This is a genomic window from Enterobacter cloacae complex sp. I3 (assembly GCF_014896175.1).
Taxonomy (GTDB): domain Bacteria; phylum Pseudomonadota; class Gammaproteobacteria; order Enterobacterales; family Enterobacteriaceae; genus Enterobacter; species Enterobacter bugandensis.
In genome coordinates this window covers 115,344-173,014 of the sequence record NZ_JADBQZ010000007.1, presented here as the reverse complement: position 1 = coordinate 173,014, position 57,671 = coordinate 115,344, and the positions used below count along the sequence as shown (strand labels likewise).

General features: G+C 57.5%; 50 protein-coding genes (2 of these 50 cut by a window edge). 39 read left to right on the top strand and 11 right to left on the bottom strand.

Annotated features, from left to right (window positions below):
- The 5 genes from purL to glnB all read left to right on the top strand — a co-directional run.
- Nucleotides 1-1,639 carry the final stretch of a phosphoribosylformylglycinamidine synthase gene (gene purL / locus IM271_RS07380; RefSeq protein ID WP_193052401.1) on the top strand. Its footprint begins 2,249 nt before the window's first position, so the window shows 1,639 of its 3,888 coding nt (coding positions 2,250-3,888); its start codon lies off the left edge, out of view; the stop codon is at nucleotides 1,637-1,639.
- 533 nt (nucleotides 1,640-2,172) lie between these two features.
- Nucleotides 2,173-3,597: a two component system sensor histidine kinase QseE/GlrK gene (gene qseE / locus IM271_RS07375; protein WP_127334645.1), complete on the top strand. Its 1,425-nt coding sequence runs from the start codon at nucleotides 2,173-2,175 to the stop codon at nucleotides 3,595-3,597.
- Nucleotides 3,598-3,601: 4 nt separating this feature from the next.
- Nucleotides 3,602-4,339 carry a two-component system QseEF-associated lipoprotein QseG gene (gene qseG / locus IM271_RS07370; RefSeq protein ID WP_028014085.1) on the top strand — a complete coding sequence of 246 codons (738 nt, stop codon included), beginning with the start codon at nucleotides 3,602-3,604 and terminating at the stop codon, nucleotides 4,337-4,339.
- Nucleotides 4,326-5,663, top strand: coding sequence for a two-component system response regulator GlrR (gene glrR / locus IM271_RS07365; protein ID WP_028014084.1), 1,338 nt, complete (start codon nucleotides 4,326-4,328; stop codon nucleotides 5,661-5,663). Before qseG ends, glrR begins: the two co-directional genes overlap by 14 nt.
- A 65-nt stretch (nucleotides 5,664-5,728) precedes the next feature.
- A complete protein-coding gene (gene glnB / locus IM271_RS07360) occupies nucleotides 5,729-6,067 on the top strand; it encodes a nitrogen regulatory protein P-II (RefSeq protein WP_003860685.1) in 339 nt (112 codons plus the stop codon).
- A 50-nt stretch (nucleotides 6,068-6,117) separates the two neighbouring features.
- Here the strand turns inward: glnB and hmpA are convergent, their stop codons facing one another.
- Nucleotides 6,118-7,308, bottom strand: a complete 1,191-nt coding sequence (gene hmpA, locus IM271_RS07355) for an NO-inducible flavohemoprotein (protein ID WP_193052400.1) — start codon at nucleotides 7,306-7,308, stop codon at nucleotides 6,118-6,120.
- Between the two features lie 303 nt (nucleotides 7,309-7,611).
- Between hmpA and glyA the strand changes: the two genes are divergently transcribed.
- Entirely contained in the window at nucleotides 7,612-8,865 is a 1,254-nt protein-coding gene (glyA, locus tag IM271_RS07350; RefSeq protein ID WP_025757663.1) for a serine hydroxymethyltransferase, read from the top strand.
- Nucleotides 8,866-8,919: 54 nt separating this feature from the next.
- Here glyA and IM271_RS07345 read toward each other — a convergent pair whose 3' ends face one another.
- Nucleotides 8,920-9,342 (bottom strand): DoxX family protein, encoded by a 423-nt coding sequence (locus IM271_RS07345; RefSeq protein ID WP_028014082.1) that lies wholly within the window; start codon nucleotides 9,340-9,342, stop codon nucleotides 8,920-8,922.
- Nucleotides 9,343-9,514: 172 nt separating this feature from the next.
- Here IM271_RS07345 and IM271_RS07340 point away from each other — a divergent pair, with 172 nt between their 5' ends.
- Nucleotides 9,515-10,654 (top strand): 3-phenylpropionate MFS transporter, encoded by a 1,140-nt coding sequence (locus tag IM271_RS07340; protein ID WP_048960048.1) that lies wholly within the window; start codon nucleotides 9,515-9,517, stop codon nucleotides 10,652-10,654.
- Here the strand turns inward: IM271_RS07340 and csiE are convergent, their stop codons facing one another.
- Nucleotides 10,655-11,932 carry a stationary phase inducible protein CsiE gene (csiE, locus tag IM271_RS07335; protein ID WP_063437742.1) on the bottom strand — a complete coding sequence of 426 codons (1,278 nt, stop codon included), beginning with the start codon at nucleotides 11,930-11,932 and terminating at the stop codon, nucleotides 10,655-10,657.
- A gap of 125 nt (nucleotides 11,933-12,057) precedes the next feature.
- Here csiE and IM271_RS07330 point away from each other — a divergent pair, with 125 nt between their 5' ends.
- Together IM271_RS07330 and IM271_RS07325 are read left to right on the top strand one after the other, a co-directional pair.
- Nucleotides 12,058-12,696 carry a DUF1007 family protein gene (locus IM271_RS07330; RefSeq protein WP_028014079.1) on the top strand — a complete coding sequence of 213 codons (639 nt, stop codon included), beginning with the start codon at nucleotides 12,058-12,060 and terminating at the stop codon, nucleotides 12,694-12,696.
- Nucleotides 12,687-13,679 carry a nickel/cobalt transporter gene (locus tag IM271_RS07325; protein ID WP_193052399.1) on the top strand — a complete coding sequence of 331 codons (993 nt, stop codon included), beginning with the start codon at nucleotides 12,687-12,689 and terminating at the stop codon, nucleotides 13,677-13,679. Before IM271_RS07330 ends, IM271_RS07325 begins: the two co-directional genes overlap by 10 nt.
- A 5-nt stretch (nucleotides 13,680-13,684) precedes the next feature.
- Here the strand turns inward: IM271_RS07325 and suhB are convergent, their stop codons facing one another.
- Nucleotides 13,685-14,488 carry an inositol-1-monophosphatase gene (gene suhB, locus IM271_RS07320; protein WP_028014077.1) on the bottom strand — a complete coding sequence of 268 codons (804 nt, stop codon included), beginning with the start codon at nucleotides 14,486-14,488 and terminating at the stop codon, nucleotides 13,685-13,687.
- A gap of 132 nt (nucleotides 14,489-14,620) precedes the next feature.
- Between suhB and trmJ the strand changes: the two genes are divergently transcribed.
- The 11 genes from trmJ (at nucleotide 14,621) to sseB (ending at nucleotide 23,343) form a co-directional block, all read left to right on the top strand.
- Nucleotides 14,621-15,346 (top strand): tRNA (cytosine(32)/uridine(32)-2'-O)-methyltransferase TrmJ, encoded by a 726-nt coding sequence (trmJ, locus tag IM271_RS07315; RefSeq protein ID WP_028014076.1) that lies wholly within the window; start codon nucleotides 14,621-14,623, stop codon nucleotides 15,344-15,346.
- A 216-nt stretch (nucleotides 15,347-15,562) separates the two neighbouring features.
- Entirely contained in the window at nucleotides 15,563-16,054 is a 492-nt protein-coding gene (iscR, locus tag IM271_RS07310) for a Fe-S cluster assembly transcriptional regulator IscR (protein WP_008502158.1), read from the top strand.
- Between the two features lie 117 nt (nucleotides 16,055-16,171).
- Nucleotides 16,172-17,386 (top strand): cysteine desulfurase, encoded by a 1,215-nt coding sequence (gene iscS / locus IM271_RS07305; protein WP_003860663.1) that lies wholly within the window; start codon nucleotides 16,172-16,174, stop codon nucleotides 17,384-17,386.
- Nucleotides 17,387-17,410: 24 nt separating this feature from the next.
- On the top strand, nucleotides 17,411-17,797 hold the full coding sequence (gene iscU, locus IM271_RS07300; protein WP_003860661.1) for a Fe-S cluster assembly scaffold IscU: 387 nt from the start codon (nucleotides 17,411-17,413) through the stop codon (nucleotides 17,795-17,797).
- A 13-nt stretch (nucleotides 17,798-17,810) separates the two neighbouring features.
- Complete coding sequence (gene iscA, locus IM271_RS07295) at nucleotides 17,811-18,134, top strand: iron-sulfur cluster assembly protein IscA (RefSeq protein WP_003860659.1); 324 nt, start codon at nucleotides 17,811-17,813, stop codon at nucleotides 18,132-18,134.
- A gap of 76 nt (nucleotides 18,135-18,210) precedes the next feature.
- A complete protein-coding gene (gene hscB / locus IM271_RS07290; RefSeq protein ID WP_193052398.1) occupies nucleotides 18,211-18,726 on the top strand; it encodes a co-chaperone HscB in 516 nt (171 codons plus the stop codon).
- 14 nt (nucleotides 18,727-18,740) lie between these two features.
- The gene (gene hscA / locus IM271_RS07285) at nucleotides 18,741-20,591 is read left to right on the top strand and encodes a Fe-S protein assembly chaperone HscA (RefSeq protein ID WP_193052397.1); all 1,851 of its coding nucleotides are present in this window, start codon (nucleotides 18,741-18,743) and stop codon (nucleotides 20,589-20,591) included.
- A gap of 1 nt (nucleotide 20,592) precedes the next feature.
- Nucleotides 20,593-20,928: an ISC system 2Fe-2S type ferredoxin gene (fdx, locus tag IM271_RS07280; RefSeq protein WP_003860652.1), complete on the top strand. Its 336-nt coding sequence runs from the start codon at nucleotides 20,593-20,595 to the stop codon at nucleotides 20,926-20,928.
- A gap of 1 nt (nucleotide 20,929) precedes the next feature.
- On the top strand, nucleotides 20,930-21,130 hold the full coding sequence (gene iscX, locus IM271_RS07275; protein WP_003860650.1) for a Fe-S cluster assembly protein IscX: 201 nt from the start codon (nucleotides 20,930-20,932) through the stop codon (nucleotides 21,128-21,130).
- Nucleotides 21,131-21,183: 53 nt separating this feature from the next.
- Nucleotides 21,184-22,470, top strand: a complete 1,287-nt coding sequence (gene pepB / locus IM271_RS07270; protein ID WP_047368103.1) for an aminopeptidase PepB — start codon at nucleotides 21,184-21,186, stop codon at nucleotides 22,468-22,470.
- Nucleotides 22,471-22,566: 96 nt separating this feature from the next.
- Nucleotides 22,567-23,343 carry an enhanced serine sensitivity protein SseB gene (gene sseB, locus IM271_RS07265; RefSeq protein WP_047368102.1) on the top strand — a complete coding sequence of 259 codons (777 nt, stop codon included), beginning with the start codon at nucleotides 22,567-22,569 and terminating at the stop codon, nucleotides 23,341-23,343.
- 17 nt (nucleotides 23,344-23,360) lie between these two features.
- Here sseB and IM271_RS07260 read toward each other — a convergent pair whose 3' ends face one another.
- The 4 genes from IM271_RS07260 to IM271_RS07245 form a co-directional block, all read right to left on the bottom strand.
- On the bottom strand, nucleotides 23,361-24,131 hold the full coding sequence (locus IM271_RS07260; RefSeq protein ID WP_028014071.1) for a MurR/RpiR family transcriptional regulator: 771 nt from the start codon (nucleotides 24,129-24,131) through the stop codon (nucleotides 23,361-23,363).
- Nucleotides 24,131-24,976: a 3-mercaptopyruvate sulfurtransferase gene (gene sseA, locus IM271_RS07255; RefSeq protein WP_028014070.1), complete on the bottom strand. Its 846-nt coding sequence runs from the start codon at nucleotides 24,974-24,976 to the stop codon at nucleotides 24,131-24,133. Before sseA ends, IM271_RS07260 begins: the two co-directional genes overlap by 1 nt.
- Before the next feature lie 90 nt (nucleotides 24,977-25,066).
- Nucleotides 25,067-26,434, bottom strand: coding sequence for a 6-phospho-alpha-glucosidase (locus IM271_RS07250; RefSeq protein ID WP_047364170.1), 1,368 nt, complete (start codon nucleotides 26,432-26,434; stop codon nucleotides 25,067-25,069).
- Between the two features lie 12 nt (nucleotides 26,435-26,446).
- On the bottom strand, nucleotides 26,447-27,991 hold the full coding sequence (locus IM271_RS07245) for a PTS transporter subunit EIIC (protein WP_193052396.1): 1,545 nt from the start codon (nucleotides 27,989-27,991) through the stop codon (nucleotides 26,447-26,449).
- Between the two features lie 287 nt (nucleotides 27,992-28,278).
- Here IM271_RS07245 and IM271_RS07240 point away from each other — a divergent pair, with 287 nt between their 5' ends.
- From IM271_RS07240 to IM271_RS07160, 17 genes are all read left to right on the top strand, one after another.
- Nucleotides 28,279-33,231 (top strand): alpha-2-macroglobulin, encoded by a 4,953-nt coding sequence (locus IM271_RS07240; protein ID WP_193052395.1) that lies wholly within the window; start codon nucleotides 28,279-28,281, stop codon nucleotides 33,229-33,231.
- A gap of 1 nt (nucleotide 33,232) precedes the next feature.
- Nucleotides 33,233-35,560 carry a peptidoglycan glycosyltransferase PbpC gene (gene pbpC, locus IM271_RS07235; protein ID WP_059358579.1) on the top strand — a complete coding sequence of 776 codons (2,328 nt, stop codon included), beginning with the start codon at nucleotides 33,233-33,235 and terminating at the stop codon, nucleotides 35,558-35,560.
- 88 nt (nucleotides 35,561-35,648) lie between these two features.
- A complete protein-coding gene (locus IM271_RS07230; protein WP_305042396.1) occupies nucleotides 35,649-38,027 on the top strand; it encodes a DMSO/selenate family reductase complex A subunit in 2,379 nt (792 codons plus the stop codon).
- Entirely contained in the window at nucleotides 38,024-38,653 is a 630-nt protein-coding gene (locus tag IM271_RS07225) for a DMSO/selenate family reductase complex B subunit (protein ID WP_003860631.1), read from the top strand. Before IM271_RS07230 ends, IM271_RS07225 begins: the two co-directional genes overlap by 4 nt.
- Entirely contained in the window at nucleotides 38,646-39,434 is a 789-nt protein-coding gene (locus IM271_RS07220) for a DmsC/YnfH family molybdoenzyme membrane anchor subunit (RefSeq protein WP_193052393.1), read from the top strand. Before IM271_RS07225 ends, IM271_RS07220 begins: the two co-directional genes overlap by 8 nt.
- Nucleotides 39,434-40,309 (top strand): 4Fe-4S dicluster domain-containing protein, encoded by an 876-nt coding sequence (locus tag IM271_RS07215; RefSeq protein WP_193052392.1) that lies wholly within the window; start codon nucleotides 39,434-39,436, stop codon nucleotides 40,307-40,309. Before IM271_RS07220 ends, IM271_RS07215 begins: the two co-directional genes overlap by 1 nt.
- 123 nt (nucleotides 40,310-40,432) lie before the next feature.
- Complete coding sequence (ndk, locus tag IM271_RS07210; protein WP_003860625.1) at nucleotides 40,433-40,864, top strand: nucleoside-diphosphate kinase; 432 nt, start codon at nucleotides 40,433-40,435, stop codon at nucleotides 40,862-40,864.
- Nucleotides 40,865-41,011: 147 nt separating this feature from the next.
- The gene (locus IM271_RS07205; RefSeq protein WP_193052391.1) at nucleotides 41,012-42,178 is read left to right on the top strand and encodes a bifunctional tRNA (adenosine(37)-C2)-methyltransferase TrmG/ribosomal RNA large subunit methyltransferase RlmN; all 1,167 of its coding nucleotides are present in this window, start codon (nucleotides 41,012-41,014) and stop codon (nucleotides 42,176-42,178) included.
- A 291-nt stretch (nucleotides 42,179-42,469) separates the two neighbouring features.
- Nucleotides 42,470-43,477 carry a cytoskeleton protein RodZ gene (rodZ, locus tag IM271_RS07200; RefSeq protein WP_193052390.1) on the top strand — a complete coding sequence of 336 codons (1,008 nt, stop codon included), beginning with the start codon at nucleotides 42,470-42,472 and terminating at the stop codon, nucleotides 43,475-43,477.
- A gap of 26 nt (nucleotides 43,478-43,503) precedes the next feature.
- The gene (gene ispG / locus IM271_RS07195) at nucleotides 43,504-44,622 is read left to right on the top strand and encodes a flavodoxin-dependent (E)-4-hydroxy-3-methylbut-2-enyl-diphosphate synthase (protein ID WP_025757688.1); all 1,119 of its coding nucleotides are present in this window, start codon (nucleotides 43,504-43,506) and stop codon (nucleotides 44,620-44,622) included.
- 80 nt (nucleotides 44,623-44,702) lie between these two features.
- Complete coding sequence (hisS, locus tag IM271_RS07190; protein WP_028014060.1) at nucleotides 44,703-45,977, top strand: histidine--tRNA ligase; 1,275 nt, start codon at nucleotides 44,703-44,705, stop codon at nucleotides 45,975-45,977.
- 13 nt (nucleotides 45,978-45,990) lie between these two features.
- Nucleotides 45,991-46,611: a YfgM family protein gene (locus IM271_RS07185; RefSeq protein ID WP_028014059.1), complete on the top strand. Its 621-nt coding sequence runs from the start codon at nucleotides 45,991-45,993 to the stop codon at nucleotides 46,609-46,611.
- Between the two features lie 10 nt (nucleotides 46,612-46,621).
- Nucleotides 46,622-47,800 (top strand): outer membrane protein assembly factor BamB, encoded by a 1,179-nt coding sequence (gene bamB / locus IM271_RS07180; RefSeq protein ID WP_028014058.1) that lies wholly within the window; start codon nucleotides 46,622-46,624, stop codon nucleotides 47,798-47,800.
- Between the two features lie 112 nt (nucleotides 47,801-47,912).
- Nucleotides 47,913-49,388: a ribosome biogenesis GTPase Der gene (der, locus tag IM271_RS07175; RefSeq protein ID WP_028014057.1), complete on the top strand. Its 1,476-nt coding sequence runs from the start codon at nucleotides 47,913-47,915 to the stop codon at nucleotides 49,386-49,388.
- Nucleotides 49,389-49,689: 301 nt separating this feature from the next.
- A complete protein-coding gene (locus IM271_RS07170; RefSeq protein ID WP_041908728.1) occupies nucleotides 49,690-51,234 on the top strand; it encodes a peptide MFS transporter in 1,545 nt (514 codons plus the stop codon).
- Between the two features lie 58 nt (nucleotides 51,235-51,292).
- A complete protein-coding gene (locus IM271_RS07165; protein ID WP_193052389.1) occupies nucleotides 51,293-52,327 on the top strand; it encodes an oxidoreductase in 1,035 nt (344 codons plus the stop codon).
- A gap of 47 nt (nucleotides 52,328-52,374) precedes the next feature.
- Nucleotides 52,375-52,596 (top strand): zinc ribbon domain-containing protein, encoded by a 222-nt coding sequence (locus IM271_RS07160; protein WP_028014054.1) that lies wholly within the window; start codon nucleotides 52,375-52,377, stop codon nucleotides 52,594-52,596.
- Here the strand turns inward: IM271_RS07160 and IM271_RS07155 are convergent.
- The 3 genes from IM271_RS07155 to xseA are packed head-to-tail and all read right to left on the bottom strand — an operon-like array spanning nucleotide 52,593 to nucleotide 55,395.
- Complete coding sequence (locus IM271_RS07155) at nucleotides 52,593-52,943, bottom strand: protealysin inhibitor emfourin (protein ID WP_028014053.1); 351 nt, start codon at nucleotides 52,941-52,943, stop codon at nucleotides 52,593-52,595. The genes IM271_RS07160 and IM271_RS07155 overlap by 4 nt on opposite strands.
- Nucleotides 52,944-53,963, bottom strand: coding sequence for a M4 family metallopeptidase (locus IM271_RS07150; RefSeq protein ID WP_193052388.1), 1,020 nt, complete (start codon nucleotides 53,961-53,963; stop codon nucleotides 52,944-52,946). It lies immediately after the preceding gene.
- Nucleotides 53,964-54,021: 58 nt separating this feature from the next.
- The gene (gene xseA, locus IM271_RS07145; protein ID WP_193052387.1) at nucleotides 54,022-55,395 is read right to left on the bottom strand and encodes an exodeoxyribonuclease VII large subunit; all 1,374 of its coding nucleotides are present in this window, start codon (nucleotides 55,393-55,395) and stop codon (nucleotides 54,022-54,024) included.
- 158 nt (nucleotides 55,396-55,553) lie between these two features.
- Here xseA and guaB point away from each other — a divergent pair, with 158 nt between their 5' ends.
- Nucleotides 55,554-57,020: an IMP dehydrogenase gene (guaB, locus tag IM271_RS07140; protein ID WP_069733435.1), complete on the top strand. Its 1,467-nt coding sequence runs from the start codon at nucleotides 55,554-55,556 to the stop codon at nucleotides 57,018-57,020.
- 66 nt (nucleotides 57,021-57,086) lie between these two features.
- A protein-coding gene (gene guaA, locus IM271_RS07135; protein WP_028014050.1) for a glutamine-hydrolyzing GMP synthase crosses the window boundary here: on the top strand, nucleotides 57,087-57,671 show its beginning. The gene runs 993 nt beyond the window's last position; the window shows 585 of its 1,578 coding nt (coding positions 1-585); it begins with the start codon at nucleotides 57,087-57,089; its stop codon lies beyond the right edge, outside the window.

The window sequence follows — 57,671 nt, the reverse complement described above, 5'->3', positions numbered from 1 at the left end:
CGCCGGCCTGTATGAAGCCGTGAAAGCGGTGGGTGAGGAGCTGTGTCCAGCCCTCGGCCTGACCATTCCGGTGGGTAAAGACTCCATGTCGATGAAAACCCGCTGGCAGGAGGGTAACGAGCAGCGCGAGATGACGTCTCCGCTGTCGCTGGTGATCACCGCGTTTGCCCGCGTGGAAGACGTGCGCCATACCGTTACGCCGCAGCTGGCGACCGAAGATAACGCCCTGCTGTTGATTGACCTGGGTAAAGGCCACAACGCGCTGGGCGCCACCGCACTGGCGCAGGTTTATCGTCAACTTGGCGACAAGCCAGCCGACGTGCGCGACGTGGCGCAGCTAAAAGGCTTCTACGACGCAATTCAGGCGATGGTGGCGCAGCGCAAGCTGCTGGCCTACCACGACCGTTCCGACGGCGGCCTGCTGGTGACCCTGGCAGAGATGGCCTTTACCGGCCACTGCGGCGTGGAAGCGAACATTGCAACGCTTGGCGAAGACCGCCTGGCGGCGCTGTTTAACGAAGAGCTGGGTGCGGTGATTCAGGTTCGCGCCGCAGACCGCGAGGCGGTGGAAGCGATTCTGGCGAAGCACGGTCTGGCAGACTGCGTCCACTATCTGGGGAAAGCCGTTCAGGGCGACCGCTTCGTCATTGAGGCCGACGGTCACGCCGTGTTCAGCGAAAGCCGCACCACGCTGCGCATGTGGTGGGCAGAAACTACATGGCAGATGCAGCGCCTGCGCGATAACCCGGAATGCGCCGATCAGGAGCATAACGCAAAAGCGAATGACCAGGATCCTGGCCTGAACGTGAAGCTCTCCTTCGACATCAACGAAGACATCGCTGCGCCGTACATTGCGACCGGCGCGCGTCCGAAAGTGGCCGTGCTGCGCGAGCAGGGCGTTAACTCCCACGTTGAGATGGCTGCGGCCTTCCACCGCGCGGGCTTTGACGCTATCGACGTCCATATGAGCGACCTGCTGGCCGGGCGTACCGGTCTGGAAGATTTCCATGCGCTGGTGGCGTGCGGCGGTTTCTCCTACGGTGACGTGCTGGGCGCAGGCGAAGGCTGGGCGAAGTCCATTCTGTTTAATAGCCGCGTGCGCGACGAGTTCGAGACCTTCTTCCATCGTCCGCAAACCCTGGCGCTGGGCGTGTGCAACGGCTGCCAGATGATGTCTAACCTGCGCGAGCTGATCCCGGGCAGCGAAGCCTGGCCACGCTTTGTGCGCAACCAGTCCGACCGCTTCGAAGCGCGCTTCAGTCTGGTTGAAGTGACTCAGAGCCCGTCTCTGCTGCTGCAGGGGATGGTTGGCTCTCAGATGCCAATCGCCGTTTCCCACGGCGAAGGTCAGGTAGAAGTGCGCGATGCGGCCCATCTGGCGCAGCTCGAGAGCAAAGGTCTGGTGGCGCTGCGCTTTGTCGATAACTTCGGCAAGGTCACGGAAACCTATCCGGCGAACCCGAACGGCTCCGTCAATGGTATTACGGCGGTGACCAGCGAAAGCGGTCGCGCGACCATCATGATGCCGCACCCTGAACGCGTGTTCCGTACCGTGAGCAACTCCTGGCACCCGGAAAACTGGGGCGAGGACAGCCCGTGGATGCGTATCTTCCGCAACGCGCGTAAACAGCTGGGTTAAGATGTAAAGCAGGTACTTTGTAGGCCCGGTGAGCGTAGCGCCACCGGGTTTTTTTATGCGTGTCGCAAAATTGCGACAAAGATGGTATAGGGGTGTCTCCAAATGGAGACACTTAACTCATTGATTTATATATGGCAGGACAGGTTCCCGTTAAGGTGTTGCTTAATAGCGACACTTAGCCTGAAAATCATTCAGCGCACAACAAATAGATCAAACGAATAAAAGATATATATTTCAATGTGTTAATATTTTGTTTTGCATTCTGGCATGGGTGTTGCATAATATTAACCAGTGGCTCATTCACCTTCTTATGTCAGCCCCTTCGGGACGTGCTACATAAACTTCGAATGACGCACAAAAAGGTGCCTGCCGTCCAACTACTGATCATAGCGATGCTTTATCAGGCCAGGGCGAAACGTCGAGTTAGGCACCGCCTTATTCCATAACAAAGCCGGGTTTTTACCCGGCTTTGTTGTATCTGAAGGGCAGACTCAGTTACGCTCTCCGTAAACCCCCATGAAGAGAGTAATGCGTTGAAACGCTGGCCCGTTTTTCCCCGCTCCCTGCGACAGCTCGTGATGATGGCCTTTCTGCTGATCCTTCTGCCGCTGCTGATCCTCGCCTGGCAGGCATGGCAGAGCCTCAACGCGCTGAGTGCCCAGGCGGCGCTGACGAACCGCACCACGCTTATCGATGCCAGACGCAGTGAAGCGATGACCAACGCCGCGCTGGAGATGGAGCGTAGCTATCGTCAGTACTGCGTGCTCGACGATCGGACGCTGGAGAAGGTGTACCAGAGCCAGCGCAAGCGCTACAGCGAAATGCTGGATGCCCACGCGGGCGTGCTGCCGGACGACAGGCTGTATCAGGCGTTACGTCAGGATCTGAACGATCTCGCGCAGCTGCAGTGCCAGAACAGCGGCCCGGATGCGGCTGCCGCCGCGCGCCTTGAGGCATTCGCCGCCGCCAATACCGAAATGGTGCAGTCAACGCGCACGGTCATTTTCTCTCGCGGCCAGCAACTGCAGCAGGAGATTGCCGAGCGCGGCCAGTTCTTCGGCTGGCAGGCGCTGGTGCTGTTCCTGGTGAGCCTCGGGCTGGTGCTGCTCTTTACCCGCATGATCATCGGCCCGGTGAAGGGTATTCAGCGTATGATCAACCGCCTGGGGGAGGGGAAATCGCTCGGGGATACGGTTGCCTTTAAAGGCCCGCGCGAGCTGCGATCCGTCGGGCAGCGCATTATCTGGCTATCCGAGCGCCTGGCGTGGCTGGAATCCCAGCGTCATCAGTTCCTGCGCCATATTTCCCATGAGCTGAAAACCCCGCTGGCCAGCATGCGTGAAGGAACGGAGCTGCTGGCGGACGAGGTGGCAGGGTCGCTTACTCCGGAGCAGAAAGAGATTGTCGAAATTCTGGACGCCAGCAGCCGCAACCTGCAAAAGCTGATCGAGCAGCTTCTGGACTATAACCGAAAGCTGGCTGACGGGACGGTGGTACTGGAAGAGGTGGAGATTGAGCCACTGGTGGATATGGTGATCTCCGCCCATAGCTTGCCGGCAAGAGCTAAAATGATGCATACCGGGGTGGAGCTGAATGCGCCGACATGCCTGGCTGAACCCATGCTATTAATGAGCGTTCTGGATAATCTTTACTCCAATGCGGTGCACTATGGTACTGAATCCGGTAACATTTATATCCGAAGTTATACGAAGGGCTCCCGGGTGTTTATTGACGTCGCAAACACCGGCACCCCGATCCCCGATGACGAAAAAACCATGATCTTCGAACCCTTTTTCCAGGGGAGTCATCAGCGGAAAGGCGCGGTAAAAGGAAGCGGTCTGGGATTAAGCATTGCTCGGGACTGCATACGACGCATGCAGGGTGAGCTAAACATTGCCACGGACGAACGTTCAGATGTTTGCTTCCGTATTGAACTGCCCCTGAGCCGGAAAAATTAATAAAATGAATCTATATCTGGTGAGTATGTCACACGTCTTTTTCCGCGCCATACGCGCGGTGTTTTCCAGCAAAGCGGGTCGCCTGAGTCTGCCCTGTTTAGTTCTGGCGGGGTGCGTTTCCCATGCGCCGCAAAGTGCGATAAGCGGTAAACAGGAAGACAAATGGCCCGATAACCAGCTGGCGGATTTCCTCTCTACCCGCTGTGAGGATATCTGGAATCTGTCAGGGCATGATGTCGAAAATAATCCGCTGTTCTGGCTGCGCGGAATAGATTGCGCCCAGCGGCTTGCGCCGGTAGACGCCCGCATGAAGGCGGCGATGCTGGATGAAGACACCTGGCAGGACGCTTTCAAGCGTGGGATTTTACTGGCCGATGCGAAAATTACCCCCGTTGAACGTCGGGCCAACGTGACCCGTCTGGACACGTTTGTGATCAATCTTCCCGCACAGGTGCGCCCGGTATACCAGCTCTGGCGGGATGGGCAGACGTTACAGCTGCAGCTGTCTGAAGAGCGCTCCCGCTACAGCAAGCTACAGCAGTCAACCGACAGCGAGCTGGATACGCTGCGCCAACAGCAACAGCATTTACGTACTCAGCTGGATACCACGACGCGAAAGCTGGAAAACCTGACCGATATCGAAAGACAGCTCTCGTCGCGTAAATATCAGCCTGGTAGTTCATCTGCTGCACCGGACAGCGATATGCCGAAACAAGAGGATGTGAAGCATGACGAGCCGTAAACCAGCCCATCTTTTACTGGTGGATGACGATCCAGGCCTGTTAAAGCTGCTGGGGATGCGTCTGGTGAGTGAAGGCTACACCGTGGTGACCGCGGAAAGCGGGCAGGAGGGGCTTAAAGTCCTCAGCCGCGAAAAGATTGACCTTGTGATCAGCGACCTGCGGATGGACGAAATGGATGGCATGCAGCTGTTCGCCGAAATCCAGAAGCAGCAGCCTGGCATGCCGGTCATTATCCTGACGGCGCACGGGTCAATCCCGGATGCCGTCGCCGCAACCCAGCAGGGCGTGTTCAGCTTCCTCACCAAGCCGGTAGATAAAGACGCGCTCTACAAAGCTATCGACAGCGCGCTGGAGCACGCCGCGCCCTCCGGAGACGACGCATGGCGTGAATCTATCGTCACCCGCAGCCCGATAATGCTGCGTCTGCTTGAGCAGGCGCGAATGGTCGCACAGTCAGACGTCAGCGTGTTGATTAACGGCCAGAGCGGAACCGGGAAAGAGATCCTGGCGCAGGCGATCCACAACGCCAGCCCGCGCAGTAAAAATGCCTTTATCGCCATTAACTGCGGTGCCCTCCCAGAGCAGCTTCTTGAGTCTGAACTTTTTGGCCATGCCCGCGGCGCATTTACCGGCGCGGTAAGCAGCCGGGAAGGGCTGTTCCAGGCCGCGGAAGGCGGCACGCTGTTCCTCGACGAAATTGGCGACATGCCTGCGCCGCTGCAGGTCAAACTGTTGCGCGTACTTCAGGAGCGTAAAGTGCGCCCGTTGGGCAGCAACCGCGATATTGATATTAACGTGCGAATCATTTCCGCTACCCACCGCGACTTGCCCAAAGTGATGGCCCGCAACGAGTTCCGTGAAGATCTCTACTACCGTCTGAACGTGGTGAACCTGAAGATCCCGGCGCTGGCGGAGCGTGCGGAAGATATTCCGCTGCTGGCGAATCACCTCCTGCGCCAGGCGGCAGATCGGCATAAACCGTTCGTGCGCGCCTTTTCGACTGATGCGATGAAACGGCTGATGGCCGCCAGCTGGCCGGGTAACGTGCGCCAGCTGGTGAACGTGATTGAGCAGTGCGTGGCGCTAACGTCCTCGCCCGTTATCAGCGACGCGCTGGTGGAACAGGCGCTGGAAGGGGAGAACACGGCCTTGCCGACGTTTGCGGAAGCGCGTAACCAGTTCGAGCTGAACTATCTGCGCAAGCTGCTGCAGATCACCAAAGGCAACGTGACCCACGCGGCGCGGATGGCCGGACGCAACCGCACCGAGTTCTATAAGCTGCTCTCACGCCACGAGCTGGAAGCAAACGATTTTAAAGAGTAATGCCGTATGGTACTGTGAGCAATCGATTACGAGGCAGCTTACAGGCAAGAGTTTAAGGACCCACCATGAAAAAGATTGATGCGATTATTAAACCTTTCAAACTGGATGATGTACGTGAAGCGCTGGCGGAAGTAGGCATCACCGGAATGACCGTGACGGAAGTGAAAGGTTTTGGTCGTCAGAAGGGCCACACCGAGCTTTATCGTGGCGCAGAGTACATGGTCGACTTTCTGCCGAAAGTGAAAATTGAAATCGTGGTCAGCGACGATATCGTCGATACCTGCGTGGATACCATTATCCGCACGGCGCAGACGGGCAAAATTGGCGACGGGAAAATCTTCGTCTTTGACGTGGCGCGCGTGATCCGTATCCGTACCGGCGAAGAAGACGACGCCGCGATTTAACCATTCGCCACCCGGCGAAAAAAAGCCCCTCGAACGAGGGGCTTTTTGCGTTACAGCACCTTATGCGGCCCGAAACATTCGTAATGAATGTTGTCTTTATTCACGCCCAGCTCAACCAGCTGCTTCGCGGCATACTGCATAAACGCCACCGGTCCACAGACGTAGAACTGCATTTCCGGCGCGCTAAACGCCCCTTCCATCTGGCTTAAATTCATCAGTCCTTCGCTGTCAAAGCGTGCGGCAGTGCGGTCTGCCTCCGTCGGCAGGCGATACCAGGTATGCGCGGTGAAACGCGGCAGGGTCGCTCCCAGCGCTTTCACTTCATCCGCAAAGGCGTGCACGTCGCCGTTCTCCGCTGCGTGGAACCAGTTAACCTGCGCGCTGTGGTTTGCTTTCGCCAGCGTATCCAGCATCGCCAGCATTGGCGTTTGGCCCACGCCCGCGGAGATCAGCGTGACCGGGGTATTGGTTTCAATGGCCATAAAGAAGTCGCCCGCCGGCGCGGCCAGATGGACCACGTAGCCCACGCTCGCTTCGTTATGCAGCCAGTTGGATACCTGACCGCCTTCCTCGCGCTTCACCGCAATGCGGTAGCCTTTGCCGTTTGGTTTGCGGGTCAGAGAGTACTGGCGGATCTCCTGGTGCGGGAAGCCTTCAGGCTTCAGCCATATGCCCAGATACTGGCCCGGCTGGTAATCGGCCACCGGCTGGCCGTCAACCGGCTCAAATTCAAAACTGGTGATAAGCGCGCTGCGCGGCGTTTTCTCGACGATACGGAAGGCGCGCGTTCCTTCCCAGCCGCCGTTCTTGCTGGCGTTTTCGCTGTAGATCTGCGCTTCACGGTTGATAAACACGTTTGCCAGCACGCCGTAGGCTTTACCCCAGGCGTCCAGCACCTCCTGGCCCGGGCTGAACATTTCGTCCAGCGTTGCCAGCAGGTGAGTGCCGACGATGTTGTACTGCTCGGGTTGGATCTGGAAGCTGGTGTGCTTCTGCGCGATTTTTTCCACCGCAGGCAGCAACGCCGCCAGGTTTTCGATATTGCTGGCGTAGGCCGCGATGGCGTTGAAAAGCGCTTCACGCTGATCGCCGTTACGCTGGTTGCTCATATTGAAAATCTCTTTGAGCTCCGGATTGTGCGTGAACATGCGATCGTAGAAATGGGCGGTAAGTTTAGGGCCGGTTTCCACCAGCAGGGGAATGGTGGCTTTAACGGTAGCGATGGTTTGAGCGTCGAGCATGGCAGCTTCCTTCTGATATTACCTAATGATGTATTTTAAATGCATCTTATAAAAAATACCCATGCTTTGTAAATGGTTCTTTGCAAGATGAAAAATACGCATCACAAACCTGAAAAGAAATCCGCTGGAAATAGTGAGATCTTTATTCCTCAAACCCTTGCGTGGCGTGAAGGAAAACGTTTGCGTAAAATCGTTTGTCAAGACCTGTTATCACAGAACTATTCAGTTATACTGTTGCCCGTCGTCCAACAGGACTGCCTTTTCAGGCCAAAATTTACTTGTTAGCTGAGTCAGGAGATGCGGATGTTAAAGCGTGAAATGAACATTGCCGATTATGATGCCGAACTGTGGCAGGCTATGGAGCAGGAAAAAGTACGTCAGGAAGAGCACATCGAACTGATCGCCTCCGAAAACTACACCAGCCCGCGCGTGATGCAGGCGCAGGGCTCTCAGCTGACCAACAAATACGCTGAAGGTTACCCGGGCAAGCGCTACTACGGCGGTTGCGAGTACGTTGATATCGTTGAGCAGCTGGCTATCGACCGTGCGAAAGCACTCTTCGGCGCTGACTACGCGAACGTTCAGCCGCACTCCGGCTCTCAGGCTAACTTCGCTGTTTACACCGCGCTGCTGCAGCCGGGCGATACCGTTCTGGGTATGAACCTGGCGCAGGGCGGCCACCTGACTCACGGCTCCCCGGTTAACTTCTCCGGCAAACTGTACAACATCATTCCTTACGGTATTGATGAGTCCGGTAAAATTGACTACGAAGACATGGCGAAGCAGGCTAAAGAGCACAAGCCGAAGATGATCATCGGTGGCTTCTCTGCTTACTCCGGTATCGTTGACTGGGCAAAAATGCGTGAAATCGCAGACAGCATCGGCGCGTACCTGTTCGTTGACATGGCGCACGTTGCGGGCCTTATTGCCGCAGGCGTTTACCCGAACCCGGTTCCTCACGCTCACGTTGTGACCACCACTACTCACAAAACCCTGGCGGGTCCACGCGGTGGCCTGATCCTGGCGAAAGGCGGTGACGAAGAGCTGTACAAAAAACTGAACTCTGCCGTGTTCCCAAGCGCGCAGGGCGGCCCGCTGATGCACGTTATCGCCGCAAAAGCGGTCGCGCTGAAAGAAGCGATGGAGCCAGAGTTCAAGGTGTATCAGCAGCAGGTTGCTAAGAACGCCAAAGCGATGGTGGAAGTGTTCCTGAACCGTGGCTACAAAGTGGTATCCGGCGGGACTGAAAACCACCTGTTCCTGCTGGACCTGGTTGATAAGAACCTGACCGGTAAAGAAGCTGACGCTGCCCTGGGCCGCGCCAACATCACCGTGAACAAAAACAGCGTGCCAAACGATCCGAAGAGCCCGTTCGTGACCTCCGGTATCCGTATCGGTTCTCCGGCCGTGACGCGTCGCGGCTTTAAAGAAGCGGAAGTGAAAGAGCTGGCTGGCTGGATGTGTGACGTTCTGGACAACATCAATGACGAAGCGGTTATCGAGCGCGTCAAAGGTAAAGTTCTGGATATCTGCGCACGCTTCCCGGTATACGCATAATTCCTCTGCTTTGCAGAAATAAAAAAGGCCGCGCTTGCGGCCTTTTTTTATGGCTTAACGTCGGTCCAGGGAAATGGCCCCCGGTCCCACAATCGCCAGCAAAATAAACGCGCCAGCAATACTGACGTTCTTGTAGAAATTAATCATATTCGGCACAACCGCATCTCCGGTCATATCCCAGTAGTGGTGACCGATAATCGCCGTGCCCAGCGTATAGAAGACAAAGAGCACCGCGAGGGGGCGGGTGAAAAAGCCGAGCACGATCAGGATAGCGGCGGGAACCTCCATTACTACGGCGATAATGGCCGCCAGCATCGGCATGGGGGCACCGAGCGACGTCATATACTGAACGGTGCCGCTAAACCCCGTCAGCTTGGGATAGCCAAAAATAATAAACAGGACAACGATGGCAATACGGGCAATCAATAGCAGGAAGGAGCGTGAGGAGCCGAAATCGAAATAACGTAAGCTGTTCATGGCAAACGACCTCTTCAGGCGATGTCTTTTAAACGTAATACAATTTTGCCGCTCACGCCATACGCCGACCGGCTGTCCAGGACGTTAATTTATCGTTAATTTATAGCGCGCTAACGACTTGCTAAAGTGCAGGATAAACGCCAGACTATCGCCTCCATTTCGGGAGGGATTCATGGTCTTGCATTCCACGCGCTGGCTGGCGCTCAGCTACTTCACCTACTTCTTTAGCTACGGTATTTTTCTGCCTTTCTGGAGCGTCTGGCTCAAGGGAATTGGTTTGACGCCAGAAACCATTGGCATCCTGCTGGGCGCGGGGCTGGTGGCGCGTTTCCTCGGAAGCCTGCTGATTGCCCCCCGCGTCAGCGATCCCTCCTTACTGATTAAAGCGGTGCGCATTCTGGCCCTGCTGACGCTGGTCTTCGCGGCCTGCTTCTGGGTCAGCCACCAGTTTGCCTGGCTGATGGTGGTGATGGTTGGCTTTAATCTGTTCTTCTCCCCGCTGGTACCCCTGACGGATGCCCTGGCGAACACCTGGCAAAAGCAGATCACCATGGACTATGGTCGCGTGCGCCTCTGGGGATCGATTGCCTTCGTGATCGGCTCGGCGTTGGTGGGGAAACTGGTCAGCCTTTACGACTACCGCGCGATTCTGGCGCTGCTGAGTATCGGTATTGCCTCGATGCTGCTGGGAATGCTGCTGCGCCCGTCGGTGATGCCGCAAGGGGAGAGTCGCCATCAGGAGAGCGCCGGCTGGCCCGCCTGGCGGAGCCTGGTGGCCCAGAGCTGGCGTTTTCTGGCGTGCGTCTGTCTGCTTCAGGGGGCGCATGCGGCGTACTATGGCTTCAGCGCCATCTACTGGCAGGGGGCGGGCTACTCGGCCTCTGCGGTCGGTTACCTGTGGTCGCTGGGGGTGGTGGCAGAAGTCATTATTTTCGCCCTGAGCAAAAAGCTGTTCCGCCGCTTCGGCGCTCGCGATCTGCTGCTGCTTTCCGCGGTCTGCGGCGTGGCGCGCTGGGGGATTATGGGCTGGACGACCGAACTGCCGTGGTTGATTGTGGCGCAGATCCTTCACTGCGGCACCTTCACCGTGTGCCACCTGGCGGCGATGCGCTATATCGCGGCGCGCGAGGGCGGGGACGTGATCCGTCTGCAGGCGGTCTACTCTGCGGTGGCGATGGGCGGCAGCATTGCGGTGATGACGGTCTTTGCGGGCTTTCTGTATCAGCATCTGGGACACGGCGTGTTCTGGGTCATGGCGCTGGTGGCGCTCCCGGCGATGTTTGTTCGACCGAAAGTGGCCGCACGGGCGTAGCTACGATTCCAGCATGGCGCGAATATGTTCCTGCTGCTGCGTGTTAAGTGATTCAACCGCGTGGATCAGCGGCGGCGAGAACAGCGGCAGCACGGTAGGATAGGGGGTGACAACCAGCGCGGCTTCGCGCGGTGCCCCCTCTTTCTGGAACGCCTGCAGCGTCAGATAGCGAATGTTGAGCGGCAGCAGGGTTAATTCGCGCAGCTGCTGTTCAATCACCTCCTCACAGGATTTATCCTCTCCGGTCAGCAGCACTACCTGTTTTTCATGCAGATCGGTCTCCTGCATCAGCCAGGCGCCGAAAATAACCGCTACCAGCGCCATCTCTTCATCGGAGAACCGCAGCCCAAATTCGGCTTCCAGCTCAAAGAGTGCCTCTTTGGTGGTGCGTAACAGCCGGGGATAGAGACGATGAATTTCCTCGGGCAGGCTATTGTCGATGCCGATCTCAAACAGCGAGCGGTCCAGCGCCTGAGCCAGATGGATATACAGCTGATCGGTCAGCCCCTGCTCATCGCTGAAGTTCATCCCGGTCTGGGAGCGGAAACGGGCCACCATGCGCACAATGGCGCGGCGCAGGCGCTGATCCTGCTGGTGTTTATCAAGCACCGGATCGGGCGTGCGGAGCATCATAAACAGCAGCGCCAGAAACAGCTGCTCATCCACGTGCGCGCCCTGCGGCACGCGCCGCTTCCAGTGACGAACAATCTCCTGCGCCGTAAAATACTCTCCCCGCGACTGGGTCCAGCTGCGCTGCGCGTGGGAAAACTGCGGCGTATTCCCTAAGTGGTGCTGGATGAGGCAGTATTGCAAGTAGAGCTGTAAGAACTGGACGTCCCGGCATTCAAACTGACGCTGCAGCTTGCGTGAGCAGAAGCCGATCAGCGCCCGCAGGTTAGCATCGTCGTAAAGCGGCCGCGCGATGCCGTGCTGTTTAAGCGCGGTTTTTAAGGCTGGGGTAAACTGGTGCGAGACAAACTGCGGACAAAGGCGGAGCGCCCTGCGCAGCCAGTGCAGCAGACATAAACGCTGATTCAGGGCAGTGCCTTCAATTCGGTAGCTGCCGTCATGGTGCGTGACGATATCCAGCCGGTGATAGCGCTGGATTTCATCGCGCGTCTCGGCTATATCTTGCCGTGCCATGACCTCGTCCACGCCATTGGCAGCGATTATGCTCTGTGCGGTGACGGCAGCATCGGGCAGGTAAAGCATCAAAAGCACCTGGCAGCGGCGCTGCGAACTGGAAAGCACAGATGGAATTTCAAGCGTCGTCATCATCTGTCGGGTATCCAGTGTGAATGTTTGATAAGAATAGCTAAAGGATGGGCGCTGAAAAGCGCGCCGGCAGGCCTTTCACTCAGGATTGCTGGGGAACATCACAGAATTTTTGACGTGAGGAATTGATGCAGACAGTTAAACAAAATGCGATGGCGTTATTTTTGGCGGTTATCACCTTTACCGCCAGCGCACATCCTCACAGTTTTATCAGCCTGAAAACCGAGCTGGTCACCGACGGCACGCAGCTGAGCGGCCTGAAAATGCGCTGGACGATGGATGAAATCACCTCGGCGGATCTGCTTTATGATGCGGGTAACGCGAAGCCCGGCGACGAAATCTGGAAAAAGCTGGCGGCAGAAGTGATGGCCAACGTGCTCGGGCAGCACTACTTCACCGAGTTCTGGCATAACGGACAAAAGGTGAAGTTCCTCAATCGCCCGACAGAATACGGCATGTCCCGCGACGGACATCAGGCGGTGCTGACGTTCGTGCTTCCACTGGCGCATCCGCAGCCGCTGGCAGGACAAACCTATACGTTTTCCACCTTTGACCCAACGTACTACGTCGATATGAGCTACGCCGAGGACAGCGACGTGCAGCTTCCTGCGTCGTTGCAAAAAACCTGCAACATTACGGTTCACACCCCGAAGCCCAGCGAAGAGACGCTGAATTTTGCTGTCTCTCTTGATAAAGAGGATGCCCCACCGGAGGACATGGAACTGGGTAAACAGTTTGCGCAGAAGGTAACGTTACAATGTCAGTGATCTCCTCTCCGGTACGAAAGCCGCGCCGCTGGCTGCACCTCTGGCCGCTGGCGCTTTTTCTACTGCTCGCCGTTTGCGGTTCGCTCTGGCTGTGGCAGGCCTGGCCGCAGGTGATGATGAAAAGCATCATCTGGCAGCGTGAGGTCAACCAGCAGATGAGCGGGCTGCTGAAGGCGGTGGCGGAGAACCCGACCAAAGCGGGTGGTTCCCTGCTGGCGTTCAGCTTTATCTATGGCGTGCTGCACGCGCTGGGGCCGGGGCACGGCAAAATCGTCATCACCACCTGGCTTGCCACCCATCCGTCGAAGCTGAAATCAAGCATTGGCCTGACGCTGGCCTCTTCGCTGCTTCAGGGGGGCGTGGCGATTGCGCTGGTGGTGGTTGTGCTTTCGCTATTACAGCTTCCCGCGCGCCAGCTGCACCTGAGCAGCTTCTGGCTGGAGAAGGGCAGCTATGCGCTGGTCGGCGTGCTGGGGCTGATCCTCTGCTGGCGGGCGCTGAAAAAGCTGTGCGCGCTGCTGCAAAAGCCCAAATTCAAAACCTTTACGCCGCACCACGTTCATGATGAACACTGCGGCTGCGGGCATCAGCATCTGCCGACGCAGGAACAATTACAGAGCGGTGACGACTGGCGCGCGCGGCTGATGATAGTTCTCTCTATGGGGATGCGCCCGTGCTCGGGGGCAATCATGGTGCTGCTGTTCAGTAAAGTGATTGGCGTGTTCGGCTGGGGCATGCTCTCGGCGCTGGCGATGGCGGCAGGAACCTCTCTCACCATTTCGTCTTTGGCGTTGCTGGTTCACAGCTTCCGTCAGCTTGCGGTAAAACTCAGCGGCAATAAAACGCCGGTACTGTGGCGACAGGTAGGATGGACAACGCTCGCGCTGGCGGGGGGAGTGATTCTGCTGGTGGCGGCGGTAACGATGTGGATGAGCGCGGCGCCGTTTAGCACCCTCTCCCCTTTGGGGAGAGGGCTGAGATGAGGAGATTAACGCTTCAGCGCATCGCTCAGCTCGTCACGCATGTTGGCCAGCATGGCTTTAACAACGCGTGGGTTACCTGCAACGATGTTGCCGGTGGTCATGTAGTTGTGGCCGCCGGTGAAGTCGCAAACAATCGCGCCTGCTTCACGTGCGATCAGCTCGCCTGCAGCGAAGTCCCACGGCTTCAGTGACAGTTCGAAGTAACCGTCAACGCGGCCGGTTGCCACGTAGGCCAGATCCAACGCAGCAGAGCCGGTGCGACGGAAGTCTGCGCATTCGGTGAACAGCTTGCCCAGGATATTCATATAGGTGGTTGCGTGCTGCTTCGCCTTGAACGGGAAGCCGGTCGCCAGGATGGTGCCGTCCAGATCGCGTGCATTGCTGCAGCGCAGACGGTAGCCGTTCAGCTGTGCGCCCTGACCACGGGTTGCGGTGAACAGTTCGTTACGCATTGGATCGTAAACAACGGCGACTTCAGTACGGCCTTTAATGCGTACTGCGATTGACACAGAGAAGTGTGGCAGGCGTTTAACGAAGTTGGTGGTGCCATCCAGTGGATCGATAACCCATTGAACATCCTGATCGGTACCTTCATGTTCACCGCTTTCTTCGGTGATGATGGTGTGCTGCGGGTAAGATTTGCGGATCGTTTCGATAATAATCGCTTCTGCGGCTTTATCGACGTTAGTCACGAAATCATTGCTGCCTTTCTGGCTGGTTTCTACGGAGTCTGGCGTTTCGTAGTGTTTGGCAATTACATTACCCGCCTTGCGCGCTGCGCGCACGGCGATGGTCAGCATCGGATGCATCGGTCTCTCTCACTGGATGTTAAAGAACAGGAAAATCGGCGCAGAGTATAGCAGCGGGATCGGATTATGTCTCCCGTTTATGATAATATGCCCGAATATTCTTCAGACACTGAACCCAGACATCTAAAAATTATGCTGCAAAACATTCGAATCGTGCTGGTCGAAACATCGCACACCGGCAACATGGGCTCTGTGGCCCGCGCTATGAAAACCATGGGCTTAACGAACCTGTGGCTGGTTAATCCGCTGGTGAAACCAGACTCTCAGGCTATCGCCCTGGCGGCAGGGGCCAGCGACGTTATCGGTAATGCGCAGATCGTTGATACCCTCGACGAAGCGCTGGCCGGCTGCAGCCTGGTGGTGGGCACCAGTGCGCGCTCCCGCACGCTGCCGTGGCCGATGCTGGATCCGCGTGAATGCGGGCTGAAAAGCGTCTCAGAAGCAGAGCAGGCGCCGGTTGCTCTGGTGTTTGGCCGCGAGCGCGTTGGCCTGACCAACGACGAACTGCAGAAGTGCCACTACCACGTGGCGATTGCCGCCAACCCGGAATACAGCTCGCTGAACCTGGCGATGGCGGTGCAGGTAATCGCCTACGAGGTGCGTATGGCGTGGCTGGCGACGCAGGAGAAGCAGGCAGAACCGAAAGAAGAGACGGCCTACCCGCTGGTGGACGACCTTGAGCGTTTCTACGGTCACCTGGAGCAGACGCTGCTCGCTACCGGCTTCATCCGTGAAGGCCACCCTGGCCAGGTGATGAATAAGCTGCGCCGCATGTTTACCCGCGCGCGCCCGGAAAGCCAGGAGCTGAACATCCTGCGCGGAATTCTGGCGTCGATTGAGCAGAAGAATAAAGAGTAGTGCCGATTTCCCCCTCTCCCCGTGGGAGAGGGTTGGGGTGAGGGCATCAGGCCGCACCTATATTATGAAGGCACAGAAGGTTAAATACCTGACTAAAACAGTCAAGTAAATAGTTGACCATTTTAGTCAGGAATGTCAGACTTGGCCCTGCTATGCAATACCCCCATTTTACAATAAAAAACCCCGGGCAGGGGCGAGTTTGAGGTTAAGTAAGACATGAGACTGACATCTAAAGGGCGTTATGCCGTGACCGCGATGCTGGACGTTGCGCTCAACTCCGAAGCGGGCCCGGTTCCGTTGGCTGATATTTCTGAACGACAAGGGATCTCCCTCTCTTACCTGGAACAGCTGTTCTCCAGACTGCGTAAAAATGGACTGGTGTCCAGCGTTCGTGGCCCGGGCGGCGGTTATCTGCTGGGTAAAGACGCGGGCAGTATTGCGGTTGGCGAAGTGATTAGCGCGGTGGATGAATCCGTTGACGCAACCCGTTGCCAGGGTAAAGGCGGCTGCCAGGGCGGCGATAAGTGCCTGACCCACGCGCTGTGGCGCGATCTGAGCGACCGTCTGACCGGCTTCCTGAACAACATCACCCTCGGTGAACTGGTCAATAACCAGGAAGTTCTGGACGTATCAGGTCGTCAGCACAGCCATGATTCACAACGCAGCACCCGCGCGCAGGACGCTATCGACGTCAAATTACGCGCGTAATAAAACGATAAGTATTTCAGAATCAGGCCGGGGTGGTCACACCCCGCGTACTCGGTCGTACATCCAGCCGGTTGCCTGATTCCTTGCATTGAAGCGATGTACGGAGTTTATAGAGCAATGAAATTACCGATTTATCTCGACTACTCCGCAACCACGCCGGTGGACCCGCGTGTTGCCGAGAAAATGATGCAGTGTCTGACCCTGGACGGAAACTTTGGTAACCCAGCTTCCCGTTCACACCGTTTTGGCTGGCATGCTGAAGAGGCGGTGGATATCGCCCGTAATCAGATTGCTGACCTGGTGGGTGCCGACCCGCGTGAGATTGTTTTCACCTCCGGTGCGACCGAATCCGACAACCTGGCGATCAAAGGTGCAGCCAACTTTTATCAGAAAAAAGGCAAGCACATCATCACCAGCAAAACCGAACACAAAGCCGTGCTGGACACCTGCCGCCAGCTGGAGCGTGAAGGGTTCGAAGTGACCTATCTGGCGCCGCAGAGCAACGGTATTATTGACCTGAAAGAGCTCGAAGCGGCGATGCGTGACGACACCATCCTGGTCTCCATCATGCACGTTAACAACGAAATCGGCGTCGTTCAGGACATCGCCACCATCGGCGAAATGTGCCGCGCGCGCGGTATCATCTACCACGTGGATGCGACCCAGAGCGTGGGCAAACTGCCTATCGACCTGAGCCAGCTGAAAGTAGACCTGATGTCCTTCTCCGGCCACAAAATCTATGGCCCGAAAGGGATCGGCGCGCTGTACGTTCGTCGTAAGCCACGTATCCGCATCGAAGCACAGATGCACGGCGGCGGTCACGAGCGCGGCATGCGTTCCGGTACGCTGCCTGTTCACCAGATCGTGGGCATGGGCGAAGCGTACCGCATTGCGAAAGAAGAGATGGAAACCGAGATGGCGCGCCTGCGCACGCTGCGTAACCGTCTGTGGGACGGCGTGAAAGATATGGAAGAAGTGTATCTGAACGGCGATCTCGAGCAGGGCGCGCCGAACATCCTCAACGTCAGCTTCAACTATGTTGAAGGCGAATCGCTGATCATGGCGCTGAAAGACCTGGCCGTTTCTTCCGGTTCTGCCTGTACGTCTGCAAGCCTGGAGCCATCCTACGTGCTGCGCGCGCTGGGTATGACTGACGAGCTGGCACACAGCTCTATCCGTTTCTCTTTAGGTCGTTTCACTACCGAAGAAGAGATTGACTACACCATCAAGCTGGTTCGTAACTCCATTGGCCGTCTGCGCGACCTTTCTCCACTGTGGGAAATGTTCAAGCAGGGCGTGGATCTGAACAGCATTGAATGGTCACATCACTAATCGGTATATAAGGAGAATTCAATCATGGCATACAGCGAAAAAGTTATCGATCATTACGAGAACCCGCGCAACGTTGGCTCTTTTGACAACAGCGATGAATCTGTCGGTAGCGGCATGGTTGGCGCGCCAGCGTGTGGCGACGTAATGAAGTTGCAGATTAAAGTCAACAATGAAGGTATCATTGAAGACGCGCGCTTCAAGACCTACGGCTGCGGTTCTGCAATTGCGTCCAGCTCCCTGGTCACCGAGTGGGTGAAGGGCAAGTCTCTGGACGAAGCACAGGCAATCAAGAACACGGATATTGCTGAAGAACTCGAACTGCCGCCGGTGAAAATTCACTGTTCAATTCTGGCAGAAGACGCGATCAAAGCCGCCATTGCGGATTACAAAAGCAAACGTGAAGCAAAATAATTGAGGTTTGAGTATGTCGATTACCCTTAGCGACAGCGCTGCCGCGCGAGTAAGCTCTTTTCTGGCGAACCGTGGTAAAGGCTTTGGCCTGCGACTGGGCGTACGTACCTCCGGCTGTTCTGGTATGGCTTACGTACTGGAGTTTGTTGACGAGCCGGCGTCTGATGACACCGTGTTTGAAGACAAGGGCGTGAAGGTGGTGGTCGATGGCAAAAGCCTGCAATTTCTCAACGGCACTCAGCTGGACTTCGTAAAAGAAGGCCTGAACGAAGGGTTCAAATTCACGAACCCGAACGTCAAAGACGAGTGTGGTTGCGGCGAAAGCTTCCACGTTTAACCGCGCGTCATCCGAAACCCCACCGTGGCTTTGCTGCGCGTGGGGTTTGTTCTAACAGGCTACCCCTGAGATTGTTATGGATTACTTCACTCTCTTCGGACTACCCGCTCAATACCCGATCGATCTTCAGGCACTGACGGTCCGTTTTCAGGATCTGCAGCGTCAGTATCATCCGGATAAATTCGCCAGCGGGACGCAGGCAGAGCAGCTGGCTGCGGTATCGCACTCCGCGACCATCAACCAGGCCTGGCAGACGCTGCGCCATCCGCTGGCGCGTGCAGAATATCTGCTCTCGCTCCACGGCTTTGATCTGGCGAGCGAACAGCACACCGTGCGCGACACCGCGTTTCTGATGGAACAGCTGGAGCTGCGCGAAGAGCTGGATGAGATTGAACAGGCCAAAGACGAAGCGCGTCTGGAACGTTTTATCACGCGCGTGGAGGGCATGTTCGATACCCGCCATCAGCAGATGATGGAGCAACTGAACAACGAGACCTGGGACGTGGCGGCAGACACTGTGCGCAAACTCCGTTTTCTCGATAAACTGCGAAGCAGCGCTGAACAACTCGAAGAAAAGCTGCTCGATTTTTAATTTCGGAAGCAATTATGGCCTTATTACAAATTAGTGAGCCTGGCTTAAGCGCCTCACCGCACCAGCGTCGTCTGGCGGTCGGTATTGACCTGGGCACCACCAATTCCCTCGTGGCGACCGTGCGCAGCGGCCAGGCGGAAACGCTGGCCGACGAGCAGGGCCGCCATCTGCTGCCTTCCGTGGTCCACTACCAGCAGCAGGGTCACGCGGTCGGCTATGACGCCCGCGCCAACGCCGCGCGCGATCCGGCCAACACCATCAGCTCCGTAAAGCGCATGATGGGCCGCTCGCTGGCTGATATCCAGACCCGCTACCCGCACCTGCCGTATCAGCTGCAGGCCAGTGAAAACGGTCTGCCGATGATTGCCACGGCGGCCGGTTTGCTGAACCCAATTCGCGTGTCTGCTGACATCCTCAAAGCGCTGGCGGCGCGCGCGACGGCGACGCTCGGCGGCGATCTGGACGGCGTAGTGATCACCGTTCCGGCCTATTTTGACGACGCACAGCGTCAGGGCACCAAAGACGCCGCGCGTCTGGCGGGCCTGCACGTGCTGCGCCTGCTGAACGAACCGACGGCGGCGGCGATTGCCTACGGCCTCGACTCCGGTCAGGAAGGGGTGATTGCGGTTTACGACCTCGGCGGCGGTACCTTTGATATTTCTATCCTGCGCCTGAGCCGCGGGGTATTTGAAGTGCTGGCGACCGGCGGGGATTCCGCGCTCGGCGGCGATGATTTCGACCATCTGCTGGCGGACTACATCCGCAATCAGGCGGGCATCAGCGATCGCAGCGATGCGCGCGTTCAGCGCGAACTGCTGGATGCGGCCATCGACGCCAAAATTGCGCTGAGCGATGCGCAGTCGGTCAGCGTTAATGTCGCAGGCTGGCAGGGTGAAATCACCCGCGACCAGTTCAGCGAGCTGATTGCGCCTCTGGTTAAACGCACCCTGCTGGCCTGCCGTCGCGCATTGAAGGATGCGGGCGTGGAGGCTGACGAGGTGCTGGAAGTGGTCATGGTGGGCGGCTCAACGCGCGTGCCGCTGGTGCGCGAGCGCGTGGGCGAATTCTTTGGCCGCACGCCGCTGACCTCCATCGACCCGGACAAAGTGGTTGCCGTCGGCGCCGCTATCCAGGCCGATATTCTGGTTGGCAACAAGCCGGACAGCGAAATGCTGCTGCTGGACGTCATCCCGCTGTCTCTCGGTTTAGAAACTATGGGCGGCCTGGTGGAGAAAGTGATCCCGCGTAACACCACCATTCCGGTGGCGCGTGCGCAGGAGTTCACCACCTTCAAAGACGGCCAGACCGCGATGTCCATCCACGTGATGCAGGGCGAGCGCGAACTGGTGCAGGACTGCCGCTCTCTGGCGCGCTTTGCGCTGCGCGGCATCCCGGCGCTGCCTGCGGGCGGGGCGCATATCCGCGTGACCTTCCAGGTAGATGCGGACGGCCTGCTGAGCGTCACGGCGATGGAAAAATCGACCGGCGTGGAGTCGTCCATCCAGGTGAAGCCGTCCTACGGCCTGACCGATGGCGAAATCGCCTCCATGATCCAGGATTCAATGAGCTACGCCGAGCAGGATGTGAAGGCGCGTATGCTGGCTGAACAGAAAGTTGAAGCCGCACGCGTGCTGGAAAGTCTGAACGGGGCGCTCGCTGCCGATGCCGCGCTGTTAAGCGCCGCCGAGCGTCAGGTGATTGACGAGGCTGCCGCGCGCTTACGCGCAGTCGCCGAAGGCAATGACGCTGACGCAATAGAAGAAGCCATTAAAAACGTTGATAAACAAACCCAGGACTTCGCTGCTCGCCGCATGGACAAATCTGTCCGCGTCGCGCTGAAAGGCCAGTCCGTGGACGAGGTTTAATATGCCAAAGATTGTTATTTTGCCTCATGCGGACCTCTGTCCGGATGGCGCTGTTCTGGAAGCGAAGACCGGTGAAACCATTCTCGATGTTGCCCTGCGTGCAGGTATCGAAGTGGAACACGCCTGTGAAAAATCCTGTGCCTGCACCACCTGCCACTGCATCGTGCGTGAAGGTTTTGACTCTCTCGCCGAGAGCACCGAAGACGAAGACGACATGCTGGATAAAGCATGGGGTCTGGAGCCAGACAGCCGCCTGAGCTGCCAGGCCGCGGTGACCGATGAAGATCTGGTCGTGGAATTCCCACGCTACACCATCAACCACGCACGCGAGCATTAATATGGGACTGAAGTGGACAGACAGCCGTGAAATCGGCGAAGCGCTCTACGACGCGAACCCGGATCTCGATCCCAAAACCGTACGATTCACCGACATGCACCAGTGGATCTGCGATTTAGAGGATTTCGACGACGATCCAAACGCATCCAATGAAAAAATTCTGGAGGCGATTCTGTTAGTCTGGTTAGATGAAGCAGAGTAAATCACTTAACGGGCTGCCTTCAGGCGGCCCGTTTGCTAATAAGGATAAATAAAATGACCGAAGCGATGAAGATTACGCTCTCTACGCAGCCCGCCGACGCGCGCTGGGGCGAGAAAGCCAGCTACAGCATCAACAACGACGGTATCACCCTGCACCTGACGGGCAAAGATGATTTAGGTCTGATCCAGCGCGCCGCGCGTAAAATTGACGGCCTGGGCATTAAGCATGTCTCGCTGGAAGGCGAAGGTTGGGATACTGACCGCAGCTGGGCGTTCTGGGCGGGCTACAAAGGCCCGAAAGGCACCCGTAAAATTGAGTGGGCGAACCTCGACGAAGCCGGTCAGAAAGAGCTGGAAAGCCGCCTGAAAATTATCGACTGGGTGCGCGACACCATCAATGCCCCGGCGGAGGAGTTAGGCCCTGAGCAACTGGCGCAGCGTGCGGTTGACCTGCTGTGCGGCGTGGCGGGGGATAAGATGTCCTACCGCATCACCAAAGGTGAAGATCTGCGCGAGCAGAACTACATGGGCATTCATACCGTGGGCCGCGGCTCCGAACGTCCTCCGGTCCTGCTGGCGCTGGATTACAACCCAACCGGCGATAAAGAAGCGCCTGTCTTTGCCTGCCTGGTCGGTAAAGGTATCACCTTCGACACCGGCGGCTACAGCCTGAAGCAGAGCGCGTTCATGGATTCCATGAAGTCCGACATGGGCGGCGCGGCAACCATCACCGGCGCGCTGGCATTCGCCATCACCCGCGGTCTGAACAAGCGCGTGAAGCTCTACCTGTGCTGCGCGGACAACATGGTGAGCGGCAACGCCTTCAAGCTGGGCGACATCATTCGCTACCGCAACGGTAAAAATGTCGAAGTGATGAACACCGATGCCGAAGGCCGTCTGGTGCTGGCCGATGGCCTCATCGACGCCTCTGCCCAGAAGCCAGAGCTGATTATCGACATGGCGACCCTGACCGGCGCGGCGAAAACCGCCCTGGGCAACGACTACCACGCGCTGTTCAGCTTTGACGACAAGCTGGCCGCTCGCCTGCTGGCAAGCGCGGCTGCGGAAAACGAACCGTTCTGGCGTCTGCCGCTGGCCGAGTTCCACCGCAGCCAGCTGCCGTCTAACTTTGCCGAGCTGAATAACACCGCGAGCGCGGCGTACCCGGCGGGGGCAAGTACCGCAGCAGGCTTCCTGTCGCACTTCGTTGAGAACTATCACGAAGGCTGGCTGCACATCGACTGCTCCGCAACCTACCGTAAAGCGGCAGTTGAGCAGTGGTCCGCGGGGGCGACCGGTCTGGGCGTGCGTACCGTGGCGAACCTGCTGACGGCTGAGTGATCTTTTTTGCCCGGCGGCGCTGCGCTTGCACGGGCCTGTGGTTTTGTAGGCCGGGTAAGCAAAGCGCCACCCGGCGTTTATTGAAGTAGCCAAACTATGTCAGATACCAAAAACGAATTAGAAACCCTGCTGGAACAGGCGGCGACCGAGCCCGCCCATCGTCCGGCATTTTTCCGCACGCTACTGGAATCCACCGTCTGGGTGCCGGGCACCGCGGCGGAAGGTGAGCAGGTAGTGGAAGACAGCGCGCTGGATCTGCTGCACTGGGAGAAAGATGACGGCACGTCGGTTATCCCGTTCTTCACTTCATTGGAAGCGTTGCAGGAAGCGGTAGAAGATGAACAGGCGTTCGTGGTAATGCCGGTGCGCACGCTGTTCGAAATGACGCTGGGCCAGACGCTGTTCCTCAACGCTAAGCTGCCAACCGGGAAAGAATTCACCCCGCGCGAGATCAGCCACCTGATTGGTGAAGAGGGCAATCCGCTTAGCACCCAGGAGGTGCTGGAAGGGGGCGAAACGCTGCTGCTGTCTGAGGTGGCCGAGCCGCCTGCGCAGATGATCGATTCGCTGACCACGCTGTTCAAAACTCTGAAACCGGTAAGACGCGCGTTCCTCTGTTCTATCAAAGAGAGCGCTGACGAAAAGCCTGTTCTGCTGATTGGGATTGAAGCCGACGGCGATATCGACGACATCATTCAGGCGGCGGGAAGCGTGGCCACCGACACGCTGCCGGGCGATGAGCCGATCGATATCTGTCAGGTGACGAAAGGTGAGAAGGGCATCAGCCATTTTATTACCGAGCACATTACGCCATTCTATGAGCGTCGCTGGGGCGGCTTCCTGCGCGATCTCAAGACCAACCGCATCATCTGATTACGGCGGGGTGAATGTCACCCCGTTGCCTCCAGCAGCAGTAAATCCATCAGCAGCACCAGATTCGACTCAAACGACGTCACGCCCGCGGCTTCGGCAGCGAAGTGCACCGCTTCGTCATACAGCGCAAAGTGCACGTCCGCCATGCCCGCCAGCGTATTGGCCGAGGCGCGGGTAAAGGCGACGACCGTCATGCCGACGTTTTTGGCAATCCGCGCCTTATCCAGCACCTGTTCCGTTTCGCCGCTGCGGGAGACGGCAATAAATACCTGATAACGCGCAGCGTTGCTGAGAAAAATGTTTCGGCTGTCCCCCGGCCCGGAGATGAACGCCGTTTTGCCCAGCACCTGCAGCTTCTTGGTCAGGTATTCGGCAAAGAGATAGGAAAACCCGGCCCCGTAGAGAAAAAAGCTCTCTTTCTGCCGCAGCAGGTCGGCGAACTGCTGGCGCTTCTCCTGCGTGATCCACTGGAAGGTGTGCTGATAGTTAGCGATAAACTGATTAAACAGCGCCGGGAGCTCAGGAAGGGATTGCGCCTGAGCGGCAATATGCGGCGTGTCGGAGAGCAGCTGCTTGCAGTGCCAGATAAACTCGCTAAAGCCGCTAAACCCCAGCTTCTGACATAGCCGCATAATGGTGGCGGTAGAAACAAACGTCGCCTGCGCCAGTTCGCGCACCGTGATGTTGCCCACCAGCAGCGGATGCTCCGTCAGGTGGGCGAGGACGCGATACTCCGCGCGGGTCAGGGACGCCCCGCGCGTTAACAGCGTGGCCAGGCGGTTATCCATTATTTCGCCGGTTCAACTGGCAGATCGTCACGCGCCCCCCATTCGCTCCAGGCGCCGTCGTAGAGCGTAACGTCGTTGACGCCGAGGGTGGCGAGCGCCAGGATCACCACGCAGGCCGTCACGCCGGAGCCGCAGCTGGCAATAATCGGGCGATGTAAATCCACGCCCGCGCGGTCAAAAATGGCACGCAGCTCGTCGGTAGTTTTCAGCTCGCCCTCAAACACCAGGTCGCCCCACGGCACGTTCAGCGCACCTGGAATATGGCCTCGTCTCAGCCCTGGACGTGGTTCATCCGCTTCAGCGTTAAAGCGTGGTGCAGGGCGCGCATCGACGATTTGCGCCGTCTTTTCATGGCTCGCGACCAGTACGTCGGTCAGGCGCTTCACCACGTTAGCGTCGAACGTCGCGTCGAACTCGCCCTCCGGCAGCGTCACGTCGCCCTGCTGGAGCGGCAGCTCGTCACGCTTCCAGCCCGCCAGACCGCCCGCCAGAATCGAGACTTTTTCCACGCCAAACTGTTTCAGCATCCACCATGCGCGCGGCGCGGAGAACAGATTGCCTTCATCGTAAACAACAAGATGTTTGTCTTTGCTGACGCCCAGCTCGCGCATCGCCACGGAAAACGCTTCCGGGCGCGGCAGCATGTGCGGCAGGGGAGAGGTATGATCGGAGAGGGCTTCGATATCAAAAAATACCGCGCCAGGCAGATGCCCTGCGCGGTATTCACCGGGAACGTCACGATGTTCCTGACCCGGCGGGGCCATACGCGCGTCAATAATCTGGACTTCCGGATCGTCGCCGTGCTCAATCAGCCAGTCGGCGGCGACAAAATATGAGGTGGACATGGGTTGCCTCCATTCTTTTCCGTAAAAAAGGATTGTCGGTGTTTTTTCTGACACCGACAAGCAAACCACGTTCAACTCGCGAGCAAGCCCCTATTTTTTCACCGTTTCGCCGTCCTGCCAGGCTTTTTGCAGCGCAGGCCAGTAGTCGCGGTTGGCTTCTATCATCTCATCCAGAATCGCTTTTGCGTGCTCCATGGTGGGCACGGTGCGGTTGAGGGTGAACGCCTGAAGCGCTTTCTCATAGCTGCCTTCGATGGTCGCCTCTACCAGCAGCTGTTCAGACGCCAGCTGCTGTTGCAGCAGGGTCTGGTGGAACAGCGGTACCAGCCCCACGCGCACAGGCTCCGGCCCTTCGGAGGTGATATAGGCGGGTACTTCCACCACCGCATCGTATGGCAGATTAGTAATCGCCCCGCGGTTCTCAACCATTACCAGATGGCGCTGGCGCAGGTTAAAGGCCAGCGAGCAGGCGACATCGACGATAAACTCGCCGTGAACGCCCACGTGGAAGGCATCCGGTAAAATCCCGGTGTGCTTGTACTCTTCGGCGGCGGCGAACAGCTTTTTCTCACGCCCGTTCATCACTTCGTTGGCGCGGGTATAGTCCGGGTTCTGATGCTCCACAATCTGGTTCGGCATCAGGTAGTACTGCAGGTACGGGTTCGGCAGGTACTCCGGGAAGTTATCCATAATCGGCTTGATGTTGCGCCAGGTTTTAACCCACGAAGGATCCGAGTGCTGCGGATCGGTTTTGGCCGCATCTTCCGTCAACAGGCCAAACTTCGCGATATGTTTACGCAGCTCCGGTAATTTATCCTCGCCGTCCACCAGCACGCGGGTAAACCAGCCGAAGTGGTTCAGGCCAAAGTAGTCCACCTCCAGTTTGCGACGATCGACACCCAGAATGGCCCCCATATTACGCATCGCCGCGACCGGCATATCGCAGATGTTCAGCACGCGAGCATTTGGTCGCAGGCGTCGCACGCCCTCCGCGACGATCGCCGCCGGGTTGGAGTAGTTCACGATCCAGGCTTTCTCATGCGCGTAGCGATCCACCAGATCGATAAGCTCGACCATCGGCAGGATCGTGCGCAGTCCGTAGGCCAGCCCGCCGGGGCCGCAGGTCTCCTGGCCGACCACGCCGTGACGCAGCGGGATCTTCTCATCCTGCTCGCGCATTTTGTACTGGCCGACGCGCATCTGGGCGAAAACGAAATGCGCGCCGCTGAAGGCCACTTCCGGGTCACTGGTGACGGTAAATTTGATGCTTTGGCTGTGGTCGCGAATCACTTTCTCAACCACCGGCGCAATGGTGTTCTGACGTGCCTCGTCGATGTCATAGAGGCGGATTTCGGCCAGCGGAAAATCCTGCAGGCGCACCATCAGGCTTTTCACAATACCCGGCGTGTAAGTGCTGCCGCCGCCGGCAATCGACAGAATGAATGGGGGTGTAAACATCTTTAGCTCCTTTCAGAGAAACGTCTCAACGGCTTCTCGCATTTTTTTGACGTGCAGCCCGTAGACCACCTGAACGTTGTTACCTTGTTTGATAACCCCTTTCGCGCCGGTCGCCTTCAGGCGCGGCTCGTCGATGATGGCGACATCCTTCACCGTGACGCGTAAGCGGGTGTAGCAGTTATCCACAACCTCAATATTTTCCCGGCCGCCCAGGCCCACCACGATGGACTCGCCCAGCCCGTCGTTATTGCCTTTCGCCTGGTACTCCTGCTTGCTGTAGAGGCGTGTCTCCTGATCTTCATCCTCACGGCCCGGCGTTTTCATGTTGAAACGCAGGATAAGGAAGCGGAACACCACGAAGTAGAGGGCAAACATGATCAGCCCAACCACGATGTACATCGGCCAGTTGGATTTCTCGGTGCCGAGCGGCAGGTTGTAGAGAATGAAATCGATAATCCCGTTGGCGCCGATGGCATGAACGCCCAGCAGCGAGAACAGCATCATGCCAATACCGGTCAGGACCGCATGCACCACGAACAGTAGCGGGGCGACGAACAGGAAGGAGAATTCAATCGGTTCGGTTACGCCGACCAGCAGCGAGGTTAGCGCCGCCGGGATCAGAATGGCTTTCGCAACGGCTTTACGCTCCGGCTTCGCGGTCATGTACATCGCCAGCGCGGCGGCGGGCAGGCCGAACATCTTGCTGATGCCGCGTGCGTCCCACACTACCGTGCTGCTGAGCTGCTTCACGTTTGGGCAGGCCATCTCGGCGAAGTAGATATTGCGCGCCCCCTGGTAAGCCGTGCCGCACACCTCCTGCGTGCCCCCCAGTTCGGTATACAGGAACGGCGTATAAACCAGATGGTGCAGGCCGGTCGGCACCAGAATGCGCTCAAGGAAACCGTAGATCGCCACCCCGAACGGGCCGGAGCCTTTAATTGCCAGCGCCAGGGCGCTAATCCCATGCTGCGCGTACGGCCAGAGTTCGCTCATTACCACGCCGAGCAGCATAGAGACGGGCAACATGACAATGGCGACAAAACAGTGGCCGGAGTAAATCGCCATCGCGCCGTTAAACTGTACGCCGGAGTATTTGTTGTACAGATAACCGGAGAGCGCCCCGGTCAGGATCCCGGCGAAAACGCCCATCTCCAGCACCTGGACGCCCAGCACCATGCTTTGTCCGGCGGCTTTCATCTGCTCAGCAGGGGCCAGCTCGCCCTGCAGCTGCAGCGTCACGTTCATGGCGTTGATAAACACCACGAAAGTCACCAGACCAATCAGCGCCGCGTAGCCTTTATCGCGCGTCGCCAGACCAATCGGGATCCCGACGGCAAACACCAGCGCCAGGTTGACCAGCACCGACACGGCAGATTTGGCGATCAGCTGGCCGATACTCTGGATAAGCGGATGGCCAAGGAACGGCAGGTATTCGGCCAGGTTACCGTTGCCCAGCACATTGCCAAAGGCGATAAACAGACCGACAATCGGTAAGATAAGTACCGGTCCGTATAATGATTTTCCGAAATTTTGTAGGGCGTTCACGGCTCGTTTCATGGCTTTCTCTCTTTTTGAACCGCGCACTCGGGGTGCGTCATGGTCATAAAACTAGCAGGCTCTGAGCGAACATATCCAGCTATCTTCTTGTTTTAAAAACAAATGACGTAAAAGGTAACATATGACGTTATGCGCTGTGATCGCGGTTCCATCCCGGTGTAGCGGCATGATGCCATTCTGCGAGGCGCTTTCCAGATTCTTAAATTGGACTTTTTGTATTAACGAAACTTGCGGATAATACTTATCCGGACGACGACCAACAGGCCCCCTCAGGCCAGGGACACAGGATGAAACCGTTTCGCTTAGCCGCGATCTCTCTCGCGCTGCTCACCACCTTTACGCTTGTCGGCTGTGATAACAGCGACGATAAACCTCAGGCTGCGGCTCCCGCAGCATCCACCGCATCAACACCGAAAGCCGCGGAAAAGCCCGACGCTGAAAAGCTGGCTAAAATGGCCGCCCAGAGTCAGGGAAAAGCGCTGACTCTGCTTGATGCGTCTGAAGTGCAACTGGACGGCGCCGCTACGCTGGTGCTGACCTTCTCTGTCCCGCTGGATCCGGAACAGGATTTCGCGAAGACGGTTCATGTCGTGGATAAGAAAAGCGGCAAAGTTGACGGGGCATGGGAACTTGCGCCTAACCTGAAAGAGCTTCGCCTGCGCCATCTGGAGCCTAACCGAAACCTGGTCATCACCGTGGATCGTGGCCTGGTGGCGCTGAATAAAGCGACCTTTGGCATTGATTATGAAAAAGCCCTGACCACGCGAGATATAGAGCCGTCGGTCGGTTTTGCCAGCCGCGGCTCGCTGCTGCCGGGCAAAGTGGTGGAAGGGCTGCCGGTGATGGCGCTTAACGTCAACAATGTGGACGTCAATTTCTACCGCGTGAAGCCGGAATCGCTGGCCTCGTTTGTCAGCCAGTGGGAGTACCGCAACTCGCTGACCAACTGGGAATCTGACAATCTGCTGAAGATGGCGGAACTGGTCTATACCGGTCGTTTTGACCTCAACCCGGAGCGCAACACGCGTGAAAAACTGCTCCTGCCGCTTAAAGATATCAAGCCGCTTCAGCAGTCCGGCGTTTATATCGCCGTCATGAACCAGGCAGGGCACTACAACTACAGCAATGCCGCCACGCTCTTTACCCTGAGCGATATCGGTTTGTCTGCTCACCGCTATCATAACCGGCTGGACATTTTCACCCAGAGCCTGGAAAACGGTGCGGCGCAGTCCGGCGTCACCGTCACGCTGCTGAATGACAAAGGTCAGACGCTCGCCGAAGCCAGCAGCGACGCCGACGGCCATGCGAAGCTTGAAACAGACAAAGAAGCCGCGCTGATCCTCGCCAGCAAAGACGGCCAGACTACGCTGCTCGATCTCAAGCTCCCAGCGCTCGACCTGGCAGAGTTCGACATCGCCGGTAGCCCCGGCTTCAGCAAGCAATTCTTTATGTTTGGCCCACGCGATCTCTATCGTCCGGGTGAAACGGTGATCCTTAACGGCCTGCTGCGCGACAGCGACGGAAAACCGCTTCCCGATCAGCCCGTGAAGCTTGACGTGCTGCGCCCGGACGGGCAGGTGGCACGCACGATCGTTGTTCAGCCTGAGAACGGCCTCTACCGCTTCAATTACGCGCTGGATAGCGGTGCCCAGACAGGCATGTGGCATATTCTCGCGAATATCGGTGATAACCAGCAGCGCCTGTGGGATTTCCACGTCGAAGATTTTATGCCCGAGCGTATGGCGCTCAATCTGACGGGACAAAAAGCACCGGTTTCCCCACAGGATGAGGTGGACTTCAACATCGTGGGCTATTACCTGTATGGCGCTCCGGCCAACGGCAATTCTCTTCAGGGCCAGCTTTTCCTGCGTCCGCTGCGTGAGGCCGTTGCTGCGCTGCCCGGCTTCCAGTTTGGTGATATTGCGGAAGAAAATCTGAGCCGCAGTCTGGATGAAGTGCAGCTTACGCTGGATGAGCAGGGTCACGGGCAGGTCACCATCGAAAGCCAGTGGAAAGAGGTACACTCGCCTCTGCAGCTGATCCTGCAGGCGAGCCTGCTGGAATCAGGCGGTCGTCCGGTGACGCGCCGCGCGGAGCAGGCTATCTGGCCGGCGGCGCAACTGCCGGGTATCCGTCCGCAGTTCGCCAGTAAGGCGGTCTACGACTACCGTACCGATACCACCGTCAACCAACCGATCGTCGACGAGAACGGCAACGCCAGCTTTGACATCGTCTATGCCGATGCCAGCGGCGCGAAAAAAGCGGTATCCGGCTTACAGGTACGCCTGATCCGTGAACGCCGTGACTATTTCTGGAACTGGTCCGAGAGCGAAGGCTGGCAGTCTCAGTTTGATCAAAAAGAGCTGATTGAGGGCGAGCAGGAGCTTAGCCTTAAGGCCGATGAAACCGGCAAAGTCACCTTCCCGGTGGAGTGGGGCTCATACCGTCTGGAAGTGAAAGCGCCTGATGATGTGGTCAGCAGCGTGCGCTTCTGGGCAGGTTACAGCTGGCAGGATAACAGCGACGGCACGGGTGCGGCGCGCCCTGACCGCGTGACCCTGAAACTGGATAAACCGGCCTATCAGCCAGGCGATACCATCCAGCTGCACATTGCAGCGCCAGCCGCAGGCAAGGGCTATGCCATGATCGAGTCCAGCGAAGGGCCGCTGTGGTGGAAAGAGATCGACGTACCGGCAAACGGGCTCGATCTTTCCATTCCGGTGGATAAAGCCTGGAAACGTCACGATCTCTATCTCAGTACGCTGGTGGTGCGTCCTGGCGATAAATCCAAATCCGCCACGCCGAAGCGCGCGGTTGGTCTGCTGCATCTGCCGATGGGCGACGAAAATCGCCGCCTGAACATTGCGCTGGATAACCCGCTGAAAATGCGTCCAAACCAGACGCTCTCTGTGAAAGTGAAAGCCAGCGTAAAAGAGGGGGCGGTTCCGCAGAAAGTGAACGTGCTGGTCTCGGCGGTGGACAGCGGCGTGCTGAACATTACCGATTACGTTACGCCAGATCCATGGCAGGCCTTCTTCGGCCAGAAGCGTTACGGCGCTGATATCTATGATATCTACGGCCAGGTCATTGAAGGGCAGGGCCGCATGGCCGCGCTGCGTTTCGGTGGTGACGGCGATGAACTCAAGCGCGGCGGTAAACCGCCGGTGAACCACGTCACCATTATTGCCCAGCAGGCTCAGCCGGTTACGCTGGATGCCAACGGAGAAGGCACCGTTACGCTGCCTATTGGTGATTTCAACGGCGAACTGCGTCTGATGGCGCAGGCGTGGACGGAAGATGATTTCGGCAGCAGCGAAAGCAAGGTTGTGGTGGCCGCGCCGGTTATTACCGAGCTTAATACTCCGCGCTTCCTGGCAAGTGGAGATACCTCACGGCTGACGTTGGATCTCACTAACCTGACCGACAAACCGCAATCGCTGAACGTCGCCCTGAGCGCGACAGGCAAAGTGTCGCTGGAAGGTGCACAGCCGCAGCCGGTTCAGTTGCCGCCGGGCGCGCGCAGTACCCTGTTTATTCCGGTGCGTGCGCTGGAGGGTTATGGCGACGGTGAGGTGACGGCGCAGGTTACCGGCCTGGAGCTTCCGGGCGAAACCTTTGCCCCGCAGCAGAAGAGCTGGAAAATTGGCGTACGTCCGGCATTCCCGGCGCAGACGGTCAATACCGGTGCCATGCTGAACCCCGGCGAGTCCTGGACCGCACCGGCGCAGCACAGCAACGGTTTCTCTCCTGCCACCCTGCAGGGGCAACTGCTGCTGAGCGGCAAACCACCGCTCAACCTGGCGCGCTATATTCGTGAACTGCAGGCGTATCCGTATGGCTGCCTGGAGCAGACCACCAGCGGCCTGTTCCCGTCACTCTATACCAACGCCGCGCAGCTTACCGCGCTTGGTATAAAAGGAGATACCGATGACCAGCGCCGTGCTGCCATTGATATTGGGATCTCCCGTCTGCTGCAGATGCAGCGTGATGATGGCGGTTTTGCCTTGTGGGATAAAAATGGCCCTGAAGAGTACTGGCTGACCGCCTATGTGACTGACTTCCTGGTGCGCGCGGGCGAGCAGGGTTATAGCGTACCTGCCGATGCGGTGAACAACGCCAACAACCGTCTGCTGCGCTACCTGCAGGATCCGGGCATGATGTCTATCCGCTACAGCGACGACGCCAAGGCCAGCAAATTTGCCGTGCAGGCGTATGCCTCGCTGGTGCTGGCGCGTCAGCAAAAAGCCCCGCTGGGCGCGCTGCGTGAAATCTGGGAGCGCCACGGGCAGGCGGCTTCCGGGCTGCCGCTGATGCAGCTGGGCATGGCGCTCAAACTGATGGGCGATGCGCCGCGCAGCCAGCAGGCGCTGGATCTGGCGCTCAAAACGCCGCGTAACGACAGAAAAACATGGATGGCCGATTACGGCAGCCCGCTTCGCGATAACGCGCTGATGCTCTCCCTTCTGGAGGAGTATAAATTGCTGCCGGATGCGCAAAATACGCTGCTGAATGCTCTTTCTGAACAGGCATTCAGCCAGCGCTGGCTATCCACCCAGGAGAGCAATGCGCTGTTCCTGGCCGGACGTTCGCTGCAAACCCTGTCAGGCGCATGGCAGGCGAAAACCACGTTGTCTGATACCGCATCAGGCGGCGATAAGGCGCAGGTACAAAACGTAAGCGGCGACCAGCTTGGTGCGCTTCAGGTAACCAATACCGGCACGGCACCGCTGTGGGTACGTCTGGACAGCACCGGCTATCCGGAATATGCGCCTCAGCCGAGTTCCAACGTGCTGCAGGTTGAACGTCATATCCTGGCAACCGATGGCAGCAGCAAATCGCTCTCTTCGCTGAAGAGCGGTGAACTGGTGCTGGTCTGGCTTGAAGTGAAAGCCAGCCAGAACGTTCCGGATGCGCTGGTTGTGGATCTCCTCCCTGCTGGTCTGGAGCTGGAAAACCAGAACCTGGCGAGCAGCAGCGCAAGCCTGCAGGACAGCGGCAGCGAAGTGCAGAACCTGCTCAGCCAGATGCAGCAGGCGGACATTCAGCACATGGAGTTCCGCGACGACCGTTTTGTGGCCGCCGTGCCGGTAAACAGAGGTCAGCCGGTTACGCTGGTTTATCTGGCCCGTGCCGTAACGCCGGGCACCTACCAGGTGCCGGTTCCGATGGTGGAGTCTATGTACTTTCCGCAGTGGCGGGCAACGGGTGCGGCCAGCGGCCCGCTGATTGTTGTTCCGTAATATGTTGATAGCGCGTCTGACACGCTCCCGCTGGCTTTGGCTGGCGGGAGCGCTTCTCGTTTTAGGGGGGCTGATTGTCGCCGCCGACCGCCTGTGGCCGCTGCCTCTGAAAGAGGTTAACCCCGCACGAGTTGTGGTAGACGAGAAGGGCGCGCCGCTCTGGCGTTTTGCCGACAGCGAAGGCATCTGGCGCTACCCGGTGACCATTGAAGAGGTTTCTCCCCGTTATCTTGAGGCTCTGATCCAGTACGAAGATCGCTGGTTCTGGGAGCATCCGGGCGTAAACCCGCTCTCTGTCCTGCGCGCCGCCTGGCAGGATCTCAGCTCCGGAAGAGTGGTTTCGGGAGGAAGCACGCTTACCATGCAGGTGGCACGCCTGTTGGATCCGCATCCGCGCACCTTTGGCGGCAAAATTCGCCAGCTCTGGCGGGCGATGCAGCTGGAATGGCACCTCTCTAAGCGTGACATTCTTACGCTCTATCTCAATCGTGCTCCGTTTGGCGGCACGCTGCAGGGCGTGGGAGCAGCAAGCTGGACCTACCTTGGGAAACCCCCGTCGCAGCTGAGCTACTCCGACGCGGCGTTGCTGGCGGTACTGCCGCAGGCACCCAGTCGTCTGCGCCCGGATCGCTGGCCCGAGCGGGCCGAAGCGGCACGCAACAAAGTGCTCGATCGCATGATGATTCAGGGCGTCTGGTCAGCAAAGCAGGTGAAAGAGTCCCGTGAAGAGCCGGTATGGCTGGCTCCCCGGCAGATGCCGCAGCTGGCGCCGCTCTTTGCACGCATGATGCTCGGCAAAAGCCGCGACACAAAGATTGTCACTACGCTGGATGCCGGACTGCAACGGCAGCTGGAAGAGCTGGCGATGAACTGGAAATCCCGCCTGCCGGCACGCAGTTCGCTGGCGATGATCGTGGTCGATCATACCGACATGAAGGTGCGCGGCTGGGTCGGCTCGGTGGATATCAATGATGACACGCGTTTCAGCCATGTGGATATGGTTAACGCGATCCGATCCCCGGGCTCGGTATTGAAACCGTTTATCTACGGTATGGCGCTGGATGATGGCCTGATCCATCCCGCCTCGCTGCTTCAGGATGTGCCCAGAAAAACCGGTGATTATCGCCCGGGAAATTTTGACAGCGGGTTCCACGGGCCGGTCAGCATGAGTGAAGCGCTGGTGCGCTCGCTCAACCTGCCAGCCGTCCAGGTGCTGGAAGCCTACGGTCCCAAACGGTTTGCCGGGATGCTGAGTAACGCAGGCCTGCCGCTGATCCTGCCTGCCGGAGCGCAGCCGAATCTGTCGCTGATCCTGGGTGGCGCAGGCGCGAGGCTGGCAGATATCGCCGCCGCGTACAGCGCCTTTGCAAGGCATGGCAAGGCGGGCCGGCTGCGCTTACAGCCGGGCGACCCGCTAACTGAACGCCCGCTGTTATCGCCAGGTTCGGCGTGGATTATTCGCCGTATTCTGGCGAATGAAGCGCAGCCTCTGCCGGACAGTGCGCTGCCGCAAATTGCGCCGCTGGCGTGGAAAACGGGCACCAGCTATGGCTACCGCGATGCCTGGGCCATCGGTCTGAATGCCCGTTACGTCATCGGCATATGGACCGGACGACCTGACGGCACGCCGGTAGCGGGGCAGTTTGGTTTTGCCAGCGCGGTTCCGCTATTAAACCAGGTGAATAACCTGCTTCAGTCACGCTCGACAATAGACGAGGCCCGCCTGCCGCGCGATCCGCGCCCGGAAAGCGTTGGGCGGGGCGTGATCTGCTGGCCGGGCGGCCAGTCGCTGCCGGAAGGCAGTGAAAACTGTCGGCGTCGTCTTTCGACCTGGCTGCTGGAAGGGAGTGAACCGCCCACGCTGCTGCTGCCGGAACAGGAAGGCATTCGCGGCATTCGTTTCCCGGTCTGGCTGGATAAAACGGGCAAGCGTGTGGCGGCAGATTGCCCTGATGCCACAGAAAAAGTTCTCGACGTCTGGCCACTGCCGCTGGAGCCGTGGCTGCCCGCAGCGGAAAAAAGGGCTGCGCGTCTTCCAGCGAGATCGACGCTCTGCCCGCCGCTGGATAATAACAATGCGGCACCGCTTATGATTTCGGGTATCAGAGAGGGGGCTGTTATTAAGCGACTCCCTGGTGAAGGGAACGTGACGCTATCTGTTATTACGACTGGAGGAGAAGGTGGGCGTTGGTGGTTTTTAAATGGAGAACCGTTAGAAGGCCGCAATAATACTCATTCATTAAAATTATATTTGCCTGGCGAATATCAATTACTTGTAATGGATGACTCAGGACAAACGGCGACGGTGAATTTTCAATTAGACCGTTAAGTGTTACCCCCGAAGAGTTAGTTTGATAATTATCAATATTCGTTCCTGAAAAAAAACGAGAATGCGTTTTTATTTTAAGGAACGAGCAATGAAGAAAAATAAAAATCAGGGAGAGGGGCTTATTCCCGCGCTATCCCGACGTCATTTTATTCAGGCAGGGTCGGCGCTCGCCGCCCTTCCTTTTGTAGCGACAACAGGTAAAGCACAGGCACAGAGTGCGGCGGCAACACACGCGACGCCTGAAGAAAAAGTGGTGCAAACCTGCAGCACGTTTGACTGCGGCGGTAAATGTGATATTCGCGCTCACGTTAGTGAGGGCGTTGTTACCCGAATTTCAACGCGTCCGGACAATGCGTTAGATCCGCAGATGCCGATAATGCGCGCCTGCGTTCGTGGCCGCGCTTATCGGAAATTTGTTTATCATCCCGATCGGCTTAAATATCCAATGAAACGCGTGGGTAAACGTGGCGAAGGAAAATTCGAGCGTATTACCTGGGATGAAGCCACCACGCTTATTGCGAATCAATTAAAAACGATTACACAAAAATACGGCGCTGCCTCACGCTATGTGCATGTGGGCACTGCGGTATCCGGCGGAACGTTTTCCGGCGATAAAATGGTTCGTCGTCTGCTCAACTTAACCGGCGGCTATCTTGAAAGCTATCACTCGGTCAGTATGGGCAACACGGCGGCAGCCACGCCGTATACCTACGGCACCGCCGCCAGCGGCAGCTCTCTGGACACGCTGCTGGATACCAAACTGGTCATTCTCTGGGGACATAACCCGACGGAAACGATCTTTGGTCACAGCAACTACTTCTATCAGAAGATGAAGCAAAACGGCACGCGCTTTATCGTTGTCGATCCGCGCTATTCCGATACGGTTTCCTCTCTTGCCGACCAGTGGATCCCGCTGCTTCCCACAACAGACAACGCCCTGATGGACGCCATGATGTACACGATCGTCACGGAGAACCTGCACGATCGCGACTTCATCCAGCGCTATACCCTGGGCTTTGACGAAGCATCCATGCCGGAAGGCGTTCCGGCCAATGAATCCCTGATGGCTTATCTGAGCGGCGCAAAAGATGGCGTGGCGAAAACGCCTGAGTGGGCAGAGAAAATCACCCACGTGCCTGCGCAGACCATTCGTCAGCTGGCGCGCGACTACGCAACCACCAAACCCGCCGCGCTGATCCAGGGCTGGGGACCGCAGCGCCATAACTGCGGCGAGCGCACCGCGCGCGGCTCGACGTTACTGGCAACGCTGACGGGTAACGTTGGGGTGAAGGGCGGCTGGGCGGCAGGCTATGGCGGCTGCGCTAATCGTAAATTTGCTGCTGGGCCGGAGATGCCGGATAACCCGGTAAAAGCCAAAATATCGGTGATGAACTGGGTGCAGGCCGCCGATGATGCTTCTAAGGTAACGGCGGAAGACGGCCTGAAGGATGCAGAGAAGCTGGACAGTAATATCCGCATCCTCTTCTCGCTGGCGGGAAATTATCTGGCTAACCAGAACCCGGATCTGCATCAGGCGACGCGCGTGCTGGAAGACGAGTCGAAAATCGAGTTTATCGTCGCAAGCGATCTGTTTATGACGCCGAGCGCCCGATACGCCGATCTTCTCCTGCCGGAAACCAGCTTTATGGAACGCTGGAATATTGGCGAAACCTGGGGCACGGCAAGCTATCTGATCCTGTCGGAAAAGCTGATTGAACCTGAATTCGAACGCCGTTCAGACTACGACTGGCTGCGGGAAGTTGCTGCTAAGCTTGGCGTCGAACCTGCATTCAGCGAGGGCCGTGACGAAAAAGCGTGGATTGAGCACATCTGGGAGCAGACGCGGCTCTCCATGCCAGATGAAAACCTGCCGGACTTCGCGACGTTACAAAAGACGCGCCAGCATCTTTTCAAAAGCGCGCCGTTCGTCGCTTTTGAAGACAATATTCGCGATCCGCAAAATCATCCGTTCCCGACGCCGTCCGGGAAAATTGAGATCTTCTCGAAGCGTCTGTACGACATGCACCATCCGGAGATTCCGGCGCTGTCGCACTACGTGCCCGCCCACGAAGGGCCGGAAGACGAACTGGCGAAAACCTTCCCGCTGCAGCTGATCACCTGGAAAGGGAAAAACCGTGCTAACTCAACCCAGTACGCCAACCCGTGGCTGATTGAGGCGCAGCAGCAAAAGCTGTGGATCAACCCGCAGGACGCGCAAAAGCGCGGCATTTCCCAGGGGGATACCGTGCGCATTCATAACGCGCGCGGCATTTGTGAAATTCCGGCTGAAGTCACGCCGCGCATCATTCCGGGCGTTGTTGCCATGCAGGCAGGCGCCTGGTGGCAGCCGGACGAACAGGGCGTCGATAAAGGCGGCTGCGCGAACGTGCTCAGCTCTGCCCGTATTACCGCGCTTGCGAAAGGGAATTCCCATCAAACCATGCTGGTGGAGGTAGCTAAAGCATGAGTCAGTTTAAACACTACGCGCCGGTGAGCGATAAACAGCTGGGTTTCTATATTGACTCTTCCCGCTGCTCGGGCTGCAAGGCATGCCAGGTGGCGTGCAAAGACAAAAACAACCTTGAGGTCGGACGTCGTTTCCGTCGCGTATACGAAGTCAACGGCGGGAATTTCATCCCAACCGGGCAGGGCGGCGTTAGCAACAACGTTTTTGCCTACACGCTCTCTATTTCCTGTAACCACTGTGCGGACCCGATCTGCACCAAAAACTGTCCGACCACCGCAATGCACAAGCGTCCGGGCGACGGCATCGTGCGCGTTGATACGGACAAGTGCGTTGGCTGCGGCTACTGCGCGTGGTCTTGCCCTTACGGCGCGCCACAGCTCAACGAGCAGACCGGGCAGATGTCCAAATGCGATTTTTGCGTGGATCTGCAGGCGAAGGGCGAGCAGCCCGTCTGCGTGGCAACCTGTCCGCTTGAGGCGATCAAATTTGGGCCTATTGATGAACTTCGGGCGAAATATGGTGCGGTATGCGATGTGAAGGGCTTGCCTGATTCCTCGATTACAAAACCGAACCTGGTGATCAAAGCGCATCAGGGCGCAGAGAAAGAGGGGAAACGTCATGCATGAGTTACCGCTGCTGATTTTTACGCTGTTCCTGCAGGGATCGGTTGGCGTGACGCTCTGGCTGGCGTTCGGGAAAGCGCATACTACACCGCGTAGCGCGCTGCTGCTTGCCGCTGGGGCGTTTGTGCTGGCGAGCCTGGGGCTGCTCGCCTCAGCGCTGCATATGGGCTATCCGCTCAACGCCCTGAACGCGCTACGCCACGTCTCCAGCTCGTGGCTGAGCCGTGAGATTATCTTTGCCAGCCTTTACCTGGCGGCGCTTGGCCTCGCCGTGCTGCTGATGTTTTCCAATAAGCCAGGCTGGAAGCTGCTTTTGGCCGTGGCGGGTCTTGTCGGGCTGGTGGACGTGTTCTGCATGGCACAAATCTACATGCACGCGTCCGTGGTGACCTGGCAGCACATTAACACGCTGGTACTGTTTATCGGCTCGGTGGGTATCATCGGTTCAGCCTGCATGGCAGTTGGGATGCGTTCCCAGACCACCTTGCGTGCGGCGGTTGTCATTATCACGCTGGTGGTGCTTGTGCGTATGGTGATGCAGCCCGTCTGGCTGGCAGACATCACTGCCATGGACAATACCGTGGTGACGTTCCCTCACGCTCCGCTACGGATGCTCGAACAGCTGCGCGCGGTACATCTGCTGAGCTGGTGCGTGTCCGTTGCAGGTATGCTCTGCTTTGCTGCGGGCGGCCTGAAAGCGGCGCGCGGCACGCTGCTGCTGGGCAGCGCCTTGCTGATTGTGGGTGAGCTGATGCTGCGCTTCGTTTTCTTCAGTATTGGCTGATGGGCAGATTGACGTTTGCCCCGGCGATGGACGTGACGCATGTGTGCGTCCGTCGCCGTTTTCGCCACGCTTCTTGCTGCGCCTGCGCGGACGTTTGTCCAGCGCAGGCTTTTTCTTTTACGGAAACCGGCGTCTCGGTTGATGAAAATCGCTGTATTGAATGCGGTGACTGCCTGTTCGTCTGCCCCTCCGGGGCCATTACCGGCATCGCGCCGCGAAAGCGATTTCTGCGTGGAGATACCCTTGTTGGGCCTTTTACTGAACGCGCACCTGGGGTGAATGAGCTGCTGCTGTGGCACGCGCAACGCCAGGTTCGTTTTATCAGTATCGACGCAGAGCAATACCCTGACTGGCTGCTGGCGCTTGCCCGGCTTAATCTTGCGCTTCGTCGCCGTGGTGAAGCGGAGTGGGGGTTTAAGCTCATACCGATCGGCGAGGTGAATATCGCTCGTCGTGCGCTGATGCACGTTCCCCGCGAGGATGTAAAAGCCTGTCGCGTTTCCCCGGGGCCGCGGGAGCTGCGCAGGGCATTCTCGACGTTTAGCGAGTCAGATATCGCACTCGATATTAATAAGTGCGTGCTGTGCGGTGCGTGCTGGCGAAGCTGCCCGGAAAACGCGATTCGGTTTGAGAACGCCGCGCTGGTGGTGGAGACCGGGCGCTGTACCGGCTGCGGTGGCTGTGAAGCAGTATGTCAGCACGAGGCGATAAACGTCGCAGAAACAGATGGACCGGCAAAAAACGTGGCCACTCCCGCATATAAAGCAGTTTGCCTGACGTGCCAGCGCCAGTTCTGGTCATTTACGCCTGATGAAAAGCAATGCCCGCTCTGTTTACGCCATCAACACGGTATGCGAAATCCGGCCTGTTGCTAATCTTCGTCTCATTTTAAAAAAATGTTATGCAGAACCATAGGCAATGGCGCTATTGCTCTTTATAATCCGCGCCACACCATACTCAGGTATGCAAAACAACAGAACATTTTACAGAGGTTATCAATGGCTATTGAACGTACTTTTTCCATCATCAAACCAAACGCGGTGGCAAAAAACGTTATTGGCAGCATCTTCGCTCGCTTTGAATCAGCAGGGTTTAAGATCGTTGGCACCAAAATGCTGCACCTGACCGTTGAGCAGGCTCGCGGCTTCTACGCTGAGCACGAAGGTCGTCCATTCTTTGACGGCCTGGTGGAGTTCATGACCTCCGGTCCAATCGTGGTCTCCGTGCTGGAAGGCGAAAACGCGGTACAGCGTCACCGCGATCTGCTGGGTGCAACCAACCCGGACAACGCGCTGGCAGGTACCCTGCGCGCTGACTACGCGGACAGCTTCACCGAGAACGGCACTCACGGTTCCGACTCCGTTGAGTCTGCCGCGCGCGAAATCGCGTTCTTCTTCGCTGAAGGCGAAGTGTGCCCGCGCACTCGCTAATAATTTCGTAAATGCCGCGTGCAAACGTGGCATCCCTGCGCCAGACTTTGTACAATGCAACGCCCCGGACGAGCAGACCGCTTTCCGGGGCGTTTCTTTTCAACCCACCAAGGGCCACAACGTGTAACAACGAGGCCGGAAAAAATTATGTCTGAACTAGTGAATACCTCCGAAGTCGCCATTCCTGCGGTTCCCAATAAAAATGGAAAAATTAACCTGCTGGACCTGAACCGTCAGCAGATGCGCGAGTTCTTTAAAGATATGGGTGAGAAGCCGTTTCGTGCCGATCAGGTAATGAAATGGATGTACCACTACTGCAGCGACAACTTTGATGAGATGACCGACATCAACAAAGTGCTGCGCAACAAGCTCAAAGAAGTGGCTGAAATCCGCGCGCCGGAAGTGGTGGAAGAGCAGCGCTCGGCAGACGGCACCATCAAATGGGCGATTGCCGTAGGCGATCAGCGCGTTGAAACCGTCTACATCCCGGAAGACGATCGTGCCACGCTGTGCGTCTCTTCTCAGGTGGGCTGTGCGCTGGAGTGCAAATTCTGCTCTACGGCTCAGCAAGGTTTTAACCGTAACCTTCGCGTGTCTGAAATCATCGGTCAGGTCTGGCGCGCCGCGAAAATCGTGGGTGCAGCAAAAGTGACCGGCACGCGTCCGATCACCAACGTGGTAATGATGGGGATGGGCGAACCGCTGCTGAACCTGACCAACGTGGTGCCGGCGATGGAAATCATGCTGGATGACTTCGGTTTTGGCCTGTCCAAGCGCCGCGTGACGCTGTCTACCTCAGGCGTTGTGCCTGCGCTGGATAAGCTCGGCGACATGATTGACGTTGCGCTGGCTATCTCCCTGCACGCGCCAAACGATGAAATTCGTGACGAAATTGTACCGATTAACAAAAAGTACAATATCGAAACCTTCCTCGCTGCCGTGCGTCGCTACCTGGAGAAATCCAACGCAAACCAGGGCCGTGTCACCATTGAGTACGTGATGCTGGACCACGTCAACGACGGTACTGAGCACGCGCATCAGCTGGCTGAACTGCTGAAGGATACGCCATGCAAAATCAACCTGATCCCATGGAACCCGTTCCCGGGCGCGCCGTATGGCCGTAGCTCGAACAGCCGTATCGACCGTTTCTCCAAGGTGCTGATGGAGTATGGTTTCACCACCATCGTGCGTAAAACCCGCGGTGATGATATTGATGCTGCATGCGGACAGTTGGCCGGTGACGTCATTGACCGTACCAAACGTACCCTGCGTAAACGCATGCAGGGCGAGAGCATTGCGGTTAAAGCTGTTTGATTATTATGCATCACGGCGCATTATCTACGCTGTGATGCATAATCTGACTGAATAATCAGTCAGATTCGTGACGTTTGATTAATAATTACGGTGCGTTTCATATGAGTTTCGGGCAGTATGTAACGACGTAACAACAGTTTAGCCACGCGGGCAGAGCTGCACTGTCATCTACCGGCTGACAGTCTTATACTGTCTGTTCAAGGTTAACTGACCTGAAGTTTCGCGGTGCGGGCGGCATTGTGACTCACCGGCACCTGAACCCTTTTTTTCACGTACCAGTAGTTGTAGCGAATGAATACTGAAGCCACTCACGACCAACATGAAGCACTCTCCACTGGCGTTCGTCTTCGCAACGCCCGTGAACAACTCGGACTCAGCCAGCAAGCTGTTGCAGAACGCTTGTGCCTGAAAGTTTCCACGGTTCGCGATATTGAAGAAGATAAGGCGCCTGCCGATCTGGCTTCAACATTTCTGCGCGGCTATATCCGCTCTTACGCAAAACTGGTGCACATCCCCGAAAACGAATTACTGCCAATGATGGAGAAGCAGGCACCGGTTCGTGCAGCAAAAGTTGCCCCGATGCAAACTTTCTCCCTGGGGAAACGTCGTAAAAAACGTGATGGCTGGCTGATGAGCTTTACCTGGCTGGTGCTGTTTGTTGTTGTCGGCCTGACTGGCGCATGGTGGTGGCAAAACCACAAGGCGCAGCAGGAAGAGATCACCACTATGGCCGATCAATCCTCCGCTGAACTCAATCAGGCGAGCAATGGTGGTGCCCAGAGCGTTCCGCTGAACACCGACGGTACGGCGGCCTCAAGCGAGCCGCAAACAACGGCTCCGGCAACCGATGCAGCACAGGCTCCGGCCGCAACGGCGAACACCGCTGCGCCTCAGGCTCAGGATCAAAACGCGGTCGTCGCCCCTTCTCAGGCAAATGTCGATACTGCGGCGAACGTCCCTGCAGCGACTCAGCCGGCGAACAACGCCGCAGCGTCCCTGCCGACCGACCCGGCGGCAACCGCCGCGCCAGCCGCCGATCCAAACGCGCTGGTGATGAACTTCACGGCTGACTGTTGGCTGGAAGTGACTGACGCGACAGGTAAAAAACTGTTCAGCGGCCTGCAGCGGAAAGATGGCACGTTAAACCTAACGGGTCAGGCACCTTACAAACTTAAAATCGGCGCTCCGGCAGCGGTACAGATCCAGTATCAAGGAAAACCTGTCGACCTGAGCCGCTTTATCAGAACTAACCAGGTTGCACGTCTTACCGTTAATGCCGAACAATCAGCAGCACAGTAACAGACGGGCAACGCGGGAGATTTTTCATGCATAACCAGGCTCCGATTCAACGTAGAAAATCGAAACGGATTTACGTTGGGAATGTGCCAGTCGGCGATGGGGCACCTATCGCCGTCCAGTCGATGACCAATACGCGCACCACGGATGTGGAAGCAACGGTCAACCAAATCAAAGCATTAGAGCGTGTAGGCGCGGACATTGTTCGCGTCTCAGTGCCCACGATGGATGCCGCTGAGGCGTTCAAGCTGATCAAACAGCAGGTCAGCGTGCCGCTGGTTGCAGATATCCACTTCGACTACCGTATCGCGCTGAAAGTTGCTGAATACGGCGTTGATTGCCTGCGTATTAACCCGGGCAACATCGGCAATGAAGAACGCATTCGCATGGTGGTTGACTGCGCCCGCGACAAAAACATTCCAATCCGTATCGGCGTGAACGCCGGCTCTCTGGAAAAAGATCTGCAGGAAAAATATGGCGAGCCAACGCCGCAGGCTCTGCTCGAATCCGCCATGCGTCACGTCGATCATCTGGATCGTCTTAACTTCGATCAGTTCAAGGTCAGCGTAAAAGCCTCTGACGTTTTCCTGGCCGTTGAATCGTATCGCCTGCTGGCAAAACAGATCGACCAGCCTCTGCATCTCGGGATCACCGAAGCGGGCGGCCTGCGTAGCGGTTCGGTGAAGTCTGCGATCGGCCTGGGCCTGCTGCTCTCCGAAGGGATCGGCGACACCCTGCGCGTCTCGCTGGCGGCGGATCCGGTAGAAGAGATCAAGGTCGGTTTCGATATTCTGAAATCGCTGCGTATCCGCTCGCGTGGGATCAACTTCATTGCCTGCCCAACCTGTTCGCGTCAGGAATTTGACGTAATCGGCACGGTGAATGCCCTGGAGCAGCGTCTGGAAGACATCATCACCCCGATGGACGTCTCCATCATCGGCTGTGTCGTGAACGGTCCGGGTGAAGCGCTGGTCTCAACCCTGGGCGTAACCGGCGGTAACAAGAAAAGTGGTCTCTATGAAGATGGCGTTCGTAAAGATCGTCTGGATAATAGCGACATGATTGACCAGCTTGAAGCCCGCATCCGCGCCAAAGCCGCGATGATGGACGAGACACAGCGTATCAGCGTTCAGCAGGTTGAAAAATAACGTGATGGGAAGCGTGCCGCTTCCCATGTATGATTGAACCCATTCTTTGGGTTTTTTTTGTATATAGAAAGAGAATAAACGTGGCAAAAAACATTCAAGCCATCCGCGGCATGAACGATTACCTGCCTGGCGAAACCGCCATCTGGCAGCGCATTGAAGGCACGCTGAAGCAGGTGCTCGGCAGCTACGGTTACAGCGAAATCCGTTTGCCGATTGTAGAGCAGACCCCGTTATTCAAACGCGCGATCGGTGAAGTGACCGACGTGGTTGAAAAAGAGATGTACACCTTTGAGGACCGCAACGGCGACAGCCTGACCCTGCGTCCGGAAGGTACGGCGGGCTGCGTACGCGCCGGCATCGAACATGGTCTTCTGTACAATCAGGAGCAGCGCCTGTGGTATATCGGCCCGATGTTCCGCCACGAACGTCCGCAGAAAGGTCGTTATCGCCAGTTTAACCAACTGGGTGTGGAAGTCTTTGGCCTGCAGGGCCCGGACATCGATGCCGAACTGATTATGCTGACCGCCCGCTGGTGGCGCGCCCTCGGTATCTCTGAGCACGTTTCGCTGGAACTGAACTCAATCGGTTCTCTTGAAGCGCGCGCTAACTACCGCGATGCGCTGGTGGCGTTCCTGGAGCAGCATAAAGAGAAGCTGGACGAAGACTGCAAACGTCGCATGTACAGCAACCCGCTGCGCGTGCTGGATTCCAAAAACCCTGATGTTCAGGCGCTGCTGAACGATGCCCCTGCGCTGGGTGACTACCTGGACGACGAGTCTCGCGAACACTTTACCGGCCTGTGCAAGCTGCTCGAAGCGGCGGGCATTGCCTACACCGTGAACCAGCGTCTGGTGCGCGGTCTGGACTACTACAACCGCACCGTGTTTGAGTGGGTAACCACCAGCCTCGGTTCTCAGGGCACCGTGTGTGCCGGCGGCCGTTATGACGGTCTGGTTGAGCAACTGGGTGGTCGTGCGGCGCCTGCGGTTGGCTTCGCGATGGGTCTTGAGCGACTTGTTTTGCTGGTTCAGGCAGTTAATCCGGAATTTAAAGCAGATTCCGTTGTCGATATATACCTGGTGGCTTCAGGCGCGGAAACGCAGTCTGCGGCGATGCAGCTTGCCGAACGCGTGCGCGATGCGCTGCCGGGCGTTAAGCTGATGACCAACCATGGCGGCGGCAACTTCAAAAAACAGTTTGCTCGTGCCGATAAGTGGGGCGCAAGTATTGCACTGGTGCTGGGCGAGTCCGAAGTAGCTAACGGCGAAGTGGTAGTAAAAGACCTGCGCTCTGGTGAGCAGACAACGGTAACGCAGGACGGCGTTGCGGCGCACTTGCGCACTCTATTGGGCTAAGGAGAAAGACGGCGTGGAAATGTACGAGAACGAACACGATCAGGTCGACGCGATTAAACGCTTCTTTGCTGAAAACGGCAAAGCGCTGGTTGTTGGGGTTATTTTAGGTGTGGGTGCGCTGGTGGGCTGGCGTTACTGGAACAACCATCAGGCGGATTCCGCGCGCGGCGCGTCCCTGTCCTATGAAAATACCGTTAGCGCGATTCGTGCCGACCAGCCGCAAACGCTGGCTGCGGCAGAGAAATTTGCCGCTGACAACAAAAACACCTACGGTGCACTGGCAGCGCTGGAAGTGGCTCAGCAGTACGTTGATAAAAACGAACTGGATAAAGCCGCTGCTCAGCTGTCTCAGGGCCTTGCTGCTGCCAGCGATGAAAACCTGAAAGCGGTGATCAATCTGCGCCTGGCACGTATTCAGGTTCAGCAGAAAAAAGCTGACGACGCGCTGAAAACGCTCGATACCATCAAAGGCGAAGGTTTTGCTGCCATCGTTGCCGATCTGCGCGGTGAAGCACTGCTGAGCAAAGGTGACAAAGCGGGCGCGCGTAAAGCGTGGCAAGCTGGCGTAGAGAGCAAAGCGTCACCTGCGCTGAGCGAAATGATGCAGATGAAAATAAATAATTTGTCCGTCTGAGAGGGACCCGATGCAATTGCGTAAATTACTTCTGCCAGGACTGCTTTCTGTTACGTTATTAAGTGGTTGTTCACTGTTCAGTGGCGAAGAAGACGTTGTGAAAATGTCCCCACTGCCGACGGTTGAAAACCAGTTTACCCCATCCACCGCGTGGGATGTCTCCGTGGGCAGTGGGATTGGTGATTTCTATTCCAACCTTCATCCTGCGTATGCAGACAGCGTTGTCTATGCCGCTGACCGCAAAGGTACCGTGAAAGCGGTGAACGCCGATGACGGGAAAGAGGTCTGGTCCGTTAACCTGGCGGAAAAAGACGGCTGGTTCTCCCGTAAACCTGCACTGCTGTCTGGCGGCCTGACCGTTTCCGGTGGGCATGTCTACGTGGGCAGCGAAAAAGCGCAGGTTTACGCGCTGAATGCCAGCGATGGTTCTGTTGCATGGCAGACCGCCGTAGCCGGTGAATCCTTGTCACGTCCGGTCGTGAGCGACGGGCTGGTGCTGATCCATACCAGCAACGGCCAGCTGCAGGCGCTGAACGAAGCGGACGGTCTGGTGAAATGGACCGTTAACCTGGATATGCCTGCGCTCTCTCTGCGCGGTGAATCCGCGCCGGCAACCGCATTTGGCGCTGCCATTGTGGGCGGTGACAACGGTCGCGTGAGTGCCGTGCTGATGCAGCAGGGCCAGATGATCTGGCAGCAGCGTATCTCGCAGGCCACTGGCTCAACGGAAATCGACCGCCTGAGCGACGTAGACACTACTCCGGTTATCGTTGACGGTGTGGTTTACGCCCTGGCCTATAACGGCAACCTGACCGCGCTGGACCTGCGCAGCGGCCAGATCATGTGGAAACGTGAGCTGGGCTCTGTGAATGATTTCATCGTGGACGGTAACCGCATCTATATGGTTGACCAGAACGATCGCCTGCTGGCGCTGAGCACCGAAGGCGGCGTGACGCTGTGGACGCAAAGCGATCTGCTGCACCGTCTGCTGACCGCGCCAGTGCTGTACAACGGTAGCCTGGTGGTTGGCGACAGCGAAGGCTATATGCACTGGGTTGATCCAGAGAATGGCCGCTTCGTGGCGCAGCAGAAAGTGGACGGTTCAGGCTTCCTGACCGACCCGGTTGTGGCTGACGGCAAACTGCTGATTCAGGCAAAAGACGGCACGCTGTACGCGATCACGCGTTAATTACCCGGCGGTTGTAGTATACTAAACGGCTCCTGTTCACTCAGGAGCCGTTTTGACATTTTTAAAAACGCCGCGAATGCGACGTTTATTTGAATTTTATGAGGCTTCAAACATGGTACCTGTGGTCGCGCTTGTCGGGCGCCCTAACGTTGGAAAATCCACTCTTTTTAACCGTTTAACACGCACCCGTGATGCGCTGGTTGCGGATTTCCCGGGGCTGACGCGTGACCGTAAGTACGGTCGTGCAGAGGTGGAAGGACGCGAGTTCATCTGTATTGATACCGGCGGTATTGATGGCACAGAAGACGGCGTTGAAACCCGCATGGCGGAACAGTCCTTGCTGGCGATCGAAGAAGCGGATGTTGTGCTGTTCATGGTGGATGCGCGCGCTGGCCTGATGCCGGCGGACTCCGCAATTGCTAAGCACCTGCGTTCTCGCGAAAAGCCAACTTTCCTGGTGGCGAACAAAACTGACGGCATCGATGCCGATCAGGCTATCGCGGACTTCTGGTCTCTGGGCATGGGGGATATCCACCCGATTGCGGCATCGCATGGCCGCGGTGTGACCAGCCTGCTGGAAACCGTTCTGCTGCCGTGGGTGGACGAAGTGAACCCGCCGGAAGAGGTGGACGAAGACGCCGCATACTGGGCGCAGTTCGAAGACGGTGAAGAGGGCGAAGAAGAAGAGCCTGAAGATGACTTCAACCCGCAGGATCTGCCGATCAAGCTGGCTATCGTCGGTCGTCCAAACGTAGGTAAGTCTACGCTTACTAACCGTATTCTGGGTGAAGAGCGTGTGGTGGTTTACGACATGCCGGGCACTACGCGTGACAGCATCTACATCCCAATGCAGCGCGATGAACGTGAGTATGTCCTCATCGACACCGCCGGTGTACGTAAGCGCGGAAAAATCACCGACGTGGTGGAAAAATTCTCCGTTATCAAAACCCTGCAGGCGATTGAAGATGCCAACGTGGTGCTGCTGGTCATCGACGCGCGCGAAGGTATCTCCGATCAGGATCTCTCTCTGCTCGGCTTTATCCTCAATAGTGGGCGCTCACTGGTCATCGTCGTCAACAAGTGGGACGGCCTGAGCAATGAAGTGCGCGAGCAGGTGAAAGAGACCCTGGACTTCCGTCTGGGCTTTATCGACTTTGCCCGCGTGCACTTTATCTCTGCGCTGCACGGCAGCGGCGTCGGTAACCTGTTCGAATCCGTGCGTGAAGCCTACGACAGCTCCACCCGTCGTCAGAGCACCGCCATGCTGACCCGTATCATGAATATGGCTGCAGAAGATCACCAACCGCCGCTGGTGCGCGGTCGTCGCGTGAAGCTGAAATATGCCCACGCCGGTGGCTATAACCCGCCAATCGTGGTGATTCACGGCAACCAGGTGAAAGACCTGCCGGATTCCTACAAGCGCTACCTGATGAACTACTTCCGTAAATCGCTGGACGTGATGGGCACGCCTATTCGTATCCAGTTCAAGGAAGGGGAAAACCCGTTCGCCAACAAGCGCAACACCCTGACGCCGAACCAGATGCGTAAGCGTAAGCGTTTGATTAAGCACATTAAGAAAAGCAAATAATCATTGCCGATCTCACAAAGGCCCGCGTTTATCGCGGGCTTTTTTTTTGGCCCAATCATACCGTCGGTTCTCTCTGTGTGAAGTCAATCACTATTCACTCCCAACCATCTTTAAATCCAGAAAAGTAGACAATCGTCGAATTTTCATCTTAAAGTCCCTGATCCGGTACTAGACAAAACTAGCGACTGGTTATCAAATGGTTAACTAACTTTTCGCCGCATGTAAAAAATCGGTCAGATACGTAACTGGCCGGCGTACCTGCTGGTGTTTACAAGCACGACACATACCTTTCGGGAGAATTATGCAATCCTCTGTTAATCAAAAAGAGAGCCGAACCTTCTTCGGCCATCCTTATCCGCTCGGTTCGCTGTTCTTTACCGAGATGTGGGAGCGTTTCTCGTTCTACGGCATTCGCCCGCTGCTGATCCTTTTTATGGCCGCCACCGTCTATGACGGCGGGATGGGCCTGGCGCGTGAAAACGCCTCGGCGATTGTCGGTATTTTTGCCGGTACCATGTACCTGGCCGCGCTGCCGGGCGGCTGGCTGGCGGATAACTGGCTCGGCCAGCAGAGAGCCGTCTGGTACGGTTCGATTCTGATCGCGCTCGGCCACCTGTCGATTGCGCTGTCGGCTATCATGGGCAACAACCTGTTCTTTATCGGCCTGATGTTCATCGTGCTCGGCTCTGGCCTGTTCAAAACCTGTATCTCGGTGATGGTCGGCACCCTGTATAAAAAAGGCGATGCGCGTCGTGACGGCGGTTTCTCGCTGTTCTACATGGGCATTAATATGGGCTCGTTCATCGCCCCGCTGATTTCCGGCTGGCTGATAAAAACCCACGGCTGGCACTGGGGCTTTGGTATTGGCGGCATCGGGATGCTGGTGGCGCTGATTATCTTCCGCGTATTTGCGGTTCCGGCGATGAAGCGCTACGACAGCGAAGTCGGTCTGGACTCCACATGGAACAGCCCGGTGGTGAAGCGCAACGGCGTGGGCGTCTGGCTGCTGGCGCTGGCGGCAGGCGTGGCAACGCTCGTGACGCTGATCGCGCAGGGCGTGATTGTCATTAACCCGGTCGCGGTAGCCAGCGTGCTGGTCTACGTAATTGCGGCGTCCGTTGCCCTCTACTTCATCTACCTGTTCATCTTCGCGGGCCTGAACCGCAAAGAGCGCGCCAGGCTGCTGGTCTGCTTTATTCTGCTGGTCTCAGCCGCGTTCTTCTGGTCCGCGTTTGAGCAGAAGCCAACCTCGTTCAACCTGTTTGCCAACGACTACACTAACCGCATGATCGGTGATTTTGAAATTCCGGCGGTATGGTTCCAGTCGATCAACGCCCTGTTCATCATCCTGCTGGCCCCGGTGTTCAGCTGGGCATGGCCAAAGCTCGCGAGCATGAACATTCGCCCGAGCAGCATCACCAAGTTTGTTATCGGTATTCTGTGTGCGGCAGCGGGCTTTGGCCTGATGATGCTGGCGGCACAGAACGTGCTGAGCAACGGCGGGGCGGGCGTGTCGCCGTTCTGGCTGGTGGGCAGTATCTTAATGCTGACGCTGGGGGAGCTGTGCCTGAGCCCGATCGGTCTGGCGACCATGACCCTGCTGGCGCCGGAGAGAATGCGCGGCCAGATGATGGGGCTGTGGTTCTGCGCCAGCGCGCTGGGTAACCTGGCGGCGGGCCTGATTGGCGGTCACGTGAAGGCCGACCAGCTGGATATGCTGCCGGATCTCTTCGCGCGCTGCTCCATCGCGCTGCTGATTTGTGCCGCAGTGCTGATCGTCCTCATTGTTCCGGTGCGCCGCATGCTGGAAAATGCACAAACTAAACCGGCAGCTAGCGCCTCATAAACCTCAGTGTGCCGGGGCAGGCGTTATGCCCCGGCACTGTACTTCCTGAGGTGAAACCATGCAGTTAGGATTTGTTGGTCTTGGTGCGGTAGTGGAAACAGCCTATCTGCCCGCACTACGTAATCTGTTCGATGGCGCTGTTCGTTGTTTCGGCTTTGATGTTCTCCCCGCAAAGCACCCTGAAGGCGTTACGCGCTGCGCCTCGCTTGCTGCGCTTTTAGCCACCCCGTTGGATACCCTTTTTATTACCACCGCATCGCTGCACCACCTTGAGGTGCTTGAGCTGGCGATTGCCTCGCCGGTTCCGCGGATTGTGATTGAAAAACCGATTGTCGCCACGCTTTCTCAAATCGAAAAACTCAACGCGCTGCTGGCAACGCCCGGCGTGGCGTCCCGCGTGCTGGCGCTCGACCACTGGATGGCGCGCATCGAAACGGTGAAGCGGTCGCTGGTCGGCCATGTATCTGACATTGCCAGAATCGAAGGTTTTTTGCAGGAGCCGAGCGGATATAACGCCGCAGGGGAACCCATCGCGCTCAATTTCGCGACCGGAGAGCCGGATACCAGAACGCTTCGCCACCCGGACGGCGTGATTCTGGATATCGGAACGCACGTGCTGGCGATGCTGCGTGAAACGCTGCGCTATCTGGGCGGTCAGGACGATATGACGCTGCAGGTGGTAACGGCTAAAGACCGCCTGGGCCACGATATCGCAAAGGGTGACCAGACCACCGCGGAAGGCGAGGCGCACTTGCAGGGAACCATCAGCGGCGTGCCGGTGGATATCTGGCTTAATAAATACGCGGGACCCGCGGGCGGGCAAAAGGGCCTGCGTCTCTATTTACGCGACGGGCGCATTATCAACTACGACCGACGCGGCGCGGAAGATGTGCTGGAGCTAGTTAAAGGTAAGAATATTCAGCGCTGGCATATCCCCGGCACGATCTACGAACGCTGTCTTGCCGGTCATATTCTTGGCGCAAACAGTCTGTTTGAGCGCGATCCGCAGGAGGTGAGCCGCACAACGCGCCGCAGGATCGATGAGGTGGCGCTGCTGCTGACCTTGCAGCAACAGTTGCGTGGCCCGCACTGAAGACGTGGTAAAATTATCGCAGACCTGAACGCCCTGAAGGAGACACCATGACCATTACCTGCCCGGATTGCCAGGCACAGCTTGAACCCCTGAACGGGGCGGCGCACTGCGACAGCTGTAATAAAGATATTGCGCTCGAAGCCCGCTGCCCGGAGTGCCATCAGCCACTCCAGGTCTTAAAGGCCTGCGGGGCGGTGGACTATTTCTGCCAGAACGGCCACGGCTTAATTTCTAAAAAGCGCGTGGAGTTTGTTCCGGCCGAAGATTAATCGCACACGCAGTCTTCGCCTTTTTTCCACAGCTCGACCAGCGACTCGGGCGCTTCCTGCTCAGGTACCAGCACGATGATATCGGCGTAGTGCGCCTGATTTTGGCCGGTCCAGATAATCTGGATGCGGAAATAGCGCTGGTCACCGCTGCCGGGTGACGACGTCTGACCCGGCGGCTGACCGCGTGGAAAGGCCTGCTCCAGGATGCTCACCAGGCGCTGGCGCTGGGCCTCATTAAGCGAGGAGAGCGCGATGGTACGCTGGCCGCTCAGCTTAGGAATAAAAGCGACGCCGCCTTCCCGGGCCAGCTCAACCACGGCGTCATCCGTCAGTTCCGGAACCTGCATTTACAGCACTCCCACCTGTTCCCAGGCCTGTTTTATCGCCGCCCCAACGTCGCTACCGGAGCGTTTCTCTCCGTGCGCTATCGTCAGTTTTGCGAAGGCATCAAAATCCGCATCCTGCGCCAGATTGCGATCGCAAACCGTGTCGTACCAGGCGTAACCAGCTTTTTCCCAGGCGTAACCGCCGATCGACGTCGCGGCCAGGTAAAACGCCCGGTTGGGGATGCCGGAGTTAAGATGGACGCCGCCGTTATCCTCGCGCGTTTTGATGAAATCTTTCATGTGCGCGGGCTGCGGGTCTTTGCCGAGCAGGGGATCGTCGTAGGCGGTGCCGGGTTCAGACATGGAGCGCAGCCCTTTGCCGTTAATGCCCGCAGCCAGCAGCCCTTCACCAATCAACCAGTCTGCTTTATCGGCGGTTTGCTTGAGATGGTACTGTTTCACCAGCGAACCAAACACGTCTGACAGGGACTCATTCAGCGCGCCTGACTGTTCGAAATAGATTAGCCCGGCTTCGGTCTCGGTGACGCCGTGGCTCAGCTCGTGCGCCACCACCTCGATGGCAATCGTAAAGCGGTTAAAGATCTCCCCGTCACCGTCGCCAAATACCATCTGCTGACCGTTCCAGAAGGCGTTCTGATATTCCCGACCGTAATGCACTGTGCCGGTCAAAATAAGCCCTTTATTATCGAGCGAATCGCGCTGATATTCTTTCCAGAAGAAATCATGGGTGATACCCAAATAATCGTACGCCTCGTCCACTGCCACATCGCCATTCGACGGCTGGCCCTCGTAACGCACCTGGGTACCCGGCAGCTCCTGGGTCTGTTTCGCATCGTAGATATCGCGCTCAAGCTGACCGGCTTTATTCACGTGCGGCGCGGCGGGTTTGCCCGGCATATGCGCCATCAGCGTCTGGACGTGGGTTAAGGTCTGACGGGCATAGCGCTGCTGCGGTTCGGAACCGCTTTCGATAATACGACGAAGAATATAAGGGGGAATAACGCTACGAAGATGGGACATGCTGCTCTCCTTATTAAAAAAGGGAATAGCAGCAGTATAGTAAGTAACCGGCGAAGAATTATCCGGTTTTGCGCTGACGCGTCTTTTTCACCGGTTTAATTGATTTCACTTCGCTTTCCACCCAGCCGTCAGACAGGCGGGTGGTAAGAACGTCACCGGTGTTCACCTGCTTGGTTTGCTTCAGCACTTTGCCGTCCGCTGCTGTCGTTACGCTATAGCCGCGCGCCAGCGTGGAGAGGGGGCTGACGGCTTCCAGATGGGTCACCGCGTTGCCAAAACGCTCACGTGTGGTGCTCAGGCGCGCCCGGAGAGTCTCCGCCAGACGATATTCCAGCTGCTGAATGCGCGTTTGCGCACGATAGATTTTCGGCTGCGGATTCTGCTGGTTCAGGCGCTGGGTCACACGCTGCTGGCGCGTCACCGCGCGCTTAAGCTGATTATCAAGCGCAAAGTTCATGCGCTGACGCAGGCGTTCCAGCACGGTCTGCTGGCGCGCCAGACGAAGCTGCGGGTGCTGCTGCTGAAGACGATGATGAAGCTGGGTAAAGCGGCGGGTACGGTTGGCAAGGAAGTAGTCCATCGCCATCTCAAGACGCTGCTGGCCGTTCTGAAGCTGACGCAGCAGCTCCAGCTGGTTACGGCTCACCACTTCCGCCGCCGCGGACGGCGTAGGCGCACGCAGATCCGCAACAAAATCCGCAATTGTCACGTCCGTTTCATGCCCGACGGCGCTCACCACGGCGATCTCGCTTGCAAAGATTGCCCGCGCCACGCGCTCGTCGTTAAAGCTCCACAGGTCTTCCAGCGAGCCGCCGCCGCGCCCGACGATCAACACGTCACACTCCTTACGCGCATTTGCCAGTTTAATGGCGCGTACAATCTGACCTGGCGCATCGTCACCCTGAACGGCGGTCGGGTAGATAATGACGGGCAGGGAAGGATCGCGACGCTTCAGTACGTGCAAAATGTCGTGCAGGGCGGCACCGGTTTTCGAGGTGATGACACCCACGCAGTGGGCAGGCGAGGGCAGCGGCTTTTTGAACTGTTGGTCGAAAAGTCCCTCTTCGGAGAGCTTCGCCTTTAACTGCTCATACTTTTGCTGCAGCAGGCCTTCGCCCGCGGGCTGCATGATCTCAACGATGATTTGATAATCGCCGCGCGGCTCATACAGGGTGATATTGGCGCGAACCAGAACCTGCTGGCCGTGCTGCGGACGGAACGTCACGCGACGGTTGCTGTTGCGGAACATCGCGCAGCGCACCTGGGCGGTGTCGTCTTTTAAGGTAAAGTACCAGTGTCCGGAGGAGGGCTGCGTGAAGTTAGAGATTTCACCGCTGATCCAGACCTGCCCCATTTCCTGCTCAAGCAGCAAACGCACCGTCTGATTAAGGCGGCTGACAGTATAAATTGAGGGGGATTGAGAGGATAACATGTGAGCGGGATCAAATTCTAAATCAGCAAGTTATTCAGTCGATAGTAACCTGCTGAGAGGCATTCGCAAGCATTTTTTCAAAAAAGTGTAGATGCAATCGGTTACGCTCTGTATAATGCCACGGCAATATTTAACCACCCAGGTCAGAGATATTGCCCATGCTACGTATCGCTAAAGAAGCACTGACGTTTGACGACGTCCTCCTCGTTCCCGCTCATTCCACCGTTCTGCCGAATACTGCCGACCTCAGCACGCAGTTGACGAAAACCATTCGTCTGAACATTCCTATGCTCTCCGCGGCAATGGACACCGTGACTGAAGCGCGCCTGGCTATCGCCCTGGCACAGGAAGGCGGCATTGGCTTTATCCACAAAAACATGTCTATCGAGCGTCAGGCGGAAGAAGTTCGCCGCGTGAAGAAGCATGAGTCCGGCATCGTGTCCGATCCTCAGACTGTTCTGCCAACCACTACCCTGCACGAAGTGAAAGCCCTGACCGAACGTAACGGCTTTGCCGGCTACCCGGTAGTGACCGAAGACAATGAACTGGTGGGCATCATCACCGGTCGTGACGTGCGCTTCGTGACTGACCTGAACCAGCCTGTCAGCGTCTACATGACGCCAAAAGAGCGTCTGGTGACCGTCCGCGAAGGCGAAACTCGCGACGTGGTACTGGCGAAAATGCACGAAAAACGCGTTGAGAAAGCGCTGGTTGTGGATGCGAACTTCCACCTGCGCGGCATGATCACCGTTAAAGATTTCCAGAAAGCAGAACGTAAACCGAACGCCTGTAAAGACGAGCATGGCCGTCTGCGCGTCGGCGCTGCCGTAGGCGCGGGGGCAGGTAACGAAGAGCGCGTTGACGCGCTGGTGGCGGCGGGCGTTGACGTCCTGCTGATTGACTCCTCTCACGGCCACTCCGAAGGCGTGCTGCAGCGTATTCGCGACACCCGTGCGAAATATCCTGACCTGCAGATCATCGGCGGCAACGTGGCGACGGGCGCAGGCGCTCGCGCACTGGCGGAAGCGGGTTGCAGCGCGGTGAAAGTGGGTATCGGCCCTGGCTCTATCTGTACCACCCGTATCGTGACCGGCGTGGGCGTTCCACAGATCACCGCGGTTTCTGACGCGGTTGAAGCGCTGGAAGGCACCGGTATTCCGGTTATCGCTGACGGCGGTATCCGCTTCTCTGGCGATATCGCGAAAGCCATCGCCGCGGGCGCTGCTGCCGTAATGGTAGGCTCCATGCTCGCTGGTACCGAAGAATCCCCGGGCGAAATCGAACTCTACCAGGGCCGTTCTTACAAATCTTACCGTGGGATGGGCTCCCTGGGCGCGATGTCCAAAGGTTCCTCTGACCGTTACTTCCAGACCGATAACGCTGCTGACAAACTGGTACCGGAAGGTATCGAAGGCCGCGTGGCCTATAAAGGCCGTCTGAAAGAGATCATTCACCAGCAGATGGGCGGCCTGCGTTCCTGTATGGGTCTGACCGGCTGTGGTACCATTGACCTGCTGCGTACCAAAGCGGAATTCGTACGCATCAGCGGTGCGGGTATCCAGGAGAGCCACGTTCACGACGTGACGATCACCAAAGAGTCCCCGAACTACCGTCTGGGCTCCTGATAAGTTTCCGCGCCCGGCTTCTGCCGGGCGCTTTGTTTTGTTTCACTTGCCTCGGAATTAGCGTCAATGACGGAAAACATTCACAAACATCGCATTCTCATCCTGGACTTCGGTTCTCAGTACACTCAGCTGGTCGCGCGCCGCGTGCGTGAACTGGGCGTTTACTGTGAGCTCTGGGCGTGGGATGTCACGGAAGCACAGATTCGCGAATTCAATCCAAGCGGCATCATCCTGTCCGGCGGCCCGGAAAGCACCACCGAAGCGAACAGCCCGCGCGCGCCGCAGTACGTGTTCGAAGCGGGCGTACCGGTATTCGGCGTCTGCTACGGCATGCAGACCATGGCGATGCAGCTGGGCGGCCACGTAGAAGGCTCTAACGAGCGCGAGTTCGGCTACGCGCAGGTTGAAGTTGTCACCGACAGCGCGCTGGTGCGCGGTATCGAAGACTCCCTGACCGCAGACGGCAAGCCGCTGCTGGATGTGTGGATGAGCCACGGCGACAAGGTTACCGCCATCCCATCCGACTTCGTGACCGTTGCCAGCACCGAAAGCTGCCCGTTCGCCATCATGGCGAACGAAGAAAAACGCTTCTACGGCGTGCAGTTCCACCCGGAAGTGACCCACACCCGTCAGGGTATGCGCATGCTGGAG

Bases quoted from the DNA above. Each gene is read 5' to 3' on its own strand.
- qseG (WP_028014085.1), top strand. From the start codon at position 3,602: ATGAATCTATATCTGGTGAGTATGTCACACGTCTTTTTCCGCGCCATA.
- glrR (WP_028014084.1), top strand. From the start codon at position 4,326: ATGACGAGCCGTAAACCAGCCCATCTTTTACTGGTGGATGACGATCCA.
- glnB (WP_003860685.1), top strand. From the start codon at position 5,729: ATGAAAAAGATTGATGCGATTATTAAACCTTTCAAACTGGATGATGTA.
- hmpA (WP_193052400.1), bottom strand. From the start codon at position 7,308: ATGCTCGACGCTCAAACCATCGCTACCGTTAAAGCCACCATTCCCCTG.
- glyA (WP_025757663.1), top strand. From the start codon at position 7,612: ATGTTAAAGCGTGAAATGAACATTGCCGATTATGATGCCGAACTGTGG.
- IM271_RS07345 (WP_028014082.1), bottom strand. From the start codon at position 9,342: ATGAACAGCTTACGTTATTTCGATTTCGGCTCCTCACGCTCCTTCCTG.
- IM271_RS07340 (WP_048960048.1), top strand. From the start codon at position 9,515: ATGGTCTTGCATTCCACGCGCTGGCTGGCGCTCAGCTACTTCACCTAC.
- csiE (WP_063437742.1), bottom strand. From the start codon at position 11,932: ATGATGACGACGCTTGAAATTCCATCTGTGCTTTCCAGTTCGCAGCGC.
- IM271_RS07330 (WP_028014079.1), top strand. From the start codon at position 12,058: ATGCAGACAGTTAAACAAAATGCGATGGCGTTATTTTTGGCGGTTATC.
- IM271_RS07325 (WP_193052399.1), top strand. From the start codon at position 12,687: ATGTCAGTGATCTCCTCTCCGGTACGAAAGCCGCGCCGCTGGCTGCAC.
- suhB (WP_028014077.1), bottom strand. From the start codon at position 14,488: ATGCATCCGATGCTGACCATCGCCGTGCGCGCAGCGCGCAAGGCGGGT.
- trmJ (WP_028014076.1), top strand. From the start codon at position 14,621: ATGCTGCAAAACATTCGAATCGTGCTGGTCGAAACATCGCACACCGGC.
- iscR (WP_008502158.1), top strand. From the start codon at position 15,563: ATGAGACTGACATCTAAAGGGCGTTATGCCGTGACCGCGATGCTGGAC.
- iscS (WP_003860663.1), top strand. From the start codon at position 16,172: ATGAAATTACCGATTTATCTCGACTACTCCGCAACCACGCCGGTGGAC.
- iscU (WP_003860661.1), top strand. From the start codon at position 17,411: ATGGCATACAGCGAAAAAGTTATCGATCATTACGAGAACCCGCGCAAC.
- iscA (WP_003860659.1), top strand. From the start codon at position 17,811: ATGTCGATTACCCTTAGCGACAGCGCTGCCGCGCGAGTAAGCTCTTTT.
- hscB (WP_193052398.1), top strand. From the start codon at position 18,211: ATGGATTACTTCACTCTCTTCGGACTACCCGCTCAATACCCGATCGAT.
- hscA (WP_193052397.1), top strand. From the start codon at position 18,741: ATGGCCTTATTACAAATTAGTGAGCCTGGCTTAAGCGCCTCACCGCAC.
- fdx (WP_003860652.1), top strand. From the start codon at position 20,593: ATGCCAAAGATTGTTATTTTGCCTCATGCGGACCTCTGTCCGGATGGC.
- iscX (WP_003860650.1), top strand. From the start codon at position 20,930: ATGGGACTGAAGTGGACAGACAGCCGTGAAATCGGCGAAGCGCTCTAC.
- pepB (WP_047368103.1), top strand. From the start codon at position 21,184: ATGACCGAAGCGATGAAGATTACGCTCTCTACGCAGCCCGCCGACGCG.
- sseB (WP_047368102.1), top strand. From the start codon at position 22,567: ATGTCAGATACCAAAAACGAATTAGAAACCCTGCTGGAACAGGCGGCG.
- IM271_RS07260 (WP_028014071.1), bottom strand. From the start codon at position 24,131: ATGGATAACCGCCTGGCCACGCTGTTAACGCGCGGGGCGTCCCTGACC.
- sseA (WP_028014070.1), bottom strand. From the start codon at position 24,976: ATGTCCACCTCATATTTTGTCGCCGCCGACTGGCTGATTGAGCACGGC.
- IM271_RS07250 (WP_047364170.1), bottom strand. From the start codon at position 26,434: ATGTTTACACCCCCATTCATTCTGTCGATTGCCGGCGGCGGCAGCACT.
- IM271_RS07245 (WP_193052396.1), bottom strand. From the start codon at position 27,991: ATGAAACGAGCCGTGAACGCCCTACAAAATTTCGGAAAATCATTATAC.
- IM271_RS07240 (WP_193052395.1), top strand. From the start codon at position 28,279: ATGAAACCGTTTCGCTTAGCCGCGATCTCTCTCGCGCTGCTCACCACC.
- pbpC (WP_059358579.1), top strand. From the start codon at position 33,233: ATGTTGATAGCGCGTCTGACACGCTCCCGCTGGCTTTGGCTGGCGGGA.
- IM271_RS07230 (WP_305042396.1), top strand. From the start codon at position 35,649: ATGAAGAAAAATAAAAATCAGGGAGAGGGGCTTATTCCCGCGCTATCC.
- IM271_RS07225 (WP_003860631.1), top strand. From the start codon at position 38,024: ATGAGTCAGTTTAAACACTACGCGCCGGTGAGCGATAAACAGCTGGGT.
- IM271_RS07220 (WP_193052393.1), top strand. From the start codon at position 38,646: ATGCATGAGTTACCGCTGCTGATTTTTACGCTGTTCCTGCAGGGATCG.
- IM271_RS07215 (WP_193052392.1), top strand. From the start codon at position 39,434: ATGGGCAGATTGACGTTTGCCCCGGCGATGGACGTGACGCATGTGTGC.
- ndk (WP_003860625.1), top strand. From the start codon at position 40,433: ATGGCTATTGAACGTACTTTTTCCATCATCAAACCAAACGCGGTGGCA.
- IM271_RS07205 (WP_193052391.1), top strand. From the start codon at position 41,012: ATGTCTGAACTAGTGAATACCTCCGAAGTCGCCATTCCTGCGGTTCCC.
- rodZ (WP_193052390.1), top strand. From the start codon at position 42,470: ATGAATACTGAAGCCACTCACGACCAACATGAAGCACTCTCCACTGGC.
- ispG (WP_025757688.1), top strand. From the start codon at position 43,504: ATGCATAACCAGGCTCCGATTCAACGTAGAAAATCGAAACGGATTTAC.
- bamB (WP_028014058.1), top strand. From the start codon at position 46,622: ATGCAATTGCGTAAATTACTTCTGCCAGGACTGCTTTCTGTTACGTTA.
- der (WP_028014057.1), top strand. From the start codon at position 47,913: ATGGTACCTGTGGTCGCGCTTGTCGGGCGCCCTAACGTTGGAAAATCC.
- IM271_RS07170 (WP_041908728.1), top strand. From the start codon at position 49,690: ATGCAATCCTCTGTTAATCAAAAAGAGAGCCGAACCTTCTTCGGCCAT.
- IM271_RS07165 (WP_193052389.1), top strand. From the start codon at position 51,293: ATGCAGTTAGGATTTGTTGGTCTTGGTGCGGTAGTGGAAACAGCCTAT.
- IM271_RS07160 (WP_028014054.1), top strand. From the start codon at position 52,375: ATGACCATTACCTGCCCGGATTGCCAGGCACAGCTTGAACCCCTGAAC.
- IM271_RS07155 (WP_028014053.1), bottom strand. From the start codon at position 52,943: ATGCAGGTTCCGGAACTGACGGATGACGCCGTGGTTGAGCTGGCCCGG.
- IM271_RS07150 (WP_193052388.1), bottom strand. From the start codon at position 53,963: ATGTCCCATCTTCGTAGCGTTATTCCCCCTTATATTCTTCGTCGTATT.
- xseA (WP_193052387.1), bottom strand. From the start codon at position 55,395: ATGTTATCCTCTCAATCCCCCTCAATTTATACTGTCAGCCGCCTTAAT.
- guaB (WP_069733435.1), top strand. From the start codon at position 55,554: ATGCTACGTATCGCTAAAGAAGCACTGACGTTTGACGACGTCCTCCTC.